The organism is Paenibacillus sp. GL_099_B (assembly GCF_057835695.1).
Genome location: NZ_CM174430.1, coordinates 1,614,801 through 1,672,471, shown reverse-complemented (window position 1 = coordinate 1,672,471; position 57,671 = coordinate 1,614,801). Strand labels below are relative to the sequence as shown.

52 protein-coding genes and 2 pseudogenes (2 of these 54 cut by a window edge) are annotated in these 57,671 nt (G+C 48.5%); 22 read left to right on the top strand and 32 right to left on the bottom strand.

The features are described 5' to 3' along the window. The 6 genes and pseudogenes from AC3ITG_RS07650 to AC3ITG_RS07625 form a co-directional block, all read right to left on the bottom strand. Positions 1-283: the 5' portion of a hypothetical protein gene (locus tag AC3ITG_RS07650; RefSeq protein ID WP_163756653.1), read on the bottom strand. It extends 221 nt beyond the left edge of the window; 283 of the gene's 504 nt are visible here — the first part of the coding sequence; its start codon is at positions 281-283; its stop codon lies beyond the left edge, outside the window. Between the two features lie 39 nt (positions 284-322). After that, the gene (gene thrC, locus AC3ITG_RS07645) at positions 323-1,576 is read right to left on the bottom strand and encodes a threonine synthase (RefSeq protein ID WP_413027297.1); all 1,254 of its coding nucleotides are present in this window, start codon (positions 1,574-1,576) and stop codon (positions 323-325) included. 719 nt (positions 1,577-2,295) lie between these two features. Beyond that, complete coding sequence (locus tag AC3ITG_RS07640; RefSeq protein ID WP_489253336.1) at positions 2,296-4,332, bottom strand: B12-binding domain-containing radical SAM protein; 2,037 nt, start codon at positions 4,330-4,332, stop codon at positions 2,296-2,298. A gap of 72 nt (positions 4,333-4,404) precedes the next feature. Next, a complete protein-coding gene (recQ, locus tag AC3ITG_RS07635) occupies positions 4,405-6,285 on the bottom strand; it encodes a DNA helicase RecQ (protein ID WP_072734229.1) in 1,881 nt (626 codons plus the stop codon). A gap of 344 nt (positions 6,286-6,629) precedes the next feature. Beyond that, positions 6,630-6,902 (bottom strand): annotated as a pseudogene (locus AC3ITG_RS07630) (PD-(D/E)XK nuclease family transposase); the annotation flags it as partial. Between the two features lie 38 nt (positions 6,903-6,940). Further along, positions 6,941-7,795: an Rpn family recombination-promoting nuclease/putative transposase gene (locus tag AC3ITG_RS07625; protein ID WP_489253335.1), complete on the bottom strand. Its 855-nt coding sequence runs from the start codon at positions 7,793-7,795 to the stop codon at positions 6,941-6,943. A gap of 329 nt (positions 7,796-8,124) precedes the next feature. Here AC3ITG_RS07625 and AC3ITG_RS07620 point away from each other — a divergent pair, with 329 nt between their 5' ends. Continuing rightward, the gene (locus AC3ITG_RS07620) at positions 8,125-8,649 is read left to right on the top strand and encodes a DUF5412 family protein (RefSeq protein WP_489253334.1); all 525 of its coding nucleotides are present in this window, start codon (positions 8,125-8,127) and stop codon (positions 8,647-8,649) included. An 81-nt stretch (positions 8,650-8,730) separates the two neighbouring features. Here the strand turns inward: AC3ITG_RS07620 and AC3ITG_RS07615 are convergent, their stop codons facing one another. Genes AC3ITG_RS07615 through AC3ITG_RS07595 form a run of 5 tightly spaced genes read right to left on the bottom strand, consistent with a single transcriptional unit; the run spans position 8,731 to position 13,951 of the window. Next, positions 8,731-9,873 (bottom strand): glycosyltransferase, encoded by a 1,143-nt coding sequence (locus tag AC3ITG_RS07615; RefSeq protein ID WP_489253333.1) that lies wholly within the window; start codon positions 9,871-9,873, stop codon positions 8,731-8,733. A 60-nt stretch (positions 9,874-9,933) separates the two neighbouring features. Then, positions 9,934-10,680, bottom strand: a complete 747-nt coding sequence (locus tag AC3ITG_RS07610; RefSeq protein WP_489253332.1) for a class I SAM-dependent methyltransferase — start codon at positions 10,678-10,680, stop codon at positions 9,934-9,936. Next, positions 10,667-12,229, bottom strand: a complete 1,563-nt coding sequence (locus tag AC3ITG_RS07605) for a nucleotide sugar dehydrogenase (protein WP_489254439.1) — start codon at positions 12,227-12,229, stop codon at positions 10,667-10,669. Before AC3ITG_RS07605 ends, AC3ITG_RS07610 begins: the two co-directional genes overlap by 14 nt. 25 nt (positions 12,230-12,254) lie before the next feature. Further along, a complete protein-coding gene (locus tag AC3ITG_RS07600; protein ID WP_489253331.1) occupies positions 12,255-13,244 on the bottom strand; it encodes a polysaccharide biosynthesis protein in 990 nt (329 codons plus the stop codon). A gap of 17 nt (positions 13,245-13,261) precedes the next feature. Next, entirely contained in the window at positions 13,262-13,951 is a 690-nt protein-coding gene (locus tag AC3ITG_RS07595; protein ID WP_489253330.1) for a glycosyltransferase, read from the bottom strand. A gap of 354 nt (positions 13,952-14,305) precedes the next feature. Here AC3ITG_RS07595 and AC3ITG_RS07590 point away from each other — a divergent pair, with 354 nt between their 5' ends. Continuing rightward, positions 14,306-15,016 carry a GT-D fold domain-containing glycosyltransferase gene (locus AC3ITG_RS07590; protein WP_413376335.1) on the top strand — a complete coding sequence of 237 codons (711 nt, stop codon included), beginning with the start codon at positions 14,306-14,308 and terminating at the stop codon, positions 15,014-15,016. Positions 15,017-15,126: 110 nt separating this feature from the next. Here the strand turns inward: AC3ITG_RS07590 and AC3ITG_RS07585 are convergent, their stop codons facing one another. Then, complete coding sequence (locus AC3ITG_RS07585; protein WP_413376334.1) at positions 15,127-15,543, bottom strand: hypothetical protein; 417 nt, start codon at positions 15,541-15,543, stop codon at positions 15,127-15,129. A 189-nt stretch (positions 15,544-15,732) separates the two neighbouring features. Between AC3ITG_RS07585 and AC3ITG_RS07580 the strand changes: the two genes are divergently transcribed. The 12 genes and pseudogenes from AC3ITG_RS07580 to AC3ITG_RS07525 all read left to right on the top strand — a co-directional run bounded on the left by AC3ITG_RS07580 (position 15,733) and on the right by AC3ITG_RS07525 (position 25,542). Then, positions 15,733-16,866, top strand: a complete 1,134-nt coding sequence (locus AC3ITG_RS07580; RefSeq protein WP_489253329.1) for an RluA family pseudouridine synthase — start codon at positions 15,733-15,735, stop codon at positions 16,864-16,866. A 111-nt stretch (positions 16,867-16,977) separates the two neighbouring features. Further along, a complete protein-coding gene (locus AC3ITG_RS07575; RefSeq protein WP_489253328.1) occupies positions 16,978-17,559 on the top strand; it encodes an SLOG family protein in 582 nt (193 codons plus the stop codon). A gap of 121 nt (positions 17,560-17,680) precedes the next feature. Continuing rightward, positions 17,681-18,499, top strand: coding sequence for an adenosylmethionine decarboxylase (gene speD, locus AC3ITG_RS07570; protein WP_063564347.1), 819 nt, complete (start codon positions 17,681-17,683; stop codon positions 18,497-18,499). A 177-nt stretch (positions 18,500-18,676) separates the two neighbouring features. Next, the gene (flgB, locus tag AC3ITG_RS07565; RefSeq protein ID WP_079695340.1) at positions 18,677-19,087 is read left to right on the top strand and encodes a flagellar basal body rod protein FlgB; all 411 of its coding nucleotides are present in this window, start codon (positions 18,677-18,679) and stop codon (positions 19,085-19,087) included. 228 nt (positions 19,088-19,315) lie between these two features. Continuing rightward, a pseudogene (locus AC3ITG_RS07560) lies at positions 19,316-19,807 on the top strand (GNAT family N-acetyltransferase); the annotation flags it as partial. 201 nt (positions 19,808-20,008) lie between these two features. After that, positions 20,009-20,416: an NUDIX domain-containing protein gene (locus AC3ITG_RS07555; RefSeq protein ID WP_489254438.1), complete on the top strand. Its 408-nt coding sequence runs from the start codon at positions 20,009-20,011 to the stop codon at positions 20,414-20,416. Between the two features lie 238 nt (positions 20,417-20,654). Continuing rightward, on the top strand, positions 20,655-21,176 hold the full coding sequence (locus AC3ITG_RS07550; protein WP_413376327.1) for an RNA polymerase sigma factor: 522 nt from the start codon (positions 20,655-20,657) through the stop codon (positions 21,174-21,176). Beyond that, positions 21,166-22,503, top strand: coding sequence for a DUF4179 domain-containing protein (locus AC3ITG_RS07545; protein WP_489253327.1), 1,338 nt, complete (start codon positions 21,166-21,168; stop codon positions 22,501-22,503). Before AC3ITG_RS07550 ends, AC3ITG_RS07545 begins: the two co-directional genes overlap by 11 nt. A gap of 94 nt (positions 22,504-22,597) precedes the next feature. Next, positions 22,598-23,641, top strand: a complete 1,044-nt coding sequence (locus AC3ITG_RS07540) for a S66 family peptidase (RefSeq protein WP_489253326.1) — start codon at positions 22,598-22,600, stop codon at positions 23,639-23,641. Between the two features lie 64 nt (positions 23,642-23,705). Beyond that, complete coding sequence (locus AC3ITG_RS07535) at positions 23,706-24,011, top strand: hypothetical protein (RefSeq protein WP_076291774.1); 306 nt, start codon at positions 23,706-23,708, stop codon at positions 24,009-24,011. A gap of 366 nt (positions 24,012-24,377) precedes the next feature. Further along, positions 24,378-25,073 carry a threonine/serine exporter family protein gene (locus tag AC3ITG_RS07530; RefSeq protein ID WP_231952780.1) on the top strand — a complete coding sequence of 232 codons (696 nt, stop codon included), beginning with the start codon at positions 24,378-24,380 and terminating at the stop codon, positions 25,071-25,073. Between the two features lie 19 nt (positions 25,074-25,092). Continuing rightward, positions 25,093-25,542, top strand: a complete 450-nt coding sequence (locus AC3ITG_RS07525) for a threonine/serine exporter family protein (RefSeq protein WP_090998955.1) — start codon at positions 25,093-25,095, stop codon at positions 25,540-25,542. 248 nt (positions 25,543-25,790) lie between these two features. Here AC3ITG_RS07525 and AC3ITG_RS07520 read toward each other — a convergent pair whose 3' ends face one another. The 8 genes from AC3ITG_RS07520 to AC3ITG_RS07485 all read right to left on the bottom strand — a co-directional run bounded on the left by AC3ITG_RS07520 (position 25,791) and on the right by AC3ITG_RS07485 (position 34,305). Next, the gene (locus AC3ITG_RS07520) at positions 25,791-27,653 is read right to left on the bottom strand and encodes a transglycosylase domain-containing protein (protein ID WP_489253325.1); all 1,863 of its coding nucleotides are present in this window, start codon (positions 27,651-27,653) and stop codon (positions 25,791-25,793) included. Beyond that, on the bottom strand, positions 27,647-28,435 hold the full coding sequence (locus AC3ITG_RS07515) for a hypothetical protein (protein WP_413376317.1): 789 nt from the start codon (positions 28,433-28,435) through the stop codon (positions 27,647-27,649). The genes AC3ITG_RS07520 and AC3ITG_RS07515 overlap by 7 nt, the downstream gene beginning before the upstream one ends. Positions 28,436-28,603: 168 nt before the next feature. Further along, on the bottom strand, positions 28,604-29,740 hold the full coding sequence (locus AC3ITG_RS07510) for a sensor histidine kinase (protein WP_489253324.1): 1,137 nt from the start codon (positions 29,738-29,740) through the stop codon (positions 28,604-28,606). Between the two features lie 55 nt (positions 29,741-29,795). Beyond that, the gene (locus tag AC3ITG_RS07505) at positions 29,796-30,518 is read right to left on the bottom strand and encodes a response regulator transcription factor (protein ID WP_449008476.1); all 723 of its coding nucleotides are present in this window, start codon (positions 30,516-30,518) and stop codon (positions 29,796-29,798) included. 339 nt (positions 30,519-30,857) lie between these two features. Beyond that, positions 30,858-31,325, bottom strand: coding sequence for a DinB family protein (locus AC3ITG_RS07500; protein ID WP_489253323.1), 468 nt, complete (start codon positions 31,323-31,325; stop codon positions 30,858-30,860). Positions 31,326-31,499: 174 nt separating this feature from the next. Beyond that, entirely contained in the window at positions 31,500-32,444 is a 945-nt protein-coding gene (locus AC3ITG_RS07495; RefSeq protein ID WP_489253322.1) for a DUF1963 domain-containing protein, read from the bottom strand. A gap of 155 nt (positions 32,445-32,599) precedes the next feature. Next, entirely contained in the window at positions 32,600-33,889 is a 1,290-nt protein-coding gene (locus AC3ITG_RS07490) for an ammonium transporter (RefSeq protein WP_489253321.1), read from the bottom strand. A 2-nt stretch (positions 33,890-33,891) separates the two neighbouring features. Beyond that, the gene (locus tag AC3ITG_RS07485; RefSeq protein WP_063564360.1) at positions 33,892-34,305 is read right to left on the bottom strand and encodes a hypothetical protein; all 414 of its coding nucleotides are present in this window, start codon (positions 34,303-34,305) and stop codon (positions 33,892-33,894) included. Positions 34,306-34,586: 281 nt separating this feature from the next. Between AC3ITG_RS07485 and AC3ITG_RS07480 the strand changes: the two genes are divergently transcribed. Continuing rightward, positions 34,587-35,045, top strand: a complete 459-nt coding sequence (locus tag AC3ITG_RS07480; RefSeq protein WP_489253320.1) for a DinB family protein — start codon at positions 34,587-34,589, stop codon at positions 35,043-35,045. Positions 35,046-35,176: 131 nt separating this feature from the next. On the opposite strand, the gene AC3ITG_RS07475 is transcribed toward AC3ITG_RS07480, so the two are convergent. After that, positions 35,177-35,680, bottom strand: coding sequence for a GNAT family N-acetyltransferase (locus AC3ITG_RS07475; protein ID WP_489253319.1), 504 nt, complete (start codon positions 35,678-35,680; stop codon positions 35,177-35,179). Positions 35,681-35,780: 100 nt separating this feature from the next. Then, positions 35,781-36,929 (bottom strand): M23 family metallopeptidase, encoded by a 1,149-nt coding sequence (locus AC3ITG_RS07470; protein WP_489253318.1) that lies wholly within the window; start codon positions 36,927-36,929, stop codon positions 35,781-35,783. Positions 36,930-37,147: 218 nt separating this feature from the next. On the opposite strand from AC3ITG_RS07470, the gene AC3ITG_RS07465 reads away from it, so the two are divergent. The 3 genes from AC3ITG_RS07465 to thrS all read left to right on the top strand — a co-directional run bounded on the left by AC3ITG_RS07465 (position 37,148) and on the right by thrS (position 42,126). Then, positions 37,148-37,915 carry a response regulator transcription factor gene (locus AC3ITG_RS07465; protein WP_489253317.1) on the top strand — a complete coding sequence of 256 codons (768 nt, stop codon included), beginning with the start codon at positions 37,148-37,150 and terminating at the stop codon, positions 37,913-37,915. Next, positions 37,912-39,672: a sensor histidine kinase gene (locus AC3ITG_RS07460; RefSeq protein ID WP_489253316.1), complete on the top strand. Its 1,761-nt coding sequence runs from the start codon at positions 37,912-37,914 to the stop codon at positions 39,670-39,672. The genes AC3ITG_RS07465 and AC3ITG_RS07460 overlap by 4 nt, the downstream gene beginning before the upstream one ends. 477 nt (positions 39,673-40,149) lie before the next feature. Next, positions 40,150-42,126: a threonine--tRNA ligase gene (gene thrS, locus AC3ITG_RS07455; protein WP_489253315.1), complete on the top strand. Its 1,977-nt coding sequence runs from the start codon at positions 40,150-40,152 to the stop codon at positions 42,124-42,126. Positions 42,127-42,242: 116 nt separating this feature from the next. On the opposite strand, the gene AC3ITG_RS07450 is transcribed toward thrS, so the two are convergent. Further along, positions 42,243-43,106, bottom strand: a complete 864-nt coding sequence (locus tag AC3ITG_RS07450; RefSeq protein WP_489253314.1) for an SDR family oxidoreductase — start codon at positions 43,104-43,106, stop codon at positions 42,243-42,245. Positions 43,107-43,235: 129 nt separating this feature from the next. On the opposite strand from AC3ITG_RS07450, the gene AC3ITG_RS07445 reads away from it, so the two are divergent. Together AC3ITG_RS07445 and AC3ITG_RS07440 are read left to right on the top strand one after the other, a co-directional pair. Continuing rightward, positions 43,236-43,781, top strand: a complete 546-nt coding sequence (locus tag AC3ITG_RS07445; RefSeq protein WP_489253313.1) for a hypothetical protein — start codon at positions 43,236-43,238, stop codon at positions 43,779-43,781. A gap of 71 nt (positions 43,782-43,852) precedes the next feature. Then, positions 43,853-44,584 (top strand): MBL fold metallo-hydrolase, encoded by a 732-nt coding sequence (locus tag AC3ITG_RS07440; protein WP_489253312.1) that lies wholly within the window; start codon positions 43,853-43,855, stop codon positions 44,582-44,584. Positions 44,585-44,685: 101 nt separating this feature from the next. On the opposite strand, the gene AC3ITG_RS07435 is transcribed toward AC3ITG_RS07440, so the two are convergent. Next, positions 44,686-45,894, bottom strand: a complete 1,209-nt coding sequence (locus tag AC3ITG_RS07435) for a PQQ-dependent sugar dehydrogenase (protein WP_489253311.1) — start codon at positions 45,892-45,894, stop codon at positions 44,686-44,688. A 255-nt stretch (positions 45,895-46,149) separates the two neighbouring features. Between AC3ITG_RS07435 and AC3ITG_RS07430 the strand changes: the two genes are divergently transcribed. Continuing rightward, positions 46,150-47,241, top strand: a complete 1,092-nt coding sequence (locus AC3ITG_RS07430) for a M24 family metallopeptidase (RefSeq protein WP_489253310.1) — start codon at positions 46,150-46,152, stop codon at positions 47,239-47,241. A 146-nt stretch (positions 47,242-47,387) separates the two neighbouring features. Here the strand turns inward: AC3ITG_RS07430 and AC3ITG_RS07425 are convergent, their stop codons facing one another. Beyond that, positions 47,388-48,071 carry a queuosine precursor transporter gene (locus AC3ITG_RS07425; RefSeq protein WP_489253309.1) on the bottom strand — a complete coding sequence of 228 codons (684 nt, stop codon included), beginning with the start codon at positions 48,069-48,071 and terminating at the stop codon, positions 47,388-47,390. A 259-nt stretch (positions 48,072-48,330) separates the two neighbouring features. Further along, the gene (locus tag AC3ITG_RS07420; protein WP_489253308.1) at positions 48,331-49,728 is read right to left on the bottom strand and encodes an L-cystine transporter; all 1,398 of its coding nucleotides are present in this window, start codon (positions 49,726-49,728) and stop codon (positions 48,331-48,333) included. Between the two features lie 334 nt (positions 49,729-50,062). Here AC3ITG_RS07420 and AC3ITG_RS07415 point away from each other — a divergent pair, with 334 nt between their 5' ends. Further along, positions 50,063-51,763, top strand: a complete 1,701-nt coding sequence (locus tag AC3ITG_RS07415; protein WP_413376283.1) for a methyl-accepting chemotaxis protein — start codon at positions 50,063-50,065, stop codon at positions 51,761-51,763. A gap of 150 nt (positions 51,764-51,913) precedes the next feature. Here AC3ITG_RS07415 and AC3ITG_RS07410 read toward each other — a convergent pair whose 3' ends face one another. The 6 genes from AC3ITG_RS07410 to AC3ITG_RS07385 all read right to left on the bottom strand — a co-directional run. Further along, positions 51,914-53,455, bottom strand: a complete 1,542-nt coding sequence (locus tag AC3ITG_RS07410; RefSeq protein ID WP_489254437.1) for a cobyric acid synthase — start codon at positions 53,453-53,455, stop codon at positions 51,914-51,916. A 72-nt stretch (positions 53,456-53,527) separates the two neighbouring features. Further along, on the bottom strand, positions 53,528-54,418 hold the full coding sequence (locus tag AC3ITG_RS07405; protein ID WP_489253307.1) for an adenosylcobinamide-GDP ribazoletransferase: 891 nt from the start codon (positions 54,416-54,418) through the stop codon (positions 53,528-53,530). Further along, positions 54,415-54,975, bottom strand: a complete 561-nt coding sequence (gene cobU, locus AC3ITG_RS07400) for a bifunctional adenosylcobinamide kinase/adenosylcobinamide-phosphate guanylyltransferase (protein WP_489253306.1) — start codon at positions 54,973-54,975, stop codon at positions 54,415-54,417. The genes AC3ITG_RS07405 and cobU overlap by 4 nt, the downstream gene beginning before the upstream one ends. Next, positions 54,972-56,102, bottom strand: coding sequence for a nicotinate-nucleotide--dimethylbenzimidazole phosphoribosyltransferase (gene cobT / locus AC3ITG_RS07395; protein ID WP_489253305.1), 1,131 nt, complete (start codon positions 56,100-56,102; stop codon positions 54,972-54,974). The genes cobU and cobT overlap by 4 nt, the downstream gene beginning before the upstream one ends. A gap of 47 nt (positions 56,103-56,149) precedes the next feature. Continuing rightward, positions 56,150-56,971, bottom strand: a complete 822-nt coding sequence (locus AC3ITG_RS07390) for an ABC transporter ATP-binding protein (protein WP_489253304.1) — start codon at positions 56,969-56,971, stop codon at positions 56,150-56,152. After that, positions 56,968-57,671, bottom strand: the 3' portion of a protein-coding gene (locus AC3ITG_RS07385; protein ID WP_064639927.1) for a FecCD family ABC transporter permease. The gene runs 343 nt beyond the window's last position; the window shows 704 of its 1,047 coding nt (coding positions 344-1,047); its start codon lies off the right edge, out of view; its stop codon occupies positions 56,968-56,970. The genes AC3ITG_RS07390 and AC3ITG_RS07385 overlap by 4 nt, the downstream gene beginning before the upstream one ends.

Genomic DNA, 57,671 nt, shown 5'->3' with positions numbered 1-57,671 from the left:
GATAGATTGAATATAATGATGTCAGGACATTCATGGAATAGCCCAGACCTGAATTTTGCATTAAAATGGCACATTTCCTGCCTCCTAAATGCATACCTACGGCAACACCTAATGCAGAATCCTCCCGAATTGCGGGCATATAGACAATCTCTTTCTTTTCAACATACTCCTTATCTTCTAAAATCCTGAATAGTCCCTTTAATAATGAACATGGCACTCCAGTATACGCATTGTAGCCTTGTTCATATAATTCATTTGTGATGCTTAACGCTTCATTACTCATTCACAATATCTCCATCTCTACGTTAGTTTGTATAAACCGTTATCTTACTTTCTCAATAATGCTATCCATAGAAAGAGAAGATGAAATAATTTTATTGGAATAGGGGTGGTCCTTTTCGATGTGATACATACGAAGCGCGTCTGTGTCCTTCAAAATATGGCCTGTCAAGATGCATGCAACCGTTTCGTCCTTATCGATTATCTTTGCTTGTATTAACTTTTTGACACCGGCTACCGTTGCTGCTGAAGCAGGTTCACAACCGATTCCAGAAGCATCTACCACGGCCTTCGCATTTAAAATTTCCTCATCCGTGACAGACATGGCTACACCGTTGGTTTCCTCGAGCGTACGCATCGCTTTGCGCCAACTTGGTGGGTCACCAATATTAAGGGCTGAAGCTAAGGTGTATGGGTTTGGCTCAGGTTCAAGCACTTGTTTTTGTGCAGCTATCATCTTATAGAACGGGCTGGCCCCTTCTGCCTGAATCACAGCAACTCTAGGCAATTTATCAATAAAACCCAAAGCGAACAGATCGGAAAGACCTTTTCCTAAAGCCGAGACATTACTCAGAGCTCCACCTGGCACCACAATCCAATCCGGCAGTTCCCAATTCAGGTCTTGTGCAAGTTCATACACAATGCTTTTCTGACCTTCAATCCGAAATGGGTTAATCGAATTACAAATATATAGGCCCAGTGATTCACTATGTTCTTCTAAAAATTTAATTCCGTTATCATATGTACCTTCGAAGGAGAAAATATTCGCACCATACGCCAAGGTCTGCAGTACTTTATTTAAAGAAATATTTTTATTAGGCACAAAAACATAGGACTTTGTTTGTGCGATTGCTGCATACATCGCTAATGAAGAGGAAGTATTTCCTGTGGAGGTACAAGTGAATCTGCTGTATCCCATGGATTTACCATGTGTAACTGCAACGGTCATGCCATTATCTTTGAAGGAACCACTTGGGTTTTCACTTTGCGCTTTTAACCATACTGATCTTGCCCCCACATATCGCTCCACGGTTTCCGGACTGTACAACCCTGTATTCCCTTCATATTTCGAAACAACCATCTCTTCTTCCACATCCGGAAAAATAAGCTCCTTATATCTCCATACTCCACTAGCATATATGGACCGGCGGTCAGACAAACGCTGATGAAAAAGATGTTTCAGTTCGTCAGTATCGACTGCACTAAAGTCTTGTTGAATATCCAGCATCCCATTGCAGGTACATGTATAACGGAATTCGCTATACTCCGTCTCACAATTTATACAGATATATTTCATGTTTTATCGATAGACTTCCTGGGTCTATCCTATCCCCCTCTTATTCTGACTTCATGTAGTCCTGGTAAGTTATTTAAAGATGGTTTTACAACAAAATGATAGTTTCCGTTCAATTGCCTAAACTTCGTCGTTTAGACTTAATTCTTGTTTATTATCCAAAAAAAGGTTTTATTTTCCACTATGTTACACTAAGACGTTACTCTTGAAAAGCACTTTTTGCATATTTTTAAACTTAAAAGAAATAGTTAGTTTTTTACCACATAATATTCTATATAATGACAAATTTTGAGCGTAAAGTATGGGGGATAAACTACTTCGGAACAACGGTATAAGTTGAATCAAATAAAAAAAAGAACCGTTGTACAAGGAGGAAAGCCAGCCATAAACAGACCAACTGGTAAAAGGAAGACAAGCTATTAACGAGCGGCAGAGTAGCGGACGTATGATCCATATCAAGGTCATGTCAGACGAGAATGGGGCCATCGTTACTCGGTTAGAGGCATCTCCAAAACAAAAAAGAAAGGCCTTCTTCTTCCCAGATGGGGAATTAGACGACCTTCCGATACTTTTGGAACATATAGATTTGGTAAAAGGCAGAGCGGGGCGCGGCTTGTGCAATAGCAAGCCGCGTAAGGGTGAGATGCGGCGCCCAATGGGTGCAGCATCTCATGAAGTTGCACCGCGTCAATACTCGCGGTGCTTATCTCAAGCCGCTGCACCTACATAGCAGCGGCTTCTTCTTCCAGCGGCAGCGTGTAATACTGCGCCTGCTGCCCTTCATGCTGCTGGTATACCACGACCAGCAGCGTCCGGCCTTTCGCGGCAAGCGGGCTAGCGCCAGCAAGCACACGCTCAAGCCGGAACGGAAGCACATCCAATACGGTGTGCTTCTGCAGTTCCTTTTCGCCGAGACCAAGGTCGGCGAAAGCACGGGCACCCATGACCGTCTGTGCGGTCATGGCTGAGGTCATCGGCAACGCACGCGAAGCGTTGCCGTCCACCCCGTCCGCCGCTCCATCCGCGGCGGACCCTGTTGCGTCGCCCGAAGCCAGCGACGCTGCACCATCGCTGCTGATCACACCCGCCGCATCCGCGGCAGAGTCTTCACCGGCAGCAGCCGAACTTCCCGCAGCGGCAATCGCACTCGTGCCGCTGCTTTCCAACCACGCCGTGCCTGTGGCACCGGCAATACGCGGCAGGCGAACGTCTTCCGGACGTTCAGCCAACGTTTTCATATAACCCGCCCACTGGTCTTTCTGGAGCGGATCTTCCCACCAGATTTTGCGTGGTTTGTACTTGTGGCCGAGGAAATAATCCAGCTTCATCAAGCCGAGCACAATATCCATATGCGGCGTGTTGCGCGACTCCAGGAAGCTGTGCAGACGAGTGAACAGATCCTCCAGCTGGTGACCGATCTTCTGCCAGCCCTGACCCTCCCAGTAATCCCCGAACGCCTGGAAGAAATCAAATGGCGAATCGAACTCCTGCTCCATCAGATACTTCAGCGTATGGTCCATCCGATGTGCGTTCCAGTATTTCTCCAGCACATCCTCCAGCCGCTTCAGGCGCACGATGTCGCTGAACGGCAGCACGTCACTGCCCAGAATCTCATACGGCGCGTGATCCATATACGTATAGTTGTACTTCTCCGCATCCAGACGCAGACCCGTACCGCGCAGCATTTTGAGGAATCCAAGCTGAAGCTCTTCCGGCCCCAATGCAAACACATCGTTAAACGTCTTACGGAACGTATTGTAATCTTCCTCCGGCAGTCCGGCGATGAGATCCAGATGCTGGTCGATTTTGCCGCTGGCTTTCACCTTGTTCACGGTACGACTCAGCTTCGAGAAGTTCTGGCGGCGTTTCACCAGTTCATTCGTTGGATCATTCGTGGACTGAACCCCAATCTCGAACCGGAATGTGCCTGGCGGCGCATTCTCTGCCAGATAGTCCAGTACCTCGGGACGCATAATATCAGCCGTAATTTCAAACTGGAATACCGTCCCCTGATGATTCTCGATCAGGAATTTGAACATTTCGAGCGCATAATCCCGCTTGATGTTAAATGTCCGGTCCACAAACTTGATTAGCTTCGCGCCCTTCTCGATCAGGTACAGAATGTCCGACTTTGTCCGCTCAATATCGTAATACCGCACGCCGACCTCAATACTGGACAGACAGAACTGACAACTGAACGGACAGCCCCGACTGGTTTCAAAATATACAACCCGTTTCCCGAGCTCCGGGATATCCTCTTCAAAACGGTGCGGTGACGGCAAATCATTCAGATCCGCTTTTGGCCGTCCCGGCATGAGAATGACTTCTTCCCCTTTGCGATACGCCAGTCCATAGACGAAGTGGAACTTCTTGTCCCCCTCCAGCTCCGTCAAAAGCTGATGCAGCGTCTCTTCCCCTTCACCCATCACGATGAAATCGACATTGGGAATCCGGTTCATCCAATATTCCGTGTCGTAGGACACTTCCGGCCCGCCGAGCAGAATTTTCACCTCAGGCATAACCTTTTTCAAAATATCAATGACCTTGATTGTCTCTTCAATGTTCCAGATGTAACACGAGAACCCGATCATGTCAGCACCGCGCTGATACAGATCGGACACGATATTCATGACCGGGTCCTTAATCGTATACTCGGCCAGCTCAATATCAAAATCCTTCTCACTGTACGCCTTCAGACACCGCAAGGCCAAAGAGGTATGGATGTACTTTGCATTTAATGTAGAGAGAATAACTTTCATGGTTCACAACCTTTGTCTGGACCACCAGACTATATTTTTCATTTCAAAACGTAAGAATCTTCATCCAACATCTCACTCGTATTCATAAAAAGCATCATCATCCGTATCCACGTCTTCGCCCGTTTGCTTCTGGAAAAACTCGAGGAACGGCAGCCCGTACTTGCGGTACTTGACCTCACCGACCCCTTTAATATCCAGCATGTCACGTTCTGTCCTTGGACATACCACGCTCATCTCGCGCAAGGTCGCATCATTGAAAATAATGTACGACGGCACATGCTCTTTCGCCGCCAGATCACGACGGATCAGACGCAGCTGCTCAAATACCGTCTCATTAACCGCAGATGGCATTGCATCGCGTCCGCGACGTCCGCCATAGTTCGTACCCGAAGCCGTCGCCGCCGTTTTGCGGACCACCCGCTGCATCACTTCACGCTGACCTTTGAGTACTTCCACCGCCAGTGGCTGCAAACGAACAACCGGATACTGCCCCTCGGACAGCATCAGATACCCTTCGGACACCATAACGTTGATGATCTCGGCGATCTCACGCTCCGTACGATTGCCCATTACTCCATAGGTTGGCAGGGAGTTGAAGCCGTAATCTAGTACTTTTTTTGCACGGGAGCCTTTGAGCACCGAAGCGACCAGCGATACACCATACCGTTCACGCATGCGGTGAATGCAGCTGAATATTTTCTGCGCATCAATCGTCATATCCACCAGCTCACGGTCGTCCGTACATGAACTGCAAATGCCGCATGGCTTGTCCTCATGCACCTCACCGAAATAATCCAGCTGCGCACTGCGCAAACAACGCGTCGTGTAACAGTAATCCACCATCTGTTGCAGCTTCCGGTAATCGTTTTGTTTGCGGTCGCCCTCCATCGGGTTCTGCTCGATCAAGAACTTCTGGGTGATAATGTCCTGTGCTCCGAATAACAAAATGCACTGGCTCGGCTCTCCGTCCCGTCCCGCACGCCCGGCTTCCTGCACATATGCCTCCATGTTCTTCGGCATGCTGTTATGAATAACGTAACGCACATTAGACTTATCAATCCCCATCCCGAACGCATTTGTCGCCACCATCACCCGGATATCATCGTACAAAAAAGCTTCCTGGCTCTGGGACCGTTCATCGTCCGTCATCCCGGCATGGTAGCGTCCTGCTGGCAATCCCGCCTGCAGCAAACGCTGATGCAGATCGTCCACGTCCTTACGGGTCGCTGCGTACACAATACCCGGCTCGCTGGCATGCTCGCGCGCGTAATTCAGGACAAAGTCCTTTTTGCTCTCGCCGCGCAGCACGCTAAACGCCAGATTATCCCGCCCAAGTCCGGTCACATACGTCTGCGGGTCCTGCAAACGCAGCAGCCGCAGAATATCGCCCATGACCTCAGGCGTCGCTGTAGCCGTAAAGGCCGCCACCACCGGCCGCTCCGGCAAACTGTCCACAAACGGCGCTACCGCCAGGTAGCTTGTCCGAAAATCATGCCCCCACTGCGACACACAGTGGGCCTCATCCACAGCAACGCAAGAGATTGGCAAATAGCCCATCTCCTCGCGGAACCAATCCAGCTCCAGTCGCTCAGGCGCGACATAGAGTAGCTTCAGCTCACCGCGCTGCGCCGCGCGGATACGATCATTCACTTCTTTGCCGCTGAGCGTACTATTAATATAGGCGGCTGCAATACCAGCCGTGGTCAGGGCATCAACCTGGTCCTTCATTAATGAGATCAGCGGGGAGACGACAAGCGTCAGACCCGAATACAACAAAGCGGGGATCTGATAACAGATCGATTTCCCGCCCCCGGTTGGCATAATACCAAGCGTATCTTCACGTTCGAGCAGGCTGGCTACGATCTTTTTCTGTCCCTCACGGAAGTCGGGGTAGCCATAATATTTTTGCAGGAGACCCTGCGCTTCTTCTAATGTAGGTGTTTGCACACTCATGTAAAGACTCCTTACTTATCACCGGTGTTCTTCCACCAGCTTGGTCCGATCCGATTCTGACATCCGAAAGCGGCATATACCGCATCCTTGACAACAAAATGGCGTTCTCATGACTTGTTCGTCAAGCAAACGCCGCTCCCTTTAGTTTAACGGCCCAGACCCGAATGAGCAACCGCGTTTTACTGTAAAACGATCTTTGGCAAATGTGCAGCAGCCGTACCACCTGAGTGATCGGAAAGATTGCAAGTAGAATCAGGTCTGATTGAACATTCTAGGGCAAATTAAAAATACAACCGCCTGCCCTTTTGGGGACAAGACGATTGTTTGGATTTAAAACACAATTGCTAATCTTTTAGCGCCTCAACTTCAGATTCAGTTAGACCACTCGTTTTGGCAATGACTGAAACTTCGATACCAAACGATAACATGTTCTTAGCAATCTCAAGAGCTTTTTTACGTTCACCCTTTTCCGTAGCCCACTCAATCATCGAGGCTTCATCGTGCAAATACTTTTGCCGTTCTTCATACAAGCGACGTGCTTCACGATCCTGACTCAGAAACTCCAGCGTATCCATCGCTTTCTTCAATGTAGGTTCATTCATTTGCAGCACCTCCCATTGTTTGTGGGGACGAGTTTTTTCTGTGGATTGCGTTGCTAATCTTTCAGTGCCTCAACTTCAGACTCAGTTAGACCACTTGTTTTGGCAATGACTGAAACTTCGATGCCGAATGAAAGCATATTTTTTGCAATTTCGATCGCCTTCTTTTGTTCGCCTTCCACTATACCTTTAGCAATGCCCTTTTCCGTAGCCCATTCAATCATCGAGGCTTCATCATGCAAATACTTTTGCCGCTCTTCATACAAACGACGTGCTTCACGATCCTGACTCAGAAACTCTAGCGTATCCATCGCTTTTTTCAATGTAGGTTCATTCATTTGCAGCACCTCCCAATTGGATTTGTCAGCACCTTTCAGGAAAAAAAGCCAGTTGATCAGACCACCTTCCATCGGAACGGATTGATCATCCAGCTTGGACAGCTCCATAAAATGAACTTCGAGATCATCACTCAATTCAAGTCCAGTATGGTCTTCCCTCAGATGAAATACATTATGATAACGCTCATTTTCGATAAACGAGTAATTTAAAATATTAATCGTCACACACTTTTTCAGTTCCTTGTACGTTTGGCCTTCCTGCAACTGACTGGAATAACGCTTGCTCCAATAGTATAGGGTCCGCTTTTCAATATCGTATTTATTAAACAACTGCATCTCAATGTTGATCAATTTACCTTCGGCTGTTTTCGCCCAAATATCAAATATGGACTGTTTATCCAGCGGAGCATCTTTATCGGTATACGGATTGAGGAGTACAATTTCCGTCAGCGGCTGTTCCCCCGATTCTGCAAACGTTCGGTTCAAGAACACCAGCAGCACATCTTTATTTTCTTCACTGCCAAAAATACGCTTGAAAACAAAATCGTTCCGAGGATCGAGCAAATCAGACATCTGACCATCAACTCCGTTTCTTTCTATTATACCATGCTTGGCATGCTTAATTGCAGCATCAACCACCTTTAGGCAAGTTAAACATTCCACATCAAACTACGGTCTCTTACTGCTTCTTCAAGTCCTGAATTTGCTAACAAGGCTCTCTCCTCCATTAACTTAGCTCTCGCTTGATTAAGGATTATTTTAACTTATTTGTTATTAATTAATATTCGCAATGTGTTACCATCGATTAATGATTTGCTTACAAAAAAGACATTTGCATACCTACATATCCATTTCCGCATATCGTTCGATCCAACTACCATTAAAGGAGGGCCGTTTTATTTATGTCGAAACAACATACACATGCTAGTGACTCTTCAAACATCTCACCACCAAAATCGTGGATACGCCGACATCCGATATTCACCGCATTTTCGATATTGATTCTGGCTCTGTTCGCCGCCGTATTCCTATACTTCACGCTTCGCCCTTACTTCTCCACGTTTGATCGTTCCGAACAAGGAGATCTGAGCTACTCCATGCCTTCACGGAACGGAGAATATACCGCCGAGATTTACGGCGTACCTTATGGTGGAGCGGCAGGTGGAGTCACAATCTGGGTTGAGGTGAAGAAAACGAACGCTCTTGGTGATTCCAATGTAAAGGCCATATACCGCGCTGGATACCACGGACATAACCATCTGGAATGGGAAGATGAAAATACACTCCGGATCGAAAACTGGAATGAGTATGTAGAAGAAAGCATTACGCTAAACATCAATGACGAAATCTATGACGGCTGGGGCTGGGCATGCCGAAGCCTGCGCATGAAGGACCAGTACGTTCGCTGCTTGGCACCCGAAAAATAAAAACACAAAATAAGCAGCCCCTCTCGCCGACTCTCACGGCAAGCGGGGCTGCTCTTATTCCACCTCTAGAACAGATCAACACTACTCTTTCTCTTTCTCTTTCTCTTTCTCTTTCTCTTCCTCTTCCGGCCCACTGCTCCCCTTACTCAACACCACTTCAAGCTTCTGCCGATTGGCGAGCAGGCCAGGGTCATTCGGCAGATACTCCCTTGCTTTGCTGTTATGCAGAAGCGCCTGCTCCCAGTTTCCCATGTGAGCGTAACAAAGTGAGAGCCGGGCATGGGGCAGCCAAGTGCGGCATGCCGCAGGCACGGGACGAAGACCCGGATCGCGGCTGCTGACATCGAGCGCTTGCATATACCAGTAAATGGCGGACACAATCTCATGCCTCTCCTGGAAGCAGGCAGCAATTGCACAGCAGAAGTCGGCATGCGGCAGGTCAAATTGAAATGATTGCAGCAGTGCGCCCAGCTTCCGTCCCGGCTCGCCAAGCCGCTCATAACATTCCGCCAGCCGCGCGCAGGCGATGAGCCGATCCTCGCGATAACCGCTCGGCTCTAGCAGCAACTTCGCGTACGCCCGAACCGCCGGCGCATAACGCTGGCGGTCGTAACATTCGCCTGCATAATAGAACAACAGGCGTCCCTGGGCAACGCCCTCTTCGGCGATCCATTTGCGCAGAATGCGCACGTTTCGCGCCGAATGATGACCCGCTTCGCGGCGGTGCGTGACGGCAATGTCTGCCGTAATGACACCGCTCTGCGGGAAGCCTAACTGCTCGTGCAGCCGGCCATGCCAGCGGCACTCCGCTTCTCGCTTGACGAGGCGCATCCGTCGGTCTGTCACGAGCGGACTCCCCTCCGCCCCCTCGGCCAGCGTATAGCCCAAGATCACAGCCGCCGTCTCTCCCCCGGACGGCAGCTGCTGCTTCAACCTTTCAAGCTTCGCCCGTTCCGCGGGCAGCAACATATCATCTGCATCCAGCCACAGAATATATTCCTGTGTGGCCTGGTCGAATGAATAATTCCGCGCTGCAGCAAAATCATCCTTCCACTCATACATGTAGACCCGGTCGGTATATTGCGCGGCGATCTCCATCGTACGATCGGATGAACCGGTATCTACAATAACGATCTCGTCCGCGATACCGGCGACCGAGTCGAGACAGCGCGCAAGTGTGCGTTGTTCGTTCTTCACAATCATACACAGGCTGATGGTGATCACGGTTTAAGCCCCTTCCTGTCTTACGCGTATTGCGGTCTTTTTTTATTTCAGCCTCATCTGCTACCCTTCCCCAGTCTCCTGACGACGCAGACGTTTAACCTGATCCACCGCATTGTCCATCGCTTTCTTGCGCTGATTCATCAGGCGAAGGTGATTCTTCTCCACTGCGGCAAAATGTACGTGATCCAGCTCCATCCATTCCGTCAGTTGGTTCAGCGTTGGTGACATATACAGCTGCGTTTTCCGTCTTTTGCGTGCCACACAACATAGATATTTATGATGAACTTCCAGCTTCAATACTTCAAAATACGGCAGCAAGCACATCGCCAGATTCCCGGCATAGAACGTCTGCTTGTGATCGTAAAAGGGATGGTAACCATACGGCACGGTCAAAACCAGGGTTCCCTCCTCCTGCAGCAGTCGGTGAATTTGCAGCAATAACGTCTCCGGATGGGCAAAATGCTCCAGCACTTCGCCAAGCAGTACTGTATCAAAGGTGGTTCTGGCTTTCCATTGTGTAATGTCCAGCAGGCGAAAATCCACATTGTTCCGCACGGGTCTGGACTCCTTCGCCAGTTCCTCGCGGGCGTATTGTATACTCTCTTCTTCCAGATCAATACCTGTAACACGAAACCCTTCACGCGCAAGCAAAATGGAAGTGATGCCCTGACTGCATCCGACATCCAGAATTCGTTTGCCTGTTGCTTCGCGGCACATCCAGTGAACACGGGTACGTGTGGCTTCGTGCGATTCCTCCGAATTGATCTCGCCATAATAACGTTCGCTCACTCGGTCATGATTCGCCATGGCTGCCTCCAGAATTTTCGTGCGATTGTTTGAGGTGTGGTTCACTGTGTGCTTCATGGTCTGACTTGATAGTTTCGGTGTGTCCCCGCTTATCCCCATCCACCGTCTGAGACACTCGCATGTTCTCATGAATTTGCATTTCATGTACTTCATTAACGTCTTGCACCACGTTCACTTCCGGCCGAATCGGCTGTCCAAGCACCACTATATTGCCACCGACACATCCGGCAGTAGCATTACGTGTATCGAAGATCAACTTGGCATGATCCGCCATTTCCTGATAGTCGAAGCCCGTATGATCCGTCGTAATCATGACCAGATCAGCCCCCGCCCACAATGCTGGTGATGCTGCTTGAGACTGGGCAACCGTACCATCATCCTTGCGGAACAAAGGCACCATCGGATCGGTGAAGACCACGTCTGCCCCTGCTTCACGAAGCAGTCTATAGACATCCAACGCTGGCGATTCACGCAAGTCGTCGATATCTTTTTTGTACGCCATACCCGCCAGTACAATTCGGGCTCCTTTCATCGATGAACCGTTCTGTTTGAGCAACTCGGCAGCACGTTTCACCACTCTTTCGGGCATTTGCCGATTGGTCGCATCTGCAAGCGAAATGAATTGCAACTCCGATCCCTGACGGCCTGCGGCCCAGGACAGATAGATCGGGTCAATTGGAATGCAGTGTCCACCAATGCCCGGACCCGGATAGAACGGCATATAACCGAACGGCTTGGTTGCCGCAGCGTCCAGCACCTCCCAGATGTTTACGCCCATTTGCTCACAGGCAGGTGTCAGTTCGTTCACTAGCGCGATGTTCACGCTGCGAAACGTATTTTCAAACAACTTTGCCGTCTCCGCCACTGTCGTTGAACTAACGGGAACGATCTCGTTCAGGAACGAACCGTAGAATGCTTTTCCATAGGATAGACAGGCTGGCGTGGAGCCGCCAATGATCTTCGGTGTATTTTTCACCCCGTAATGCACACTTCCGGGATCTACCCGCTCTGGAGAATAACAGACATGGAACTGCTGTCCTACTTTCCACCCTTTTGCGGCTTCAATCGGCTGCTTTACACGCTCCTCGGTGGTGCCGGGATACGTAGTACTTTCCAATATGACAAGGCCGCCCTCCTGAAGATAAGGCGTTATGCCATCCACTGCTGCAGCGATAAATGAAATGTCCGGTTGGTGCTCCGCAGTTAAAGGCGTAGGGACACAGATAACAATCACATCCGCCTGCCCCACCGCTGCGAAATCCGTCCCCGCCATCAATAATCCAGCCTGAGCAAGGGATTGCACAACCTTATCCTCAATGCCGATCACATACGATTTCCCGGCACGCAGCTTAGCCACTTTTGCCCCATCGATGTCAATTCCTTGCACCTGATATCCAGCCTGCGCCATCTCCACCGCCATCGGTAACCCGACATACCCAAGACCAATGACGGCGGCTTTCAGGGAGCGGTTGTTTATGTTTTGAAGCGTGGTACGTTCCTGTGTTTCCTTATTTCCTTCATGCTTGCTACTCTCTACCATTCCTTCCACCTCCAAACGGTCCGCCTCCCTTCTATTAATGAATAAAGCCGCCTGCACGTAAAAACTGGGCAATAGCGGAACGGTTCATCATTGCGCTGTCTGAACGATACTCGGAAAAGGTCACGCGAGGCAGCCCGCTATACAGATCTGTCAGGCGCTTGTCCGGTTCCTGTGGCAAAATCACATAATATTGTTCGTCAACCTTATAGGTACGTGGTGCCTCGAATGGAGAAATGAGTACTTCATGTAATTTTTCGCCCGGTCGAATCCCGGTTACTTTATAGTCGTGAGACGGACGACCTGCCTGTTCCAGCATGACCGAAGCCAGATCCGTCATTTTGCAGGCCTTCATTTTCATCACAAAAGTCTCGCCGCCCACCGCTGCCTCAGCCGCCTTCAGCAACAAATGAATGGCCTCCGTCCGCGTCAGAAAAAAGCGGGTCATGCCTTTGTCCGTAATGGTCAGGCTTTTGCCTTCATCAATCTGACGACGGAACAATGGAACGACACTGCCGCTGGTCCCGAGCACATTACCCCCACGAATACAAACAAAACGGGTGGACTCGCTCAGCCCATTAGCACGAATCATCATCTTTTCACCCAAAGCCTTGGTCATCCCGTAAACGTTAAGCGGATCTACCGCCTTGTCGGTGGAGACGTCAATGACTTTGGCAACCTGCATGCGAATCGCAGCGCGAATAATGTTCTGGGTGCCGATGACGTTGGTCTTGAACGCTTCATCCGGCTGATCCTCGCATACCGGAACGTGTTTCAGTGCTGCCAGATGAAAAAGAACATCCACCCCGCGACAGGCTTCCTCCACTGCCCGATAGTCGCGAATATCTCCGATGACAAAACGCAAACGTGCATCATGACCGAAATCCCGCTGCATCGTTATCTGGGCGTACTCATTACGCGAGAGAATCCGAATCTCGGCTGGATTCTGCTCCAGCAGTACCTCGGTCAGCTTTTGCCCCCAGGAGCCCGTACCTCCGGTGATCAAAATCGTTTGTCCTTTAATCATGGTGAATCCCTCCTTGTTCAAATCATGAATTCGCGTAATACCGCAGCCATCTCTTCCCGGCTCAATCGGTCTTTCGGTGGTACTTTTTTGATGGATGTATTGTTGGAATGCACAATATTCACGTAATTGCGCGGAGCCAGCAGTTCATGCGGCAGCTCAATGACATTGCCATGTGTTCCCCGGCCCGGCAGCTTCAACCGGTATCCCGCAGCGTACTCAGCCGTTTTATATAGGTAAACATAGAACTGCGGGGAACGATGAAAAGCTGGCGCCATCTCATGATTCACGCTGTCCCACAAGTATCCATTCTGGTTGATGAGTGCTATCGTTCCGGGCTGCGGCTGCACGTCATAGAGCTGCTGAACAAAGGTCCTGTGATACAGATCATCCGAGTCCAGACGCGCCATGTAGATCTCCTCCGCCCCTTCTGCAAAAGCCAAGATGGCCCGCACACTTTCTATGGTTGTTCCAAAACGGATATTGGAAGGCAGCGGCTCCTGTTCAGCTAAAATGTCTTGCATCAATTCCCCCGATTCCTTGGAAAGCTTCACCACCGTCAGAAAATCCTGATTCGTCTGCGCCTTAAGACAATGAAGAGTGAAAGTACGAAAAATGCTCATTCGTCGCTCCAGCCACTCTCTTGTCAAGCGCTGTGGGTCCATTCCGTAATTGTTGAAGTTAATCTCAATAACCACTTTTCTGGACATGCCCTTCCTCCTCATCTTTTGTTGAACTTCTTTCAATTCAGTCAGACTATTTTCATAGTTTTTACAGCCCTTTCCACGCAAAAAAATGCCTCCGTCAGCCCGAAACTGCTATACAGAAGCTCTCTCCAATCCAGCCGACTCTATAACGTATGAAAAAATAATAGAACTGGTCCGGACACTTGCACGGGTTTTTGTATAAATCAGCTTTTACATAAGCCCATCAACACTTTCCGGTCCCGAAAGTAGATTGATATATAACCGAAGATGCGCCCTGCGGGTCGAACGCACAAAACGTTGCCGAAGCCGCAACATAGAATAGAGCAATTGAATTTTCAAAGGAGGCTTTATACCACTATGAGTCCAATCTATCTTGAAATGGATGGTGTGTTGGATCAACTTGAAGCCGCCGTGAGGGATAAGCGTCCCTTCTCTCTGGTCCGTGTGGGCGATGGGGAAAATATCGTCATGTCCCAGGAAACGGTCTGGAGTACGGAACAGGTTTTGCAGGAGCGATGGGCCATCAAGGCTAATCTAGGGCAAAAAGGACTGCGTCTACCCAATCTGCAGCTTCGGGACGAGGTTGCCGCTTCCTTGCAACGGGCAGATATCGTAGGTGTTCTTCCTCACGGGGACAGTACCATCAAAGCCCCGGAGCATCTCAAAAGACAGCTGACCGATACGGTGTTCGCGCATTTCGGCATCGCTCCGGCACTAACTTGCCATGCCTGTGTCAATCGGGAACTCGCGCAGGTGCCCCGCTTCTGGAATATGCTTGCCGGCAAGCGTATTCTGCTCGTTACCCGCGAGATTGAGCAGCTGCGAGCCATGCTCGTTCAAGAGCCATATCACCTGAATATTACAGCTGCGCTGCCCTTCGACGGCTGGGATCAGATGCAGGAAACACTGCAATGGATTCAAACGAATCAGGATACCTTCGATGTAGCTCTCTTCTCCTGTGGCGTGAACGCGGTTGTACTTGCGGAGCGAACAGCGGCACTTGCGGGCAAAGTAGCCATCGACTTCGGCAAAGCCAACAACATTATTTTGAAAGGCCGCGCTAACTAGTCTGAAAAAGTAGATACTACAACAAAAATCCCGGACTCCTTAGAGCCGGGATTTTTGTCTGCTCATCATAAGATGCCATATGATAACACTCTTCCTGTTGAAACTTCTGTTCATAGGAACCAATCGGTGGCTGCAATACCATAGAACACCTCAGGTCCGGTCCGTACAGATGTGGACACCCCGGAAATAAACGAGGTATATACACTTTCCAGTGCAGGCGGTGCGGACAGATCCTGTGCAGTGAACGAATGGAATTCAGCGCCACCGTTCTGACCTATCGTACCTTCGGCGCGATAGATCACAAAAAACGGATCGTAAACACTGCCCCGAACAAGCTCAACAACGAACGTATCCCCCACTTCTCCTGTAACGCCAACCGTGCCATTCAAGGTGATAATGGGGTTTGGGACACCAAGGGTCTGCAGACCAATGGAGCCGAACGCTTCTGGTGATGGGCCCAGAGACAAACCGGGCTGTCCTACGGTTCCCGAGTTCATCGAAGTTCTCATATCGAGAAACACACCCATGAGTAACACCTCCAATGCTATGGGATACGTTATTCTATGAATCTCAACTCTCTTTGGATTGGATGGGTAACAGATTCTCTCCACCTATTTTTATTTGCCCCCGGTTAATGGTATATTGGACTGCATAACGAAATGAACGGATCGTATGCACACAAGCGGTACAGGCTGTTCAGAAGGAGATTACTATTTATGAATAAACGTAAACGCCCAACAGGCAATACATCCGCCAAAGGGAAAACATCCGCAGGTTCGTCCACAGCGCGGTCCGGTCGGTCCACTTTTACTTCCGCCAAATCATCAGGACCATCCGCATCACGTAATACAGGTGCGACGAAAAAGCCAGTAGCATCCAAATCCTCCGCGGCTCCCAAGAAAGCCGGAGCACCCAAACCCAAAGCAGCCAAACGCTCGGGCAATTCCTATTATCGCAAGCAAGAACCACCACGTCCGTACAAGGTTACTGAACCTGATGAGCTGCTCAACTTCTTGCTGAAACATTTGAAGTCCGGCCGGAATGCCGTCAAATCCATTCTGGGTCGCGGACAGGTCTCCGTTGATCAGAAAGTGGTGACCAAGTTTAATCTGGAGCTTACGCCGGGGCAGATCGTAACGATCAGCAAAGAAGGCGCTGTTGCCGCTCCTTCCCTGACCGGGATTAACATTTTGCATGAAGACGATGATATCATTGTCATTCGCAAGGAAGCTGGACTGTTATCCATTGCCGCTGACAAGAGTGATGATCTTACCGCTTATCGCCAGCTGACCGAGCATGTTCGCCGTACCGACGCGCTGAACCGGATATTTATTGTACATCGTCTGGACCGTGACACTTCGGGTGTCATGATGTTCGCGAAGAGCGAAGAAGTGCAGCAGAAGCTGCAGGACAACTGGAAAGAAAATGTACAGGAACGTGTGTATGTTGCCCTTGTGGAAGGCGCCGTTGCAAAAGAAGAAGGCACCATTTCCTCATGGTTGAAAGAAACCAAGACGCTCAAAATGTATTCCAGTTCTCGCCCGAATGATGGACAACATGCCATTACACACTACAAACGTCTACAATCGAACCGTGAGTTCTCCCTGCTGGAAGTCCGTCTGGAAACGGGTCGCAAAAACCAGATTCGTGTGCATATGGAAGATTTGGGCCATCCCATTGCAGGCGACAAAAAATACGGTGCTCACACCAAAACACTGGGTCGCCTCGGACTGCATGCACGGGTACTCTCGTTCATCCATCCAACGTCGGGTGAGTTGATGAGGTTTGAGACCGATATTCCAAAACAGTTCCTCTACCCATTCCGTACGGATGCTCCGCCAGCGAACTAACGGGATGATTCATAGAACAGGCATCGCTGACTCAGCGATTTCAGCCGATTCTGGACAAGCCGCGGTGCCGGAACTGGCCGATGGCCTGACCACGCCTGAAAGGAGGAAGCGATGCTGAAAAACTTGCTGATTACCGGTTATCGTGCACATGAACTACAGATTTTTGGACAGAAACATGAGGGAATTCCTTTCATCAAAAAGGCGATCTCCTCCCGTCTTACACCTCTGGTCGAAGATGGGCTGGAGTGGGTGCTGACACCAGGCCAATACGGTGTAGACCTGTGGGCCTGTGAAGTGGTGCTTGAGCTGAAGAAGACGTTCCCGGATCTGAAGCTGTCGATCATTACCGCTTTTCAGAATCCTGAGGAACAATGGAAGGAAGACAAACAGGAGTATTATCGCTCCATTCTGCAAGGTGTGGACTATTATGGTGCGATTAGTCGTCAGCCGTATATCGGCCCGTGGCAATTTACTGCGCGGGACGACTTACTGCTGCGTAAAAGCGACGGTCTCCTGCTCGTGTATGATGAAGATGCCGGGGATGGCAGTCCCCGTTTTATAAAGGAAAAAGCGGTCAAAAAACAGCAGAATGAAGATTATACGATCATCAGCATCACCTCGGAGGATATTCAATCGGTTGCCGAAGATGAACGGATGAACGATGTCGGGGATTACGAAGATCCTTCATTCTGATCTGTGCACGACTGGAGTAGCAAAGAATGAAGTACATATGTTTTTTTTGGCGGCAGGTTGGGTATAAGTAGTAGTAAAAGTGCGATTACCATGTCGTATGGGACAAAGGGGAACTGCAACCATGACATTAACGCCAGAGCAGCGCATTCAACTGCATGGATTCAACAACCTGACCAAGTCGCTGAGTTTCAATATGTACGATATCTGTTATACGAAAACCAAAGATGAACGCGAAGCTTACATTGAATATATTGATGAACAATATAATGCGGCCCGGCTGAGCAAAATCCTGAATAACGTGTCTGACATTATCGGTGCCCATGTGCTGAATGTCGCCCAACAGGACTATGTTCCCCAGGGTGCTAGTGTGACGATGCTTGTGTCAGAAGGCCCCATTGTGGAGATCCCCGAAGAATCCTTCGATGAATCTCCAGGCCCCCTGCCCGATAATGTTGTCATGCAGCTCGACAAAAGCCATATTACCGTTCATACGTACCCCGAATTCCACCCGAGCGAAGGCATCAGTACGTTCCGGGCAGATATTGACGTCTCTACCTGTGGTGAAATCTCGCCACTAAAGGCACTGAACTATCTAATCCACTCGTTCGATACAGATATCATGACGATGGACTACCGGGTACGTGGTTTTACACGGGATACGAGTGGACGCAAGCTGTTCATTGATCATGAGATCGGTTCGATCCAGAATTACATTCCGGATGAGATCAAGAGCAGCTTCGACATGATTGACGTGAACGTCTATCAGGAGAACATTTTTCACACCAAGTGTAAACTGAAAGAATTCGATCTCGATAATTATCTGTTTGGTTATACCAAAGATAAACTGAGCAAAGCCGAGCAACAGGAAATTACGGAGTGGTTGAAGTTGGAGATGGATGAGATTTATTATGGCAAAAACATCAATCGTCCTTCTTCATAGCTGATTCGTAAGGACTGATTCACACGGGCTGGGACAAGGATAAGATGTCATGAAGCAGGATTTCGTAATGGAAACCTCCGGCATGCGCTTGTCCTTTTCTTTTGCCTAACTTGACAGGCAGCAGCTCATTTTTTTATGATGAAAGCAATTGCATTTCCATTGAAGGAGACTGAGCCGTTGATTGAAACGAACACTTCCAGACGCAATGAATCTCTGTTACAAGCGCTGAACGCGCAGCACAAGGTTACCACTGAAAATATTGCCAATGCAGACACACCCAATTACAAAAAGAAATCGGTGGAGTTTGAGGAAGAGCTTAGACGTATCATTGAGAATGGCAAAACAGATCAGCTCGATATGAAGCGGACTCATGAAAAACACTTTCCGGTCAGTAATCCCAATGACTCCATCGTAAACTACCGGATTGTCGAGAACAACGAAACTTCCATGAATAATAACAACAATAACGTTGATATTGACAAGGAAATGGCGAACCTTTCGGAGAATCAGCTTATGTATAACTACATGGTTGATCGGGTCAGCGGGCACTACAAGAAAATGAAAAACCTGTTGCAGGATATGAAATAATGAATGGTAGAGCAGCCCTTTGGCTGCTTTTGTTTTGTCTATATTCGGAAATATTCAGATGATCTATATTGAATTATATTGATCTATATTAAACGCATTTAGCGTCGCTTTTCTTTTCCTAATCAGGAGGATATGCTCCCCTACTTGTGCCCTTTTTCGGTATCCTCTCTGTTTCGTAGTATAATGAGATAAAATGTATGATTTCATATCCAATAAAAGAGGTGCAACATGGCTCCACGTCATTTAAATGCTTTTCAAGGCTCCAAAGTCCGGCTAGCTGCTCCTTGCCCAGAAGACTGCATGCGGCTCTCCCGCTTTACTGACAGTTATGATTACTTGCGTAATCTGGATACCGATATTGCTGTTCCGCTAACGCCGGATGAGACGGGGTCATCCGCAGTTCGCAGAGACAACGGCTTTGAATTTGCACTGCGTACTCTCGAGGACAATCGGTTCATCGGATTCACGGCCCTCTACCGAATTGAGTGGAATAACCGCTCTGCACGCCTGGCCATTGGTATTGGTGATGACAAAGATCGGGGTAAAGGATACGGCAGTGATGCTCTCGCCCTGATTATTCGTTATGGATTCCATGAATTGAATCTGAACAGAATTGCGCTGGAAGTAATTGAATACAATGAGACTGCCCGACGCGCCTATCTGAAAGCCGGATTTCGGGAGGAAGGCCGCCAGCGTTCTGCCGTTCTACGGGATGGCACGCATTATGATCTGATCTCGATGAGTATTCTTGCAGAAGAATGGTCAACGCAGACCAAACTTCCGCTCGCGTTTCAGTCCACTCATGCCCAAGGAACTAAACAGAACGAAGATCACTCAGACTCACGATTGGTCGCTGCCGAAGGATCTGCGTTGTCCTTACTTAACGCCAAAGGGACTGAGAACTCTCCTGTCCAACCTCGGATTGGTGTCGGAGCGGTCATCCTCAACGAACGTAATGAAGTCCTTTTGGTTTGGCGGAATCGTCAGCCTGAACAGTACACCTGGAGTATCCCTGGGGGCAAAGTGGACCCGTACGAATCCATTGAAACGACCGTCATTCGGGAGATCAAAGAAGAAGTCGATCTGGATATTGTCATCGACAAGCTGCTCTGCACCGCAGAGACGATCCGACCTGAACAACAGGAGCATTGGATTTCCGTCCTCTACTCAACTCGAGTTATTGGCGGCGTTGCTCGTAACCTCGAAGAAGGCGGAGCAATTGGTGAGATTGGTTGGTTCCCGCTGGATGATCTGCCATCGCCGCTCGCTAGTTTCGCGGTGCCTGGTCTGGAAGCTGCGAAAAAACTCCATCTTTATTCTGAAGATTGAAATCGGGAAAACTATTCTCTAGTATGTATGGTCAGACAAGTCATATGAAGAATAACAGCCGCCAAGCTCCTGTCTTTAAGACAAAGGGGAGCTTGGCGGCTGTTTTCAGTTTTCTGCACAAATTCCTTCTTTGTGGTAGTCTCAGTACGTGTATACATAACTTTTTTTCCAAAATCAAGAACCGTTTGGTCCTTTCCACGGTCTAATACGCAACAACATCCATGAAAGGAGGAGCCATGTGACCCCTGCTCAACTGACCATCGCCGCACAAAAAGGGGATGCCGAGGCTTTTGCAGCCTTAATGGAGATGCATCAGAGTCGACTGTTCCGGATCGCCTATGCCTATCTGCACAACGAGGGCGATGCGCTGGAAGCGATACAGGAATCCACCTACAGAGCTTATCGAAAGCTCAAGAAATTAAAAGAACCCTCCTATTTCGCCACTTGGCTGATCCGCATTCTGCTAAATTACTGTGCGGACGAACGCAAACGCAAGAGCCGGTTCAGCCACGTTACCGAAATTCATGAACCTAGCAGCTGGGACCGGCCCGCAGACCCTGATCTGGCCGCAGCCGTCTCTGCGCTGGATCGGGATTGCAAACAGATTATTATTCTAAGTTATTTCGAAGGTTTCTCCTTAACAGAAGTCGCTGATATTCTGGAAATCCCGACCGGAACCGTAAAATCCCGACTGCACCGGGCACTCGGACAGCTCCGTAACCAACTTGAAACGAAAGGAGATGTAACTCATGAGCGATGAAATGAAGCCATTTGAAGCCATTGAGCAGCGTCTGAATGATCGTAAAACAGAGTACGACGCCATGTCTGTACCGGATGCCGCAGCATATCAGGCTGTACAGGCCGGAATCCGTCAGGCTGCGCGCAAGCGCAAGTCCCGGCTGCGCTGGTATATGAGCACCATATCTGCAGCCGCGATCATCCTCGTGTTTACGGGATGTATTCGCGTCTCCCCCGCCTTTGCATCCTTTGTGGAGCAACTGCCGGGCATGGAGGGTATCGTCAGTATGATTCGCCAGGATAAGGGGTTAATGATGGCCATCGATCAGTCTCTCTTGCAGAAGGTAGGCGTAACTGACGAGCATAATGGAGCTTCAATGACCGTGGACAGCATCATTACAGATGAGTCACGCATGGTTATTTTTTACACGATGAAAGGCATGAAAGATCCAGACAAAGGTATGTATGACATCGATTTGCTTGATGAGCATGGTAAGAATCTTCCTGTTGGATTTAGTTATTCTTCCCCTAAACCGACTTCAGACGAGAATGTCTATGAAAATTATATCGATGTTATCTTTACTGGCGATGCTTCACCCCCCGAAGAACTAAGTGTTGTATTTAAATCCAGATATAAAGGGAGTTCTAAAGAGTGGAAAGTTACTTTCCCAGTAGACACTCATTTAACGAAAGGTATGAAAAAAATCATCCCGGTAAATCAAACGTTAATGGTAGATGGGCAGCGTATTGATGTTAAACAGGCTACCCTTTATCCAACTCGTTTTGTGCTTGATGTAAAATTCGATCCAAAAAATACAAAGAAGATCTTTGGACTGGATGACCTGCAATTGGTCGATGAACAAGGCCGCGCATGGAGAACAAACACCACAACAGGTGAGGATGAACGATCCATTTACTTTGAAAGCATGTACTTCTCTATTCCGAAAAAGCTGACTTTACAAGGATCTGGATTTTCGGGGCTGAATAAAAATGAACTGGATATCGTCGTTGATCTGAAATCACACAAGATTACAGGCGGTCCATCTGGATTGAAGATGCTTGGAAGCAAGGTCGTTGGCAAAGATTTGGTTATCCATTTCTCAGTAGACGGTAGTATGGAAGGCAAGTTCATTCTAGCATTCGGAGATGTTATGGACAAAGCAGGTAAATCATATCAGATTCCAGGCTCCAATTGGAGCAGTGGAGATGGAACAGATGAAAGACATACGATTATCTCTTCTACTATTCAAAATGGGGCCAAGATAAAAGGGGAAATAAAGATGCATATTTCCACCTATCCAATGAAATTTAAATCACCATTTTCAATGGAAATCCCGGTGAACCCTTAATCATTTTCAGAAGCATACTGATATAAACGCAATTATTCTTTATAATGGAAACATTCGTTAAATTGATATGTTCACAGGAAAGGGTGTTTCCACAATGAATAACCGTTCGATCCGTTACCCGCAACCACTCGCTCCGGGAAATACCATTGGCGTGGCTGCACCATCCAGCGGTGTAAGTGAATCCTTGCATCATTACCTTGAAGAGAGCAGGCACAACATGGAGCGCCTTGGTTTTGGTGTTCAGGAGAGCCCATTTCTACGACATAACGCCAAATGTGTAAGTTCCTCCAAGGAAGATCGCGCTGCCGAGATCGATGCATTTTTCCGCGACCCTGAGATTCAGGCTATTATTCCTCCGTGGGGTGGAGAGTTCCTTATGGATATCCTGCCCCTACTCGATTGGGAAGCTTTGAAAACGTTGCCTCCCAAATGGGTCATGGGATATTCGGATATCAGTACCTTTTTATTCGCATACACCCTGATTACCGGAACGGCTTCAGCACATGGTACGAACTACGTGGACCTTAGATCCAATGAACTCGATCCGGTGACCGCCCGTTGGATTGATGTATTACAGACAGGCCAGGGAGGGCAGATCACCCAATCTTCCTCCACCCACTATCAATCAGAATGGAAACCGGATTTGTCGACGTTCAATCTGGATACTGCTTCTCACTGGAAACAGCTGGGGCAACCCGAAGGAGCAAACTCGCAGGTTACATTCTCAGGTCGGTTGATCGGCGGCTGCATGGATACAATCACCTGTCTGATTGGCACGCCTTACGCACCAGTTGAAGCGTATCTCGATCAGTATTGTGCAGAAGAAGGAACGATCTGGTATCTGGAAAGCTGTGAGATGAATGCGGGTGATATCTACCGTCATCTGTGGCAGATGAGACAGGCAGGCTGGTTTGCAGGCGTAAAAGGCTTCATGTTCGGCCGACCTGCTGGTTATTCGGATACAGGAGATTTCAACTTCATCGATGCCCTGTCTTCGGCTCTCGGAGATATGGATGTTCCCGTACTGTATGATGTGGATCTTGGCCACATCCCGCCACAGTTAACTTTTGTGAATGGCGCGCTGGGCAACGTGGCTTATGAGAATGGGCATGGAAGACTTGAGATGGCATTTGTGTGATCACCTTTTGTAGGCAGATGCATACCTTGAAGTAAGAAATTATTTTGAGGAAGGGTTGTGCATCATGTCTGAATCCACATCCACACCATCCGCACGGGTCGTATACCAAGCCAATCAACCAATGCTCCAATCCGTGCAAAGTGTGCGGAATATGCTTCATCATACAGCCCGGCAGCATGTAGGCAAGAAGGTGCAAGTCCAGAATATCGATGGTCAGGTATGGGAAGGTGTCATTATCAGCGCAGATCGGGGAATATTGTATCTCCAGGTTACGCCGATGCATGGATATCCTGAGCCACGTGCCTTGTTTGGACCAACCATTCTGCCACTGGTGCTGTATGAGCTGTTGGTCATTACCCTGTTGATGTAGTTGTTTTTTGTTTCGATCGAGCCTAATCCAAGAAGCTTCACTCCCTTTGACCATCAGGCCCTGGGAGCGGAGCCTTTTTGGGGTTTTAGGAGTAATTGGGTTATCAATTTGGTGTGAATGTATGCATTAATCTCTGCAACCTGGATGACCTCCTGTCGTTCGTGCGGTATGTTTCCTTGCTAACGTGTGAAATATGATACAATGGTGTCGGCACCAAGCCTTATCTCATATGAACGGAGCTTGATCCGGTTGGAATATATCCCACATGATCCTCCACCCGTGCCTCAGTCTGAAACGGAGCTGGTTGGGACAAATCATACTGAACAATCCCGCGTGATTGCAATCTGTCTATTAGCAGGCAAAATCATGCTGCAAAGCGGCGGTGAAACCTATCGTGTGGAAGATACGATGAAACGCATGGCTGCCGCGCTGGGTCTTCCCCATTCGCACAGTTATGTTGTGCCCACAGGTATCTTCTTCTCGGTTGATGCAACCGAGCCTGCCAAGCTGATACGGATCTCTGAACGAACCACGGATTTGCACAAGGTATCCGAAGTGAATGCCGTTTCCCGGCGTATTGGACAAGGTGAATTGTCCGTTGAAGATGCCTATGCATTGTTACAACAAATTGAGGGACAACCCTCCTCCTATTCTGCGGTTGTGCGGCTTACGGCGGCGGCGTTATCCAGTGGGTGCTTTACCATTATGTTTGGTGGAGGCTGGGTCGACTTTCTCCCTGCGGTACTCTGCGGTGGTATTGGCTATGCAGCGGTCATTGCCTTCCATCGACTGGTACTGGTGAAGTTTTTTGCCGAGCTGACAGCTTCATTTGTCATTGGCCTGCTCGCCTTTTTGCTTGTCTATATGGGCGCGGGTCATGAACGGGACAAAATCATTATTGGCTCAGTCATGCCCCTGGTACCGGGACTGCTGATTACCAATGCTGTGCGTGACCTGATGGCCGGGCATCTCGTGTCCGGGTTATCCAAGGGAGCCGAGGCGTTTCTGACAGCTTTTGCGATTGGTACCGGCATTGCTGTTGTTTTTTCACTTTTTACGTAAGACGGAGGAGTTGCAGGTTATGCTTCATTTTATTGAACAAGCCTTGACCAGCTTTGTCGCCTCGGCCGCATTCGGTATTATTTTCAACGCTCCTCGGCGCATGCTGCTTCACGGTGGATTTGTCGGCATGATCGGCTGGCTCATCTATATTGTGCTCGAATATGCAGCAGATGCAGTTCCAGCAACACTGGCAGCGACCATTGCGGTAGGTGTCATCAGCCAGTTGTTCTCCCGCATGTTTCGCGCGCCCGTCATTATCTTCAGCGTAGCAGGTATCATTCCGCTCGTTCCCGGTGGACTGGCGTATAATGCGATGCGTAATTTTGTGCAAAATGACTACGGTGCTGCCATGGAGATGGCTGCCAAGGCGCTTATGTTATCCGGTGCCATCGCGATCGGACTTGTATTGTCCGAGGTGTTGAACCAGATGATTCGTCGTATACCCGAATCATTGCGAGCAAAATCCTAACACAGTAGATGAATATATTATCACTAAACTAAAACGATAAAGACCCGTCGGAGACAAGGTAAACGCTGTCTCCAACGGGTCTTCTATATTCCCTACCAATGTTGATCTGTAATCATCAAATTTGCAATGTTTTGTTTTCTTCGTTTTATCCATTTGTTAGGTAACTGTACGATCCATAAAACAGAACTCCCCATGTCTGTCGAAAAATCTTTTTCCTTGTCCATTGCTGTACGGTAAATCATTCTCTTTTATGGCAAAGCACGCTTCATAACCGACGCAAATAAATCCGCCGCCACACCACTTCCGGATCTCATATAATGCTCTGCATCTGTACGATCAAATCCCATCCAGACTGCGGCCGTCCACTTGCTGGTATACCCTACAAACCACAGATCCCTATTCGCCTCCTTGTTTACACCAGGTAATGCAGCCTGCGTTGTTCCTGTCTTCCCCGCTACCTTATGCTGACTCAGTTGTGCCCTGCTACCTGTTCCTTGACTGACCACATCTTGGAGCATGCCGGTCATGGCCGTTGCCGTACTGTTGGAGATCACCTGCTTGTTCTCTGGCTTAAGAACATAGATTGTCCGACCGCGTGAATCCTTAATTTCACGAATTAGATGTGCCGTATTGGACTTGCCGTTATTGGCAAACACGGAATATGCCTGGGCCATTTTCAGTGGAGACACCCCTTTATGTAAACCACCCAAGGCAATCGACAGATTGAGATCCTCCTTGCCCAGTTCAATGCCCAATCGACCTGCAAATTGATGTGCGCGTCCCAGTCCTGTCTCATGGAGCAGCCATACGGCCGGAGCATTGATGGAATGTTCAATGGCTTGCGACATCGTAACTGCACCTCTGTAACGCCCACCCAGGTTGCTCGGTTGATAGCTCCCATATTTCATGCGTTGATCAGGCAGCATGCTCTCTGGCTTAAACCGACCAGATTCCAATGCAGGTCCGTATGCAATAATGGGCTTAAATGCAGAACCGGGTTGCCTTGCATTCGTCGTTGCCCGGTTAATGCCTCCTTTTACAGGGTCTCTCCCGCCCATCATCGCTTTGACTTCACCGTTATGCTGGTCCAGTATGACCATACTCGCCTGAGCTTGCTCATCCTCACGATCATCGGTGAACCGGGAAGATTCACGGAATGCTTGCTCCATCGCCAGCTGCGCTTGATCATCCAATCCCGTACGAATGGTCCAGCCTGCGGATTGAATCTCTGCTCCACTCTTGCCTGTGAGTCGGGAAGCCTCCTCGATTACCGCATCCAAGGCAGACACGTAGGCAGGCACTGTTGAGCCTGGAGTCGATGCAGATGTTGAATTGGACGGTGGATAGTCCACACTTCGCGCTTCCTCCATCTGTTTCTTTGTAATGATTCCTTGCTCATGCATGAGGCCAAGAACCACAGAACGCCTCTCTTTGGACAGGTCTTCCCGATCCACCGGATTGTATATGGAAGGTCCCTTCGGAATGCCGGCCAGCGTAGCCATTTGCCAAATCTCCAGTTGATGTAAATCCTTGATCCCGAAGTAACGCCATGCCGCGGCTTTAATCCCATATTGCTGGCGTCCCATATAAATATGATTCAAATACAGCTCCAATAGCTCATCCTTGCTAAATCTCTTTTCCATCGCCATGGCAATCGACATTTCATTCACCTTGCGAACCAGCGTTTTATCTCCGTTCAAGTACAGATTTCTGGCTAGTTGCTGCGTAATCGAGCTACCTCCCTGACTCAGGTTCATATGTAAAACATCCTGCACAACCGCCCTACCAATCCCGATAAAATCCAGTCCATCGTGGTTATAGAAACGTCGATCTTCCGTAGCCAGAAACGCCTGCTTTAACAGATCGGGCATATCCTTCAAATCGGCATACTCCGCATATCCCTTGGTCTGTACTTGTAATCTCGAAATTTCTGTTCCATCTGCATTGGTAATGATGGTGGAAGAGGCCACTAATATGGCCTCAGGATGATTGCGAAGTACACCTTCGCCGTAAGTAACCAGATAGATATAGCCGACCGCAAGCAAAATAACGATTACTACAGAGGCATCAAATATGTGATAAATCCCGCGCCTTATGCTGCATTTCAACATTCAGGCTCCCTAAATACATGTGGATTGGAGCTTGAATGTTCCTGTGGCTTCATTTCCACAGAATCCAGGGCAAGTTCCAGCCTTAACGTCTGTTCATACGCCAGCCTGACCCAGTGCTGAATCTCCGCTTCATCCCGGCAGCGTCCTTCTATGATCGTATCAAGCGAAGAACGAACACCGTAGATAGTCAGTTTAATCGGTAGATCGGCACTTATGCGACCAGATTGTGATCCAACCAAATCTGCTTGAATACGTTGCTTATGGATTCTCTCACTTTCTAACATCATTTGTTGCCGACTACTTTCATCATCATACATACCAGAACTGAACCATTCTTCGCCTCTCCTGTCTCGATCTGTCCACTCCTGGTCTGAACTATTTAAGCGCTCCGCTTGAATACGTATCGCAATGTCATTAAGATCCGCGGCAATCTGTCGCAACTCTCCTCCGTTCAACACTTCTATCTGTGCTGGAATTCGGCCATTTGCCAGTTCATGAGTTCCACGACCAATCACCTTGAGGTCATCTGCAATCTTCTGGGATCGAATCCAAAAAAACAACGCAAACATACCACCCCCAATGAATATAACTAATGGCGTTGTACCGATATGGTTTATCATCCAGTACATAATGCGAGTTATTCCTGTTGTCTCCGATAGGATATGATGGTGGGCAAAACGTAACATGTGATAAACGACAAATAGGAGCGCTGCGCTAAGTAACGCACTTGCTCCGCAAATATATATGTAGCTCAATCTGACTGTACGTAATAATAACCTCATGTTCGGCATCCTCCTCAATTTTGCAGTTCATGCGTTCGATTGAGGTTAAGAATATCGAATATTTCTTAATGAAGAAGTGGGTAACTTCTTATCATTTTCTTAATTCAGCATTTAGCATAAATGCTGAATCAAGAAAACTCTTATACATTAGAAGAGGATTCAGCCATGTTAACGTTCCTCTGGATCACTATTCATCGGAGGAGCAGTCACCGGAAAACGGGTAACAAAATCAGTTCGGCCCTGCTCACTATATGCAGCGATACTTCCGTGATGTAATTCAATCATGGATTTGGCAATAGCCAGTCCCAGTCCGGTGCCTCCCGTATCACGCGAGCGAGATTTGTCTACCCGGTAGAATCGATCGAATAAATGCGGCAAATCCTGCGCCGGAATCGGGTCACCATAATTGCTGATGCGCACCACAGCTTCTTCACCTTCAAGAGACAAGCCAATCTCCATCACTTTCCCCTGTGCACCATAACGGATCGCGTTACTGAACAAGTTCTCATACGCACGAACAAGCTCTCCAGGAGCGGCATTAATCCATAAAGGTTCTTGTCCACCAATGATCTTGTATGTCATGCCCGCTTCTTCCAGCATCGGAGCGAACTCCTCCGCAAGCTGCATCAGGAATGGATTCAGGTTCAAGGAAGTCAATGACAAGGGTAAGCTACCACCACTGACACGGGTATATTCGAACAAATCGTCGATCAGCTTCCTCAATGTTAAGGATTTCTCGTACGCAATACTCACGTAATAGCGCATCTCAATTTCATCCTGGTACCGATCCTTCTCTATGTATTCCAAAAATCCGAGAATAGAGGTAAGCGGAGTCCTCAAATCATGAGAAATGCCTGTAATCAAGTCATTTTTGGCAGCGACCGCACTACGCTCCTCCTGCAATGACAGCTGCAATTGTTCAGCCATCTGATTAATACTGGCAGCCACAACACCAAATTCATCCGATGTCTTCACCTCAATCCGATGAGACAACTCCCCTTTGGCCACTTCCTGAATTCCCGCCGTAATCTCGTCCAGAACCAGCATCACCCTGCGCGTGAACAGAAAAAAGAACAACACGAAGCCAAGTATGCCAACCATGATCATTAATGGCACCGACCCAATATTGTTTACCAGCCACCTGATGCCCCTTGCAGGAATCGAATAATCAGGATAGGTCTGAGCCGCCAGAATGGAGTGTACAACTTTGCTGCCCCCATACAAAATAGCCGCCGTCAAAATACCACTCAACAGAAATGCGTAGATAAATTTCCACCGGACTGTGTTAATTAATTTTGAATTCATCTCGGAACTCCCTGCTCACGCTACTGTATCCAATTAACCTTGTAGACGCACGTGCTTATTGTGGTTTGATCATCTTATAACCAACACCCCATACTGTCTGTATGAATTTGGGATGTTTGCTGTCGAGTTCGATTTTCTCACGAATCTTGCGGATATGCACCATGACGGTATTGTTGGACTCCATAAACTCTTCTTTCCAGACCTGCCTGTAGATCTGCTCCATACTCAACACAGAGCCTTGATGGCGCGCCAGCAGCTCCAAAACAGCAAATTCACGGGGAGTTAAGCGAACAGGCTGCTCATCCACCCAAACCTCATGCGTATCGGTGTTAATGACCAGATCGTCAATCACCCACTCATGCTCCTTGTTCTCACGGCCTTCATTGAAGGTATGGTACCTGCGAAGCTGTGACTTTGCCCGTGCTACAAGTTCAAGCGGGTTAAAAGGCTTGGTCACATAATCATCGGCGCCGATGCTCAGCCCTGTAATTTTATCGATATCCATGCTTTTGGCGGACAGCATAATGATCGGCATTTTCTGCTCTTCCCTAATTTTCATACATGCTTCAATTCCGTCCATATTCGGCATCATGACATCCAGAATGATCAGATCAATTGGCTCTTTCTTCAATTGCTCAAGCGCCTCAATCCCATCACTGGCTGTCAGAACCCGGTACCCTTCATTGCCAAAATAAATCTCCATCAGTTTTATAATATCCTGCTCATCATCCACAAGCAGAATGGTTGCTGGCTGTGCCACGGCATTATTCCTTTCCATTCCATGAATCATTACTTGATCAAAGTATACCACTAGGAAATGAATCTGCGAAAAATCATCGCCTTTGAAAAGAAGAAAAACGTTGGATTTCCGGTAAATGAGTACCCTCTCATAATGGTTACAATTATGGTGACCCGATACAGCTTCTGAATGTTCATCTATCTCTCTCATCATAAGTGGTATTGTTTTCTTCCACTTGGCAATCTCTATTATTAACGTATAATATCGTCGATCTAATCTTTGCTTAACCGTTGCTTGTTGCGGATAAAGTGCTCTATGTATTCTATTAAATCTTGCTCTATATTCAGGCAGAACCTAGCATTACGGACCTTGGTCTATCTATTCAAACAACGCTACTTTGGGCTCTATACCAGTCAGTGTCAGCATCGTATGCAGTTGACCCCTGTGGTGATACACATGTCCCATGATCTCAAGCAGCCACTCCAGACGACTGTACGAAGCTCCCCAATAGGAGTCAGTCACCTGTAATAATTCCTCCGTATTAAACTGTCTATATCGATGATAGAGGTACATCTGATTCGCAATCAGCGCTTCCTTGATCTCACACAGTGAATTCGGCTGATTTTCCTCGTAAAATAAAGCCATTTCTTCTTCGGAAGCGCCCTCCGAAATATGTACATCTGCACGACAAATGACGGATAGATGAGCAAGCAATTCTCCAACCGGCCGTTTGCCTTCAATCGGAGTCAAAGCCAAGTCCTGCTCCGACAGTTGGTCACATAAATTGATTAATGATGTCACTGCCACATCAATATGTTTAAATGCAGACTGAATCAACTGAAACACTCCCTTTTTATCCCATTATATAGAACGTATGATCGCTAATCAACCATAAATTCCCCCTTTATATATAAACCAGCTTTGATCGAAAACCAACATTGACGAACAAAAAAAGTCCCTCCTCCCTCATATAGACGGGATTTGGGACATTTTGTTGCTCCGATGATAACAAACACGAACTCAACTGGAATATAACGAACAATACGTTTGATCGAATCGTCCCGCGAGCAAATCAGCCTTGCGAATGAAAAATTGCAACTCCCCACAGTCCCACCATTGAAAACCGATAGCGTCATGCGTATCAATTTTCAATAGAAGCAGTGTATCCGCAAGCTCTTGTTGTGTCCGTTCCTCATCTCCACCATAATGAGCAGTCAGCTTCTTCTCACACGCCTGCTCGTCATAAGCATATTCTTCACCAAGTACGATCTGTAACAGCGCCTGATGCTCTGCATCCGGATGCTGACCATCCGGGTATCCAAACATACCACCCCAGTTCTGCGTACTCGGATGATTCCAGCTGGACTCAAATTCAAGGTATCGGTCATATAGACCTTCCTCCCCTTCGACGGCTACCGTTCCACCAGACAGCGGGGCGGCGATTGCATTCAGAGCCAGAGAATCAATGTATGCGTATGTAGGAAACTCGAGATTAGGCAGCACTGTTACCGAATGAGCTACAAAATCGTCCTCACCCAGCGCGGTTTCGCCATCAGGCTCTCGCCTTATCAGGTTATGAGCGTCCGGCTCGTAGATCACACGATGCTCAATATGATAAGCAGGTTCATCCACACCAATGAAAAAGTATAACATGCCCCGTTCGGGCAAACTCCCGCGCCCATCATTAGGCGTATATGGCGTCAAATCCACGAGATTCAACTGGGCCAGGAACGTCATGGGCACCCCATCTTGTGTCAAAGGCCATTTCATGTTCCCCGGCAGATCCGGATTTCCACCTACACGTGAATTTCCTGTTCTGCGATACTCATCGATTGTCGATACATCAAGGCGAATTCCCCAACGGCTTGAAGATAACAGCAGATCGGCAGCATTACCCAATCCATATTCTTCAAGAGTTTTCCGGGCTTTTCTGGTCAGACGTTCACATTGTTCAGGTTTAATCATACAGATCCTCCCCTTCTGACAATACATCTATGGTGAGACATATTCAGGTTCACACCTGTATATTCTTCCGCTGACTCTTCTTTCCCTGCTTCTAGCGAAAAAAGAGACTGACATCCCTTGTCAGTCTGCTTCCTTATTATCCATTCGGCTCATTCTTAACGATCACGATTCGGTGAATCATCTTGAAAAGCACGAATATGCTCCTCGCCATCCAGAAATTCATGCGACTGGTGTGCAGCCATTACACCATGATAACTAATATCCAGACCCAAATCTTCCTCCTCTTCCGTGGAACGGACAGGAACAATCTTGCCAATCAGTTTCAGACCAATCCAGGTCATGACAAACCCCCAGACGACCAAAGCCGTGAGGCCGAGCGCTTGAACACCCAGCAGCCTCCAGCCACCTCCCATGAACAAGCCACCATCCGTTGCAAACAAACCCACGGCAATCGTTCCCCACATCCCGGATACAGCATGAACAGGGAACGCACCTACCGGATCATCAATCTGCCTGCGATCCAGCCAATTCGTTGCAGCCATCATGAGCAATCCGGATACCGCCCCGATGAATATCGCAGCCACATCGCCGACAAAGGCACACCCTGCCGTAATACCGACCAGACCGGCAAGCGAGCCATTAATGACCGATGGTGCGTCTGAACGATTGAACCGGAACAAGGTGTAGAGCAGTGTAACCGCACCGCCCGAAGCAGCAGATAACATCGTAACGATAGCAATGTGACCGATCCTGACATCAGTCGCACTGAGCGTACTTCCTGCATTGAAGCCAAACCAGCCGAACCACAGCAGGAATGCACCTACAGATGCCAGCGGCAGATTACTTGGGAGCGCAATGGCACTTACGCCATGCGGCGTGTATTTGCCTTTACGCGGCCCAATAATAATCGCTGCGGCCAGTGCAGAGAACCCGCCCAACGCGTGAATGACTGCGGAACCGGCGAAATCCTGCATCCCTAGCTTGCTGAGCCAACCGCCGCCCCATGCCCAGTGTCCACCAATCGGATAAATAATGGCCGTCATCAATATGATGTACAGCAGATAGGCACGAAAGTTAATCCGCTCAGCAACAGCACCCGATACGATGGAAATGACGGCAATGGTGAACGCGGCCTGGAACAACCAGAATGTTTCCAATGATACGGGTACGTCCAGGTGAGACAAGTCTCCATTGAGGAAAAATCCGGTTATGCCTACAAAACCTCCAGCATCGGAGCCATACATCAAGCCAAATCCGATGGCATAGAAAAGCAACGTTCCAATGGTAATGTCAGCGAAAACCTTCATAATAATATTTACACTATTTTTATAACGTACAAAGCCAGCCTCCAGCAGGGCGAATCCGCCCTCCATCAACAAAATCATGGCTGCACTCAATACGACCCAGACCGTATCAATCCCGGAGCTTAACGTCTCCAAAGTCATGCTTATACATCCTCCGTTTCCCTAAGCTGTCTAATCTCCCGGATCGTTTCGGGCGTAAGCTCGATTTCGTCCCGTTCGATGCTGTCCGGATGCTTGATTCGTTCAGCAATGCGGTCCAGTTCTCTTATCCGCCGCCGGATTTGTTCCATTTTGCGAAAACGTTCCTTCACCTGGACCATATATTCCACCGCCTGGTGATGGGATGCAGGGCGGCCTGCGAACCATTTGCGTACAGTCGACAAGGATTGATAAGCCACTTCTTCCGCACGTTTTTTTTGTTCGAATTGTTCAATTTTATGTTTAAGCGTTTCGATCTCATTTTCTTTTTTGACCTTGAGCTGTTGGATAAGGTACAATAAATCGGACGATGATATTTGCAATGCTGTATGGTGATACACCTCGTCAATTACTAACATACCATGTCAGGACTCCTTACATATCAAGTTACTTGTTATCGATTATAGAGTCCAGCACTACTTAGCGTCAATCCTTTTTTGGCGATCGCATGATTTGATATGATCCGTTTATAAAAATAACTTCAGCCCTATTCACATAACTTCAACTAACAAAGTAAATTAAACACACCTTCGCATTCACCTTTCATATCCTCTATGATGTATATTAAGCATCCACATTTTAGGCACTGCACTTACACAAGCTGACATCATAGAACTCATATAAAGGAGAGGATCGCACGATGTTCACTCGTAATGACGACATTCGGAGCCAAATCTGGGAAGCCGTCTCTGGACTCAATGAAGAGCAATTGAACCTCCAACCCACACCTGACCACTGGAGTATTATGCAAGTTCTCCGTCACCTGAATTTGATGGAAAGCATAATTGTGAAGCAAGCCCGCGCCGCGCTAGAGAAGGAACAGACCGTTTCTGTGGACAAAAAACCATATGAGCTTACACTGGATCGCAGCCACTCTGTCAACGCCCCGTCTCATCTCCAACCTCCTGCGGAACCAGAAACGCTGGCGAATGTTCGTCACGACCTGGAAGACTCACATCAAGCGTTGATGCACGTTGCACAAGATCATGAGGCTGAACTGCTACGAAGCAAGTCGTTTCTTCACCCGGTTTTCGGTGAGATGGATCTGGTCCAGTGGATCGACTTTGCAAGCTATCATGAAGAGCGTCATCTGGCATAGATTCAGGATATTAAACAAAGGCTTGGCGTGTCGCACACCTAAGTCATCCCATGTTTGGTTCTATGTAAGCAAAAATAACCTCCAATCCACGCATTGTGGATCTGGAGGTTTTCATTTATTTTAAAACATGATTATAATTTCTTGCCCAAAATCGCCAAATCTCGATTGATGCCATCCAGCACAGCCACTTCAGGGTAATAGCCCCACTGTTCAAAGCCATGCTTGCGCAATAATCCCAGACTCGGTTCATTATGTCCAAACACAAAGCCCAGAATCGTCTTGATTCCAAGTGCAGGACAAGCGTCAAAAATGGTATTCAGCAAACGTCCACCAGCCCCAATTCCCCGGCACTGCTGATCCACATACACACTAACTTCCACCGTCCCATTGTACGCAGGGCGTCCATAAAACGAACTCAGACTAGCCCAGGCTACAATCTGTCCCTCATGTCTCATCACCCAGAGTGGGCGGTGATCGGATGAATGCTCCTCAAACCACGGAATACGTTGCTCGACGGTCACCGGCTCCAAATCCGCCGTCACCATCCGGCTCTCAATCGTAGAATTATAGATTTCCACAATCCTTGGCAAGTCCTCACGACGCGCATACTCAATCTGCACACTATCCAGCTTCATGTCTACTCCTCCATCATCCAGATCGATTCTATCTTATGACGGTATTATAACGGAGGAAGGAAGCGGACGTCATCCCCTAACATTCAGCTCAACTCCACACTTACTCAGGCAACCCTTGAATCGTGTTCCCCCGGGTTAGCTGCTGACTCTGATCCGCCCAACGAATGTTAACAGAACGGGAAGCGAATAGATCCGGGCCGTCTGAGACCTGGAAGTGCAGATGAGCTTCGCTGGAATTACCTGAGTTACCCAGCTCTCCAATGAGGTCTCCCTGCTTGACTTTATCCCCTTTTTTGACCGCCACACTGCCTTCCTTGATGTGCCCGGTGATGCTGTATTCTCCGTTTCCATGGTCAATGACCACATTATTACCTGCCGGTTCTTCCGGGTTCATAACACCTGGTGTGTTGTCTGGAATATCATTCTTGATATCGACTACGGTTCCATCTGCTGCTGCATAGAGCGGCTCACCAAAAGCGTAGTAGTTTTCATTCACCTTCGCATCTCCGTTGTAACTGGAAGCTTCTTTGGTGCGAATGATATCTAGCGCATAGCGCTGTGTTTCATGCTCGTAATGATAGTTCGACATCACATCATCGCCTCCCCAGAACACATACCATTCACCCTTCATAGGAAACTGGAATTCGGTTTTGGTGAACGTTTGATCCGTATCCTCATGAGGTTCCAGTGGTTGGATCAACAGACCTTCAATCTGATTGGCTTCGGTAAAATAGGCTTGAATCCCTTTGGTCCCTGTTTGATCTTTCCAGGCAAACTCGGATAAATGGTTCACTTTGGCATCCACCACTAGATCAAAGGAAGTTACTCCCTCAAGGAATTGGTCCGAAGACGTTTTAAACTGTTCAAGCGTTAGTGCTCCCTTCAATTCCGGACTCAACTGACTGTAAATATCATCCTTGGAACCATTCATTAATGTATCGATGAAATTGTCGGGTGTAATGATGGCGCTTACCTCTTTACCTGAATTTTCTTCCTGATGGGTACTCTCACTCGCTTCATTGGTATTTGTCGTCTGTTCCTTGGACTGCTGCTCCGCCTGTTCGGATGTAATCGAGTTACTATTACTGCAGGCAGACAACATCACGCAGGCTCCAAGGGCAATGGCAAGCAACTTCCAGCTCTTTTTGCTCTGTAATTTCTCATGTGCAGCATATCCTGATTTCGGAAGACTTTCCCCGCCATTTAAGTGATTCGCACGAATCTTAGATCCTTCTTTTAACCTGTTCATTTTCTACATCCCCTCTGGTGTTCGTTATACTTTCCAGTTAAGTGTACAGAATGAATCTTATCCTTCGTCTAACCCATCCTTACATGTAGTTAAACTGTGGAGTCTTCTATAGCTTCATAATTAAGATTCCGTTAAGATAGCTCACACACTACATAGCCCTTTCGGATGGTATGATTAGCAATAAACAAACAGGAAGCCCTAGGAGGTCATTTCACATCATGGATCACGTCTCCATACTACTAGTTGATGATGAACAAGCCATTTTACATATGCTCAAAACCGTCCTGCTCAAAGAACAATTTGTAGACATCGACACCGTTACCACTGGAGAAGAGGCGATTACCGCCAGCGAAAATAAAACCTATCACTGCATCGTGCTGGACATCATGTTGCCTGGCAAAAGCGGACTGGAAATATGTCCCTTTCTGCGGCAAGTGACCGATGCACCGATTCTTTTTCTAACTGCCAAAACAACGGATTATGACAAGTTAACCGGATTCGCGGTTGGCGGCGATGATTATGTCGTTAAACCATTTAATCCACTGGAAGTGGTCGCCCGCATCAAATCACTACTGAAACGCTATTTACCTACCAAAATGGCGACGACTACGACGGTGACTCCAACCTCTTCTGACGTAACTTCGTCATCTCCTGCTGTGCAGGAAGGGGTATATGATTTTGGCCGTTTTCAAGTATTTGAACAAGCTGGTGAGCTTCAAGTTGAAGGTCAGTCCGTAACTTGTCCGGCTCTTGTCTATCAGCTGCTGCTCTTTTTCTGCAAGCATCCCAATCGTATTTTTACCAAATCGGAATTGTATGAGCGTGTATGGGGTTCGGAAGCGATCAGTGATGACAACACCGTTATGGTTCATATTCACCGTATTCGTGAGCGGATTGAAGCTGATCCCTCTAACCCTGCGTTTCTCGTCAACGTCCGGGGGCTGGGATACAAACTCATTTTGCCTAACCAAGTGTCACGCGCATGAGTATTCGTCGCAGGTTAATGACCCGATTTATCGGTATGCTTGCTGGCGCTGTAGTCCTTATCATCCTGTTGGGTTCTGCAGCCACTTATTGGGTCGTTCAGAAGGTAAATGAAGTAAGCCTGGTGGATGACTTCGCTACCAGTGGTCTTGACCAACTGATTAATACCGCAGAAATCATGCCCGATGGGACGGTCCGCTATGATCCCAGGCTGCTGAAGCAGGTCGAGAAAAATCAGGGATGGCTTCAAGTTGTGGATGAAAAAGGCTACGTCATTGATGATTTTGATACACCGGATGACGTTCCGAAGCAATACAAGCCTGGAGAGCTGATCGCATACTGGGAGGCGAAAAAGCCGTTCCCATACCAGATCGTCATGCTGATTCGGGAGAAAAACGGCGAGATGTTCACCTTGCTGTACGGCGAACGCAATCAGACCAAATCCTTACTCGATCAATCCCATGAGGGCAGTCATTACACCAATGGAGAGCTTATACTTCCCCCCAAACAAGAGGATGCCATTCGTTCCAAAGGTGCCTATCTGCAAATTTTGGATGCCTACGGTCAAGAGCTGGCTTCTTATAATAAACCTGCCATGGGTGTCCCTAGCAGTTACAACATACAGGAACTGGCTTTGCGTATTCGTTATCCCAATCGATATGGGATATCGATCGCAACCTTTTACGATGAACAGAATGGCACGACCTGGATGCTCAGTATACCTGTCGATCCAACTGCTACAGGGGATGAAAATCCCTATAACTTCATTTTGACCCCAGTGCTCATTGTGCTGATCCTATCCGTTGTCATTTTGCTAATTCTGCTGGCCCTATGGTACGCCAATCGTTTCGGTTCCCCCATGCTACATATGCTCCAATGGCTCCAACGACTAGAACAAGGACATTATGAAGAACCCAAAGGCATTGGCGGCGTACCTCGCAGCCAGCGACGAAATGGCAAGTGGAAACGGAAATACCACGTGTATGCTGAAGTGCTTCGCTCCATGCAGGCATTATCCGCAACATTGAAACAAGATGAAGAGCTCCGCAAACAGACCGAATCTCTGCGTGAGGAATGGATCGCCGGAATAACGCATGATCTCAAGACACCGCTATCCTCCATCCAAGGATACGCCCATATGCTTGAAGCACAGAAATATAGCTGGTCCCCGGAAGAAGTGAGAGAATTTGCGGGCATTATGCTGGACAAATCCATGTATATGGACCGACTTGTGAATGACCTTGCCATGACGTACCGATTGCGAAGCGGCGGATACCAGCCACCTGTGGAAGAAACTGACGTAAATACGCTGCTGTATGATCTCGTCCAGCGTGCAGAACGCAACCCGGTATATGGTGAGGGACGTATTGTGTTCCGGCCTGCGAAAGTTCCGGTATACGGTCATGTGCATATTCCTTCGTTTGAGCGTATTGTGGATAATCTGACCGCTAACGCCCTTCTGCATAATCCAGCGGAGTCGACACTGACCGTTAGTGTACATCCGGGTAAACAGGCTGGGGAGTTCAGTGTTCATTTTGCCGATGACGGTCAAGGAATGGACCCGGAACTGGTCTGGAGGCTGTTTGAACGATATTACCGAGGGACCGATACAGGCACGTCCGATGTCGGATCAGGCCTTGGTATGGCGGTAACAAAAGGGTTAATTGAAGCGATGCAGGGCCGTATTGAAGTACAATCGACTTCTGGTGAGGGTACTGTCATTCGATTAATATGGGATGGACAATCAGAACATGGGTAAAAAAACATTCCGCTTGACCTTTTCATTTTCAATCTATATAATCGACACTCAATAACACCTGTTCCAATATATTGATATGAACTTCAACGATATTAAGATCAATTCAATTGATATCGATTTTGCATATTTGGCGATGACCAGAGACAAGATTCCGTTTGCGTGCTGCCCAGAGAGAGAAGGGATTGGTGAAACCTTCTTCAGCGAACGGACCGGAATTACCCCTCTGCAGCCGTGACCTCGAACTTCAGCTTTTCGGTCTTCTTCATGAATTCCGGACAAAACTGTCAGTAGAGTTCACCGCCTGATCCCCGATAACGGATTCCAATGAGGGTTATGATGTTCTTGTCTGCGGCGGCTGGTCGTGTTCAGGAGCATTCATAACCAAATTAGGGTGGAACCACGAGCTGAGCGCACTCGTCCCTTTTCCGGGACGGGTGTTTTTTGCGCTTCAAATTTGAATATTGGAGAGTGGTTCACATGAGTAATCCGAATAATAACAGCCAATCCAGCAACCAATCGAATGACCAACAGCACCCCGGGCATCCGATTGAAATTCGCCTGCAAGGCGGAGCTGTACGTTCTTATAACGCAGGCATCACTGTAGGAGCGGTCGCCTCATCCATCAGCACAAGTCTGGGTAAACAAGCCATCGGCGGAATCGTAAATGGTAAGAATGTCGATCTCGACTGGGTGCTTGAGCAAGATTGTGAACTCGTCATCGTTACTTTGGACAGCGCGGAAGGTCTGTATCGTTACCGACACAGCACAGCTCATGTACTCGCGCAGGCTCTCAAACGCATCTACGGTGCGGAACAAGTGAAGCTGGGCATCGGGCCTGTCATTGAAGATGGATTCTATTACGATGTTGATCTGGAGCATGCTCTATCCATCAGTGATTTGGCTGCCATTGAGCAAGAAATGAACAAAATCATAAAAGAAAATGAAAAGATTAACCGCCGGGTAGTTAGCCGGGAGGAAGCGCTTCACATCTTTGGAGAGATTCAGGACCCGTATAAGCTTGAACTTATTCAGGATTTACCGGAGGACGCTGAGCTTTCCATTTATGACCAAGGAGAGTTCTTCGATCTCTGTCGTGGCCCTCATCTCCCGTCCACTGGTCGAATCAAAGCATTCAAACTGCTGAATGTGGCTGGTGCATACTGGCGCGGCAACTCGGACAATAAAATGCTGCAGCGCATCTACGGCACTGCTTTCCCGAGCAAAGCCCAATTGGATGAACATCTACACATGCTGGAAGAAGCGAAGAAACGGGATCACCGCAAACTGGGTAAGGAACTTGAACTGTTCATGTTCTCCGAAGAAGCACCCGGTATGCCGTTCTATCTGCCCAAAGGCATGACTGTCCGTACAGAACTGGAGCAATTCTCCCGTGAATTGCAACTACAGGAAGGCTATCAAGAAGTTCGTACTCCCCTCATGATGAACAACCGTCTGTGGGAGCAATCGGGTCACTGGGAGCATTACAAGGACAATATGTATTTCTCGGAAGTGGACGATGCCACTTTTGCCCTGAAACCTATGAACTGCCCGGGACACATGCTGATTTTCAAAAATACACTCCATTCCTATCGTGAGCTGCCGATTCGTATGATGGAATTCGGTCAGGTCCACCGCCATGAATTCTCAGGCGCTCTGAACGGTATGATGCGGGTGCGGACTTTCTGTCAGGATGATGCCCATCTCTATGTGATGCCAGAACAGATCGAGGAAGAGATCAATCAGGCGATTTCATTGATCGGTCGCATGTACGACATCTTTGGATTTGAGTACAACATTGAGTTGTCCACTCGTCCGGACGATTCCATGGGATCGGAAGAACTGTGGGATCAAGCAGAAAGAGCATTGCAGAATGTACTTGATCGGCGCGGTGTGAAATACCGCATTAACGAGGGTGATGGTGCCTTTTACGGTCCGAAAATTGACTTCCACATTCTCGATGCACTGAAGCGCAGCTGGCAGTGCGGAACAATTCAACTCGATTTCCAAATGCCCGAGAAGTTCGATCTCACTTATATTGGCGAGGATAGCCTGAAACACCGTCCTGTCGTGATCCACCGTGCCATCTATGGTTCAATCGATCGTTTCATCGGCATCCTAACTGAACATTATGCAGGTGCATTTCCACTCTGGCTCGCGCCCGTGCAAGTGAAGCTGCTGCCAGTGTCAGATCATTACGCAGATTATGCGCTTCAAGTTCAGAGCCAGCTGCGGGCTGCCGGTATTCGGGCAGAAACAGACTTGCGCAGTGAGAAGCTCGGCTACAAAATCCGTGAAGCTCAGATGGAAAAAGTGCCTTACTCGCTCGTGCTCGGGGAAAATGAGAAAAATGCCTCATCCGCCTCTGTCCGTGCATACGGTCAGGGCGATCAAGGCATTCAGCGCATTGAAGCATTTATTGAGCTGATTCAGCAAGCTGTGAAGGCCAAAGCCTAAGCGCTTAATCAGGAATGGGCTGAAACTTAACGTTAGAGGCAGCCGTTAATATGGATAACGGCTGCCTCTAAATCTATCGAAAGGACGCTGCCTCTTCTGCTTCGAACAGTCAGCAATTACAATTTTTCTTCGGGTCTAAGTCCGACTTGCTCTTCGCTCCATTTCCAGAAACGCTCAGCAGCTGCGACATCCAGCGCATGTGCTTTCAATTCCTGGTCCTTTTGTTGATAGAAGTAACGCCCGGTTACTCCGGCGACTTCAGGGCTTGTGGCGAGATAGATGGCCGTTTGTGCCCCTTCTTCAGGTGAAAGGAAAAACGGCAGCTTGCCCACCAAAGCCATAATGCGTGTGCCAAACCCAGTATTGCGGTCTACGCCAATACTTGTACCAACCGCACCGGGATGAAGGCAGTTGACCGTGATCCGGGTTTCCGCCAATTTGCGGGCCAGAACACGGGTGAACAACACGTTAGCCAGCTTGGATTGAGCATAACTTTTGATTGGATTGAAGCCTTTATGCAGATGGGGATCTTCGAAATGTATTTTGCCGGCTTTGTAGGCACCAGACGAAACATTCACTATACGCCCCTGCTTCGCAGACTTCAAAGGTTCGATCAGGAGTAAGGTAAGCAGGAAATGTCCAAGATGGTTAATACCGATAGCTTGCTCGAAACCATCGGAGGTTTCTTGGCGCTTCAACATGACGACACCCGCATTATTAACGAGAACGTCAAGTGTGTCGTAACGCTCACGGAAGGATTGGGCAAAATGACGGATGCTTTCCAGTGACCCCAGGTCACACAGCATCAGTTCAATCGCAGTAGAGCCAGACTGACGCAGCGCCTCCTCCAGTGCCTGCTGTCCGCGCTTCTCGCTGCGGCACGCCATAATCACGTGATACCCTTGCCTTGCAAGTTCAATGGTGGTTGCCAGACCCATGCCTGAATTGGCTCCCGTAACAATGGCTGTTGGAATGGACATCAGGTACTTCCCTTCTGAACCAGAGGTTCTTCATATTTTGAGACAGTCATCCTCTTGTTTTTAAAGCACTGCTGACCTCAATATGAGATAATCAAAAGATCACATATTGGTCTTATAGGGAGGATACGTATGCTAACCAAAGAAGACTTCAAGAAACTGAAAAAAGAAGCGAAACTTGAGATTGCACTAATCGAACAGGAAGTTCAAAATCTCCAGCAAAAGATAGACTCATCCCTGTATGAAAAAGATAAACTGTGGAACGATGAAGAGCTTGGTGGGCTTACCCAAAAACGGAAAGAGCGAAAATATAGTTCATGGACGATTGAATTATGCACGATCATTGAAGACCTGCTGAATCAACTATACCAGCAAACGTATCAAAAAAAATTTAATTCGATCCAACTGATGAAAACTCCTGCATACCGTTCATTATCCAATATCGAGATCCTTCAGGCTGAATTGAAAAATCAGCATCTTTCCCTGAAATCGGGAGAAGAGAAATTTGAAGAAGAAATAGCCAAAGTGTTTCAACAGAGAAATAAACTTATTCACTCCAACTTTTCTTATGCTTCCATCATTAGAGAAAATCACGATGCAAAGCAAGAGTTTGAATCCATCCTGGATACGGTGAAGAAATATAGAAAACACTTGAAATATAATCAGCCAGAGAATTGACGAATGCATGATACATGCAAAATGGTCCTACACGACAAAGGAGGTGCACCGGATTCGCTCCGGAAACAAATATGAACAATCAATCCATGGATATTACGGTTCTAAATCTTCATATTGTCACACCTGCGGGTAAAAACCCGATCTACCCTGTTATGTTGCGCGATGAAGATGGTATTACGCTTGTGGATACAGGCATGATTGACCAATTCGCTGAACTTCAGTCCGCACTGGAGCATGAAGGCGTTCAGCTATCTGATATCAAACGCATTATTGTAACACATTCCGATATAGACCACATTGGTAACCTTGGTGCTCTTGTGAATGCTGTTCCAGATGTGGAAATCTGGACGCATAGCGATGAAATTCCGTATATCACGGGCAAAGAGCCCATGATAAAGTTCACACCAGAACGCAAAGCGTTGCTGCCTGAACCTATAGCGGAGCTCGCGGAACAATTGATCTCACAACGGACTGAGTTCAAAATATCCAAAGTGCTAGAGGACGGTGACATGCTATCCCTACAAGGCGGTATTCAGGTCATTCATACACCCGGACACACCCCAGGACATATCTGCCTGTACTTCCGGGAGCAACAGTTCCTGCTCGCTGCCGATGCATTGCGTGTGGTTGATGATGAATTGGTGGGACCTTCTCCACCCGCAACACCGGACATGCCTGAAGCACTGCGCAGCTTGAAAAGATTACTTGGGCTGAAGCTGGAGAAGGTACTTTGTTACCATGGTGGCGAGTACACCGATGAGCCGAGTCGGCGGATTGCCGAACTCGCGGAAAGTGCAGACTAATTGGTACCTGCAACTAAGCTATATTTACGCAAATAATGAAGCGAAGGGGTTGTCCCATACGTCATGAACATGGCGGGACAACCCCTTTTCTATTGTAAATGTTACGGTTTCGGCGTCAGAACGATTAATTGGTCATCTCCATCACGCGGAGATCCCCTACCATCAAGGTTGTTCGTCAGCACATACAACTTCCCGTCCTCCCCGGCAGTCACATTGCGAATACGTCCCCACTCGTCTTTAAAAATCGGTTTCACCTTCGTTACTTGTGTACCATCTTCGGACAGAGTAATTTTAAGCAGTTGTTCACCCCGCAGATTGGCAACAAGCAGTGATCCGGCCCACGGACCTTCCTCTATAAAGGCTACACCTGATGGAGCCCATGTTTCATCTCCACTATGGGCAAGCGGAGCCTGATATGTGCCGTTGTCATCATCGTCTCCCTCCACCTCAGGCCAGCCATAATTCTCACCGGCTTCAATCCGGTTAATTTCATCAAAATTACGCTGACCATGTTCCGTTGCATACAGATAGCCATTGTCCGGGTTCCAAGCCAGGCCCTGTGCGTTCCGATGCCCCATGCTGTACATAGGTGAATTAGGCCAAGGATTATCTTCTGGGATCGATCCGTCTAGACCAATACGCAATATTTTGCCACCCAAGCTATCTTCGTTCTGGGCCAGCTCCGGTTCATACCGCTCACCTGTCGTAATATAGAGCAGATTGTCCGGGCCAATCTTGATCCGTCCTCCATTGTGATTCACACCACCAGGAATGTCACTGAGCAGCTCCTTATCTATGGTCGCCTTCCCGTCACTTACCTTCAAGCGCAATACCCGATTGGCAATGTCACCATCACCTTCCAGATAGGAATGGTATGCATACAGATAGCCGTTATCATCAAAATCCGGATCAGCATCAAGTCCAAGCAGGCCACCTTCCCCTTCTTCATTAAACGGTGCAGAAAATTCAATGAGAGGTTCAGATGCCAGCTCTCCGTTCTCGATGACCCGAATGGTACCCGGTCGCTCTGTTACAAACATCCGTCCATCAGGCACGCTTACCAACTCCCAGGGTACATTGAGTCCGTCGACTAGCACGGAAGCCTCGTAAGGGATTACAGTATTTTCGTCTGTTTCCTCTTCCCTACCATTCGCACCGTTATTACCACCTTCCGCTGTCTGTCCCTGACCTGTACCCTGTCCTTGTGACGTCTGCTGCGATTCTGTCGTCGGGTCACCCGAAGCACAAGCAGTTAGCAAAGCCATACTGAGTAACGAAGCATATAACGGAACGTTTAGTCGATTATTCATGATTACATCTCCCTTCTGATGTCGTTGTTATATCGTGTAATCCTAGTTTCAAGGACCGTCCATTTCCAAAGTAAATAAGTAAGTAAGCAAATTAGCAACCCTACGCGGTTTCGCCCTGTATTACCCTCCCTACCTGCCACTCAAACGGGTAGTTAAAGCTAATTTTCGGTCATCATTCCTTCCTCCATTTGGATTTCCCCGACATTCTTCTATAATAGAAAGATAGAACGAACTGAAAGGTGGACAACTACACTCATGAATCAAACTCCTTTATCCCGGCTGGAAGCTGGTCTGTCTATGCAAGGATTGGACGCCATGCTGATTACAGATCCGAAACATATTTACTATTTAACAGGTTTTGCGAGTAATCCGCATGAACGTTTCCTTGGGCTTGTCCTTGCACGCGGCGAAGATCCGCTGTTGATCGTGCCTGCACTTGACGAGGAAGCTGCCGCTGCCGCTTCTTCGGTCTCGAACATTGCCACGCATTCAGATACGGACAATCCTTACGCTTTATTTGAGCGTTATCAAGGACGTCTGGGCCGCATAGGTCTCGAAAAAGAATACGTGACTGTCGCACGTTATGAACAGTTGACCGCCGCGCTGGGCGCTGCCAACTTTGAAGATGTCGGCCCTTTGCTTCGCACCTTGCGTGTGAAAAAAACACCGGATGAAGTCGCTCGCATTCGCCACGCCATTCATCTGATCGAAGAGACGCTCCGCCAAGGACTGTCTCACGTTCGTACAGGTGTAACCGAAATCGAACTGGTTGCCGAAATGGAATACCAGATGAAGAAACTGGGTGCAGACGGCCCTTCCTTCGATACGATGGTGCTCACTGGCCCCAAAACAGGCTTGCCACACGGCACACCAGGTGAACGGAAATTGCAGCATGGCGATCTGTTGATGTTCGATATGGGTGTCTACGCTGGTGGGTATGCATCAGATATTACGCGCACATTTGCCTTTGGTGACATTTCACCTGAACTTAAAACCATCTATAACACTGTGCTCGCAGCAAACGAAGCTGCCATTCGTGCAGTTAAGCCAGGTGTCACCTGTGCGGATATTGACCGTGCAGCACGCCAGGTTACGGAAGAAGCCGGATACGGCGAACGTTTCCTGCACAGAGTTGGACATGGAATGGGCATTGACGTGCATGAGTATCCTTCACTGCATGGTCAGAACATGGACATTCTGGAGGAAGGTACGGTATTTACGATTGAGCCGGGTATTTATGTAACCGGCGCAGGCGGTGTGCGTATCGAGGATGATGTACTTGTGACGGAAACTGGCGTTGAGGTGCTGACGTCCTATCCAAAAGAGCTGCAAATTCTGACGGACTAATCCTCTTTGGGATCATATCACTTTCGTTTCCATTTCTCTGAAGAAAATATGGTGCCATAACCAAAAGTCCCGCGAAACCATGAATGAATGGCTTTGCGGGACTTTTGTGTTGAATTCAACATTTTCCGGACGAATTAACTACGAATCTAGGCTTCATCCTTGAATTTAAAGCTTCGTGCAACATATAGAAACGGCGTTCCTACCGCGGTCAATACAAATTTGATCACGTACGTCGTCAAGAAAATTTCAAGCCAGACGTCCCATGGATAGATGAAGGCAAACGCAATCGTGCAGAATACCAGTGTATCCGCGAACGAACTGATGATCGAGCTACCGTTGGTACGTATCCACAACTGATTGCGCCCTGGCGCCACCTTGCGCAGCCAAGTGTACAGTCGCACGTCCAGGAACTGACTGATGAAATAGGCTGTCAGACTACCGAGTGCCAGACGTGGCAGCATACCAAACAATTTTTCCATCGACTCCTGTGCAAAATCCGTCGATGCCGGCTCAAAGAACAATACCATCTGCATCAGCACTGTCGTCATGATCAATGTGAAGAACCCGAACCATACGGCTTTACGTGCCTCACCTGGTCCATACTTCTCATTGAGCAGATCACTGGTCAGGTACATGCTGACATACATCGTATTGCCCAGTGTTAGAACGATACCCATAATATCTATCGTTTTGGTCACCTGTATATTGGCAATGACGGTTGCCACACCAATCCAGGCATAAAGACCCTTTTTACCGAACAAGCGGTAACACAAAAGAAAAAAGCCATACGTTACGAGAACGAAAAGCGCTCCCCATCCTAAATTAAACACAATTCATACACTGCCTTCCTAGTTTTGATTACGCGGGATGGTTACGAACCGCGGTTTGGCTCTGGGCCAAAACATGAATACTCTATCACATTTCCTCAAGGTTGAACAGCACTAAAAAACTCCAACTGGCTTCGGGTGATATTTACGGTATGCCCAACGGATGCCAAAAGCAAAAAGCCGCCCTCCGGATTAACCCGAAGAACGGCTGCTCTTGCATGGCTTGTGGCTGTAACTGCCATCCGCCTATTATGAATCTGAATTACACCTGAACGGCTGAATCCAGATCACGGCTTTGATCATTGAATGTATCCTGATCGTTTTCTTTCAAAATTTTACTGGATACGAGACCTGCGGTCATCGAATCGTTCACGTTCAGCGCCGTACGGCCCATGTCGATGAGCGGTTCAACCGAGATCAGCAAGCCTGCCAAAGCTACCGGCAAATTCATTGTGGACAATACGATCAGGGAAGCGAAGGTTGCCCCGCCGCCTACACCGGCTACGCCGAACGAACTGATCACGACCACCAGGATCAGGGTAATAATGAAGTCCCAGCTCATCGGGTCGATTCCGACCGTAGGAGCAATCATGACCGCCAGCATGGCCGGATAGATCCCGGCGCAGCCGTTTTGACCAATGGTAGCCCCGAAACTTGCCGACAGGTTCGCAATCCCGTCCGATACGCCCAGCTTCTTCGTTTGTGTCTCCACGTTAAGCGGAATCGCTGCCGCACTTGAACGGGATGTGAAGGCAAATATCAGCGTTGGCAGAACCTTTTTCACATAGGTAATTGGATTGAAGCCAAACAGTGAAATAATAATCAGGTGGATGATGAACATTACGATCAACGCCACGTAGGAAGCAATGACGAATTTGATCAGCTTCAGAATCTCATCCGGGTTCGTTGTGGCGGTTACCTTCGTAATCAGCGCCAAAATCCCGTAAGGCGTCAGCCTTAGCACAAGCGTTACGATCCGCATAACCACCGCATATACCGCATTGACCATGCCGCGGAACGTTTCCGCCTGCTGTGGTTTTTTACGATCCAATCCGAGCACTGCCACACCGATAAACGCCGAGAAAATAACGACAGCCAGCGTGGACGTGCGACGTTCTCCAGTCATGTCCGCGAATGGATTCGACGGAATGAACTCCAGCACTTGCTGTGGAATCGTCTGATCCTTCACGTCAACGAGACGTTCCTCCATCTTCTGCCCCTGTGCAAGCTCTCTGTCTCCACCTTCGATCTCAATAGAAGTCAGGTTGAAGCTCAAGCTCGTCACAATACTCACGCTTGCGGCAATCGCCGTCGTGATGAGCAGGATTGCGATAATCGAAAGGCTCATTTTACCGAGATTCTGCTTGCCTTTCAGATTCATGATGGCCGAAATGATGGAAACCATAATCAATGGAATCACGACCATTTGTAACAAACGAACATATCCTGAACCGGCCAGATTAAACCAATCGACCGACTTGGTAATAATGTCAGAATCAGATGTGTAGATCAATTGCAGAATGACGCCGTATACCACCCCAATGCCCAAACCCGCAAATACACGCTTGGTAAACGAAATATGTTTCTTCTGCATCCAGAACAGGACACCCAGAAGAGCGAGCATAACCACTACGTTCAAAATGATTAAAAAGGTATTCATCTGTATAAATCCTCCTCAGTGTGAGTAACCGTATATTCCGGTTTTCTACTCGCTCAAAAGCGATATTCAACAATATATCACATAACAAACTATTCTGGTAGGTATTAATTGATATTATGTAATATGCATGTAATAAATTCATCTATTCCTGAAAAAAATACACTGAATCGTGAAAATTATTGTATTCAACCTCCGGTTAATTTTGTAATATAGGTATATCCGCTTATTCCCAAGTTTTCTCAACGTGAAAATTAGGCCTTTCTTCGTTGGTATTTAGTCTTACGATAACGGAAAAGCGATAATGTTAATGAACATGACGTGAAAGGATGATCCTATGTTTCGAAATCGCACCGTTGCCGGTAAAATCAGAGGCACTTTGTTCCTCGTACTGCTGGTTGCTTCCCTGTTGTTTAGTATCAGTTTCTATGCTGTCTCCATGAATATTATGCAAAGCTACGTGCTTCCACAGTTCGATAAGGTCCTGGGCACGTCCATTCAGGATATATACAAAAACACATCCGCTTCTAAAATTTTGCAAGTACAAAGTGGCGGAGCTGGCTCTGAGGGTGCTGCACTGACCGTGGAATCCTATTTGGCCGGCAAAGCCAAAGAGCATAATCTAGACGCAGCCTACGTCGTGGCCATTCAGGATGGTAAAGCTACCGTTGTCATCGCGAATACCTCCTCGGGCATGAAAGCCGGAGATGAGATTGAAGTTGAAGCAGCAATGAATGAGGCAACTGAGAAAAAAGAAATGGAAATCAGCCAGGTTTATGCCGATTCCTTCGGTGTACATAAAGCAGCCTTTATTCCGATCGCAGGAAGTAACATGATCATGGCTGTTAGCATGGATGCCCAGTTCATTCAGGACAAAATTGCACAGATCTTCTGGTTGTGCCTCGGTATCACGGCATTGGTCTTTTTGCTCGGATGGCTCATCTCGACAAGCATGATCAAACGTGTAACCAAGCCGATCATTCAGCTCGTTCAACATAGCAAACAGATATCACAAGGAGATCTGACTGCTGAACTTCAGATTAAAGGTAAGGATGAAATTGCACAGCTCGCTTCAAGCTTCCAGACGATGACTCATAATCTGAAAGAAATGATTAGCCGCGCCCTCTCTACATCCAATGAAGTTGTAGAAGGCTCCAATGATTTGCTCAAACGGGTAGAATCTATGTCCGGTATGGTGAAAGACTCCAGTCGTTCAGCAGAAAGTGCCGAGAAAGGCAGCGTAAGTATCGCTTCCAGCGCAGCAGAAAATGCAAGAGCCATGGAAGAAATCACGCAAGGCATTATGCATATCGCCTCCTCTTCTGCCGAAGTATCCGAGCAGATCGGAGATGCCGCGAACGAAGCTGTTAACGGTAACCGACTGGCTCAGGATGCCATTCAACAAATGGAACGTGTCGGCCAGACCGCGAGCGAATCTCTGCGTTATGTCGAAACGATGAACGAGCGCTCGATCGCGATAGGGACCATCGTTCAATCCATTTTTGAAATCACGAAACAGATTAACATGCTGTCCCTCAACGCTTCCATTGAAGCAGCACGTGCTGGAGAGCATGGACGCGGGTTCGCCGTTGTTGCCGGAGAAGTACGCAAACTGGCGGAGCAATCCAAGACAGCTACTGAGGAAATCTCCGATTACCTGGGTACCATTCGTGAAGACGCAGAACGTTCGGTTGATGCTATGAACCGCGTAACCCAAGAGATTGGATCAGGTACTCACGTGGTTCAGCAGGCAGGCTCCGCATTCCAGCAGCTTAACGAATTGATTCAGAACGTCAATCTGACGATTCAGACGGTATCGGCCTCTACCCAGCAAGTATCTGCTGGAGCTGAAGAAGTCAGTGCTTCCGTAGAAGAAACGGCTCAGATCACGTCCAAGTCCCGTCAAAGCATGCAAGAGATTGCTTCTACAGCGGATCTCCAACTGAATGAGATGGACTCCCATTCCAGCACCGTACGTCATCTGCATGAGCAAGCGGTAGAATTGCAATCCGCCATGAAGAACTTCAAAATAAACTAACCGGAATACCTTTAACCCATTATTTCCATAGTTGAATCAAACTTTAACATTAGGTACACCAATACCCCCATGTTCAGCATCGTTCCAGGTTTCAGGGAACGTTGCCACGCATGGGGGTATTCTTTTAGGATATACACCAGGATGCATCCTTTATTCAGGCGCCTGAACGCCCATAATCTCGTATACACGCTGCATATCCAGTGCAGACCGCAACGACTCGGCAACACGGTCAAACTCCATTTCCTTCCGTTCACTGGCGCTGTACGTCTCCAGCAGCGGAGCAAGTCCTTTTCCTTCACGCAGACCATTGAGCCATGAACGCCGGAACTGATCACTTTCAAACAAACCATGCAGGTACGTTCCCCACACTTTGCCATCGATCGTGCCCCAGCCTTCATTGAAGGATTGACCTCCCGGATGGGCGATTTGGAACAAGGCCATTACACGTTCAGGCTCAAGACACTCGGTAACGCCCATATGAATCTCGTATCCATTGATGGGTAATGAGCTTTCTGCATCGCGCTCCTTGGGCAAACGAATTGGATGATGACTGTGTACATGCCCAGAGGCTCTTACCGTTTGTTTGTTCTGCAGAAAGGTTGTCGATATGGGTAGCCATCCCAATCCATGGGCTTCCTGGATCTGATTCGCTTCTACCGCAAATGGATCTTTGAGATGCTGACCGAGCATCTGATATCCACCACATATCCCGACAAGCTGAACGTGTTCACGCTCCGTCTGGCTGGCAATCGCTTGCTCCAGTCCTGACGCACGCAGAAATGCCAGATCACCGATCGTATCCTTCGTACCCGGAAGCAGAATGGCGTCGGGATACCCTAGTTCATCGGGAGAAGTCACGTATCGCACATTCACATCCGGCTCCCTGGAAAGGGCATCAAAGTCTGTAAAGTTGGAAATACGCGGATAACGAATTACCGCAAGGTCCAGCTCCTGCTGACCGGATTTGCCGTGTCGCATGGAATCCAGTACCACGGAGTCTTCCGCTTCAATCTGAATATCGCTTATGTAAGGCAATACGCCTAATACGGGAATACCTGTCCGTTCTTCAAGCCAGTCCAACCCAGGCTGCAGCAAGGACAGATCTCCACGAAACTTGTTGATGATGAATCCTTTTACACGCTGAACCTCGTGCGGCTCAAGCAGCTCCAGTGTACCTACAATGGAGGCAAAGACACCACCACGATCAATATCCGAGATCAGAATAACCGGAGCATCCGCCCAGCCCGCCAAATTCATGTTAACGATATCCCGATCCTTCAGATTGATCTCCGCAGGACTGCCTGCACCTTCCATCAGCACGATATCATACGTCGCGCGCAACCGATTCAGTGCATCCATGACCGTTTGTTTGGCTTCGGGCAGGAAATGCTGCCGGTAGTCCCATGCACTCATCTGTGTAAGAGGCAAACCGTGCACGACAATCTGGGAATGCATATCCCGAACCGGCTTGATCAGGATTGGATTCATATCCGTCGTCGCTTCAATGCCGCACGCCTCGGCTTGAGCTCCCTGGGCTCTTCCGATTTCCTTGCCGTCTTCCGTGACGTAAGAATTCAGTGCCATGTTCTGTGATTTGAAAGGAGCCGGCCTGAAGCCATCCTGTTTGAATATTCGGCATAAGGCCGTCGTAATTACGCTTTTCCCCACATCCGATGCCGTCCCTTGCAGCATTAATACTGCTGCCGTTTGTTCGGACGTTTGTGCAGAAGTATCTTCCACTTTACCTCACCTCCACTCTCAGCGTTATATCAAAAAGAATCCCTGTAACAAACTAAGTACCGTTAGCAGCGCGACTTCCAGCAATTCATTCATGGCTCCATATGTGTCCCCTGTAAGTCCACCCAGCCTTTCACTGATACGACCGGCAACAAATTTGCCAATCATATAGCCTGCCAGTGGCACCACAATGATCGCTGCAACAGGATACAGCCACCATGGTAACGTCCCCAATCCATTCTCCGTCGCTAGCACCTGAAACATGGCTGTATCCTGCTGGAAGATCCATACCGCTGCCCATGTGATCACACCTGCCAGAATAGTTAGTCCTACCGCAGAGCTGCGTGCACGCTGGACTTCCTTCCGTTCACCCAATCCCTTGAACAGGACAGCAAGTCCGTCGTCCTTGCGGGCATTCGGCCAGGCCGCCATGGCATACACCATGAACCAACGGCTCCAGATCATCGGCAGGATAAGCAAAGCTCCATAGGCCCAGTTGCCACGTGCGATAAAGTCAGCAATTAATGACGCTTTCATCATCAACAGCAGGACACAGGCAATCACGCCCATGGCCCCAACGCGGCTGTCTTTCATAATCTCCAGCATTCGCTCACGGGTTCGATAACTAAGCAGCCCATCTGCCGTATCCATCCAACCATCCAGATGAAGGCCTCCGGTTAGCCATACCCATAACGTCAAGGTTAACACCGCAGCCGGAAACGATGGAAGCAGTGCACCCGTCAGGGCTCCGCCCAGCCAGACACATAATCCGATGACCGCACCAACCAGCGGGTAATACACTACACTTTCCCGCAATATTGGCGGGACGAAATCAAGCTGCATTTTCACCGGGAAACGGGACAGAAATTGAAAAGCGGCCGCAGCCGCATGTTTTTGTTCAAGATCGCCTTTACTCATAAACGATACTCCCTGCTTTTCAGCTCAATGGCAATACCCACTGTCACCAGAAACACTTCGCGGCAAATCGCTGCAATCCGCTGATTGAGAATGCCCGCTAGATCCCGATATCTTCTTCCCAGCGCATACTCCGGCACAATACCGTCCCCTACTTCATTAGTGACAAGCACGAGCAGACCCGGGTATGAATGGATGGCCACTACCAGCGCGTCCATATGATCGTACAGCACCTGCACCGGCTCATGTTCATGCGCTAACAGCACATTGCTGAGCCACAGTGTCAGACAATCTACCAGAATGGTCGGTGCAGATGTACCTGTATGGGACTCTCCCATTCTTGTAATTAATTCAGGCAATGCCAGCGGTTCCTCCACCGTATGCCACAGATATCCTGCTTCATCTCGCTGTTTCTGATGCAGACGTATACGCTCGCGCATCTCGTCATCATAAGCCTGAGCCGTAGCGACATACCAAGCCTCAGAGGATCGCTGCATACAGAGACGCTCGGCAAACGAACTTTTGCCACTTCGCGCCCCGCCCGTCACGAGAACACTCATGAGGATAACTCTCCTTGAACAGATGAATCAGCAGAAGCTGATGAATTCTCAGTAGGTTGAGTCTCATTTGTGCCATCAGATACGCCTGCACTTGCAAATGTCGCCATCTCGTTCAGAATACGGCATGACGCATCAATCAGATGAAGACTAAGAACGCCTCCGGTACCTTCACCCAGTCGCATGTCCAGATCGAGCATAGGCTTCAGACCAAGTTCACGCAGCAACGCTGCATGTCCACTTTCATGCGATGTGTGGGAAGCAATCATGTATTCTGTACTGACCGGAGCAAGCTGGCTCGCAATCAACGCGGCAGCGGTGGAGATAAATCCATCCACGACAACGGGGCACCCGTTTGCAGCAGCAGCGAGAATCACGCCTGTCAGTCCGGCAATCTCCAGTCCGCCCACTTTGCACAGCACATCGAGTGCATCATCTGCATCCGGAGCATTCACACTGAGGGCTTGGCTGACCACTGCGGCTTTACGCTGCAAACCGGCATCATCTACGCCTGTTCCCCGACCAACCGCTGAAGCAGGTGCTGTTCCGGTTAATGCACACATTACCGCAGCGCTAGCGGTTGTGTTCCCAATCCCCATCTCTCCGGTCACAAACAACTGCGTTCCCTTCGCAATCTCGGTGGAGACCACTTCAGCTCCTGCAAGAATGGCCTGAATCGCTTCGCCCCGGGTCATTGCAGCACCCTTCGCCATGTTGGCTGTTCCTTTGCGGACTTTGCGAGAGACCAGGTCTGGATGATCAAGATCCGCATTCACGCCGATATCCACACAGATCACATGAGCTCCAGCGTGGCGCGCAAGCACATTGACAGCCGCTCCCCCTGCTAGGAAATTCAGGACCATCTGCGGCGTTACCTCAGCAGGAAAAGCGCTAATCCCTTCTTCAACCACCCCATGATCCGCAGCCATAACGATGACAGCTCTTCGATCAAAGCAAGGCCGAGCCTCACCAGTGATTCCCGCCAGACGAATAACTAGCTGTTCAAGCTTGCCCAAACTGCCGGGTGGCTTCGTCAATGCATCCACATGCGCGGAAGCTTCAGCCGCAACTGCCTCATGTGGACCCACGATCCGACCAATTAACTGTTCCAACACCTGTTCATTATTCATACAGCCAGCACTTCCTTTATCAAAATATGGGGTCAGCCCCGCTTCATTCATTTCTTCTCTCGTCTTAGCAACAGCTGTGGCAATCCATTGTCGGGATGATTCACCATGGCTGGGCTCACCCTGAAGATCTCCCGAATGTTCTCTTCCGTCATCAACGAATGAGGTGTGCCACTGCCTACACAAGTCCCGTCACGCAGCGCCAGAATATGATCGCAAAATTGCGCGGCCAGGTTCAGATCATGCAGCACCGCTACAATCGTAATATGATTTTTTTGACGCCACGCTGATAATAACTCCATGAATTGCAATTGATATTTGATATCGAGAAAGGTGGTTGGCTCGTCCAGCAACAACAGCTTGGGCTCCTGAGCCATGACTTTGGCAAGCGCAACCCGCTGCCGTTGTCCCCCGCTAAGTGCATCCAAAGGCCGTTCGGCCATGTCACTCAAACCCAACTCATCCAGCACCCGATCAACTACCGCTGCTCCATCCGACGATTCTTTGCCAAGCCAGTTCTGGTAAGGGTAACGTCCCATCTCGATAACATCCCTTACGGGATAAGAGATGGCCGGCAGTCCATCCTGCTGCAAGACCGCAATCATGCGTGACAGATCTTTACGGGTGTATGTGGAAATGTCGCGTCCATCAATCTGTATGCTGCCTACGTTCGGCTGTTCGGTTCCGGCAAGTAGCTGAAGCAGGGTCGATTTTCCACTGCCGTTTGGACCAACAACGCCCCACCATTCACCCTCTGTGACTTGCCAGTCCACCCCATGCAGAGCCCGATGGTTACCATACATTTTACCAGCTTCTTTGACTTCTATCATCGGCCGACTCTTGGTAAGGTCTGTTTTCATGAATGTACTCATGGCATCATCCCCTTCCGCAGCTTTTTGTTCCGGTGCAGCAGATACGCAAAGAACGGCGCTCCAACAAAAGCCGTAACCACACCCAGCGGAATTTCGGTTGGAGCCAGCAATGAGCGTGCAATCGTATCTGCCCAGACCATGAAGATGGCTCCCCCAATCGCTGACAAAGGCACCAGCAATCGATAATCAGGTCCGACGATGAGCCGAAGAATATGCGGAATGACCAAGCCGACGAAGCCAATCACGCCGGATACGGAGACAGCGCCTGCGGTAAGCAGCGTACCCACAGCTAACACCGACAGTTTCAATCCATCCACCTTAACCCCGATATGCGCAGCCTGGCGTTCCCCCAAGGCAAGCACATTCAACGAACGCGCACGGCTCCAGAGGAAAATCAGCCCCAGCACAAAATACGGGAAAAGGATGGCCGTATACGACCACCCACGCAGTGCCAGACTTCCCATCGTCCAGTATATAATTTCATTGATTGTCTGCTTCGACATGGTCGACAGGAAGGAAACTACTGCTCCCAGGAAACTTTGCATGACCACGCCAGCCAGAATGAGGCTGTGTGTCGGTATTTTGCGTCCCTCACGAGCGAGGGCCAGCACAAACCACAATGTGATTACTCCCGTCAGAAACGCGACCAATGGCAGAGTCCAGATCCCAATCAGCGCATACTGCAATCCGAAAAAAATCA

Excerpts from the sequence above, each read along its gene's own strand:
- thrC (WP_413027297.1), bottom strand. The coding sequence starts at position 1,576 with ATGAAATATATCTGTATAAATTGTGAGACGGAGTATAGCGAATTCCGT.
- AC3ITG_RS07640 (WP_489253336.1), bottom strand. The coding sequence starts at position 4,332 with ATGAAAGTTATTCTCTCTACATTAAATGCAAAGTACATCCATACCTCT.
- recQ (WP_072734229.1), bottom strand. The coding sequence starts at position 6,285 with ATGAGTGTGCAAACACCTACATTAGAAGAAGCGCAGGGTCTCCTGCAA.
- AC3ITG_RS07625 (WP_489253335.1), bottom strand. The coding sequence starts at position 7,795 with ATGTCTGATTTGCTCGATCCTCGGAACGATTTTGTTTTCAAGCGTATT.
- AC3ITG_RS07620 (WP_489253334.1), top strand. The coding sequence starts at position 8,125 with ATGTCGAAACAACATACACATGCTAGTGACTCTTCAAACATCTCACCA.
- AC3ITG_RS07610 (WP_489253332.1), bottom strand. The coding sequence starts at position 10,680 with ATGGCGAATCATGACCGAGTGAGCGAACGTTATTATGGCGAGATCAAT.
- AC3ITG_RS07600 (WP_489253331.1), bottom strand. The coding sequence starts at position 13,244 with ATGATTAAAGGACAAACGATTTTGATCACCGGAGGTACGGGCTCCTGG.
- AC3ITG_RS07595 (WP_489253330.1), bottom strand. The coding sequence starts at position 13,951 with ATGTCCAGAAAAGTGGTTATTGAGATTAACTTCAACAATTACGGAATG.
- AC3ITG_RS07590 (WP_413376335.1), top strand. The coding sequence starts at position 14,306 with ATGAGTCCAATCTATCTTGAAATGGATGGTGTGTTGGATCAACTTGAA.
- AC3ITG_RS07585 (WP_413376334.1), bottom strand. The coding sequence starts at position 15,543 with ATGGGTGTGTTTCTCGATATGAGAACTTCGATGAACTCGGGAACCGTA.
- AC3ITG_RS07580 (WP_489253329.1), top strand. The coding sequence starts at position 15,733 with ATGAATAAACGTAAACGCCCAACAGGCAATACATCCGCCAAAGGGAAA.
- AC3ITG_RS07575 (WP_489253328.1), top strand. The coding sequence starts at position 16,978 with ATGCTGAAAAACTTGCTGATTACCGGTTATCGTGCACATGAACTACAG.
- speD (WP_063564347.1), top strand. The coding sequence starts at position 17,681 with ATGACATTAACGCCAGAGCAGCGCATTCAACTGCATGGATTCAACAAC.
- AC3ITG_RS07545 (WP_489253327.1), top strand. The coding sequence starts at position 21,166 with ATGAGCGATGAAATGAAGCCATTTGAAGCCATTGAGCAGCGTCTGAAT.
- AC3ITG_RS07540 (WP_489253326.1), top strand. The coding sequence starts at position 22,598 with ATGAATAACCGTTCGATCCGTTACCCGCAACCACTCGCTCCGGGAAAT.
- AC3ITG_RS07535 (WP_076291774.1), top strand. The coding sequence starts at position 23,706 with ATGTCTGAATCCACATCCACACCATCCGCACGGGTCGTATACCAAGCC.
- AC3ITG_RS07530 (WP_231952780.1), top strand. The coding sequence starts at position 24,378 with ATGCTGCAAAGCGGCGGTGAAACCTATCGTGTGGAAGATACGATGAAA.
- AC3ITG_RS07525 (WP_090998955.1), top strand. The coding sequence starts at position 25,093 with ATGCTTCATTTTATTGAACAAGCCTTGACCAGCTTTGTCGCCTCGGCC.
- AC3ITG_RS07520 (WP_489253325.1), bottom strand. The coding sequence starts at position 27,653 with ATGTTGAAATGCAGCATAAGGCGCGGGATTTATCACATATTTGATGCC.
- AC3ITG_RS07515 (WP_413376317.1), bottom strand. The coding sequence starts at position 28,435 with ATGAGGTTATTATTACGTACAGTCAGATTGAGCTACATATATATTTGC.
- AC3ITG_RS07510 (WP_489253324.1), bottom strand. The coding sequence starts at position 29,740 with ATGAATTCAAAATTAATTAACACAGTCCGGTGGAAATTTATCTACGCA.
- AC3ITG_RS07505 (WP_449008476.1), bottom strand. The coding sequence starts at position 30,518 with ATGGAAAGGAATAATGCCGTGGCACAGCCAGCAACCATTCTGCTTGTG.
- AC3ITG_RS07495 (WP_489253322.1), bottom strand. The coding sequence starts at position 32,444 with ATGATTAAACCTGAACAATGTGAACGTCTGACCAGAAAAGCCCGGAAA.
- AC3ITG_RS07490 (WP_489253321.1), bottom strand. The coding sequence starts at position 33,889 with ATGACTTTGGAGACGTTAAGCTCCGGGATTGATACGGTCTGGGTCGTA.
- AC3ITG_RS07485 (WP_063564360.1), bottom strand. The coding sequence starts at position 34,305 with ATGTTAGTAATTGACGAGGTGTATCACCATACAGCATTGCAAATATCA.
- AC3ITG_RS07480 (WP_489253320.1), top strand. The coding sequence starts at position 34,587 with ATGTTCACTCGTAATGACGACATTCGGAGCCAAATCTGGGAAGCCGTC.
- AC3ITG_RS07475 (WP_489253319.1), bottom strand. The coding sequence starts at position 35,680 with ATGAAGCTGGATAGTGTGCAGATTGAGTATGCGCGTCGTGAGGACTTG.
- AC3ITG_RS07470 (WP_489253318.1), bottom strand. The coding sequence starts at position 36,929 with ATGAACAGGTTAAAAGAAGGATCTAAGATTCGTGCGAATCACTTAAAT.
- AC3ITG_RS07465 (WP_489253317.1), top strand. The coding sequence starts at position 37,148 with ATGGATCACGTCTCCATACTACTAGTTGATGATGAACAAGCCATTTTA.
- AC3ITG_RS07460 (WP_489253316.1), top strand. The coding sequence starts at position 37,912 with ATGAGTATTCGTCGCAGGTTAATGACCCGATTTATCGGTATGCTTGCT.
- thrS (WP_489253315.1), top strand. The coding sequence starts at position 40,150 with ATGAGTAATCCGAATAATAACAGCCAATCCAGCAACCAATCGAATGAC.
- AC3ITG_RS07450 (WP_489253314.1), bottom strand. The coding sequence starts at position 43,106 with ATGTCCATTCCAACAGCCATTGTTACGGGAGCCAATTCAGGCATGGGT.
- AC3ITG_RS07445 (WP_489253313.1), top strand. The coding sequence starts at position 43,236 with ATGCTAACCAAAGAAGACTTCAAGAAACTGAAAAAAGAAGCGAAACTT.
- AC3ITG_RS07440 (WP_489253312.1), top strand. The coding sequence starts at position 43,853 with ATGAACAATCAATCCATGGATATTACGGTTCTAAATCTTCATATTGTC.
- AC3ITG_RS07435 (WP_489253311.1), bottom strand. The coding sequence starts at position 45,894 with ATGAATAATCGACTAAACGTTCCGTTATATGCTTCGTTACTCAGTATG.
- AC3ITG_RS07430 (WP_489253310.1), top strand. The coding sequence starts at position 46,150 with ATGAATCAAACTCCTTTATCCCGGCTGGAAGCTGGTCTGTCTATGCAA.
- AC3ITG_RS07420 (WP_489253308.1), bottom strand. The coding sequence starts at position 49,728 with ATGAATACCTTTTTAATCATTTTGAACGTAGTGGTTATGCTCGCTCTT.
- AC3ITG_RS07415 (WP_413376283.1), top strand. The coding sequence starts at position 50,063 with ATGTTTCGAAATCGCACCGTTGCCGGTAAAATCAGAGGCACTTTGTTC.
- AC3ITG_RS07410 (WP_489254437.1), bottom strand. The coding sequence starts at position 53,455 with ATGCTGCAAGGGACGGCATCGGATGTGGGGAAAAGCGTAATTACGACG.
- AC3ITG_RS07405 (WP_489253307.1), bottom strand. The coding sequence starts at position 54,418 with ATGAGTAAAGGCGATCTTGAACAAAAACATGCGGCTGCGGCCGCTTTT.
- cobU (WP_489253306.1), bottom strand. The coding sequence starts at position 54,975 with ATGAGTGTTCTCGTGACGGGCGGGGCGCGAAGTGGCAAAAGTTCGTTT.
- cobT (WP_489253305.1), bottom strand. The coding sequence starts at position 56,102 with ATGAATAATGAACAGGTGTTGGAACAGTTAATTGGTCGGATCGTGGGT.
- AC3ITG_RS07390 (WP_489253304.1), bottom strand. The coding sequence starts at position 56,971 with ATGAGTACATTCATGAAAACAGACCTTACCAAGAGTCGGCCGATGATA.